Genomic DNA, 53361 nt, shown 5'->3' on the forward strand with positions numbered 1-53361 from the left:
GCGGTCGTCGTCGGTGACGCCGGTAAAGGTGTCGCGGTGGTTGACCGTCAGCGAGAACGACGACCGGTCGCCGTACGCGAGGTGTTCTGACTCGCCGGCGGGGTGGTCGATCACGTCCGAGAGGAAGGGCAATTCGGCGGCGTCGGCGACGGGAGCCGACAGGGCGGCACAGATCAGCCCGCCGGCGTCGTTTCGCATGTGGGCGACGGCGTCGGCATCGACCGATCGGGCGGGGTAGATGATGTCGGTCTCGCCCTCGCGGTCGTCGAAGTCGTGAACGCAGACCGGCTGGCCCTCGCGGAACGCCGCGACGGCGTCGTCGACGGCGCTCGTGGCCTGTGCGTCGCCGGTCTCGATGTGGGTATCGCCGGTCATGTTATCGGTCCTCGACGGTGACGGTGACGGCGTCGCCGTCTTCGAGTTCCAGTTCGTCCCGGAGCTTCTCGGGGGCGATCAGCTCGACTTGGTCCTCGTCGTGGTGGGTGCGCTCGGGCGTGATGACGTGGGTCTCCTCGTAGCGACGCCCGTCCGCGGTCGTGAGCGTCGCGGGGTAGCAGATCGCCGGACCGTAGGTGCGGTCGTCGTCCTCCCAGCCGTCGATCGGCACCGGTTCGAGCGCTTCCAGCGCCGAGCGCCGGCGGACGCTCGCGTCGGTCAGGTCGACGTTGAGCGTCCCCTCGAACGGCTCGTAGCCCAGCCGGTCCTCGAACTGGCGCATGTAGCCCGGCAGCGAGATGTAGTGGCGGCCCTCGCCCATCCCGCTGGTGACGCTGCCAGCCAACTCGACCGACGAGGCGCCCTCGAAGATGCGTCGATAGTCCTCGTACTCGCCGCGCAGGGCCTGCTCGCCGTCGTCGGTGATCTCGATCCACTGTCCGTCCGAGACGGTCTCGCGCTCGACGTAGCCGGCGTCGTCGAGACGCTGGAGACGCCGCGACGCCGTTTGCGTGGAGGCGCCGAGTTGCTCGGAGACGCCCGAACAGGAGACTTTCATCTCGCCGCCGGTGCCGCCGTCGAGAGCCAACAGTTTCAACACGGCCAGTTCGTCGTGTCCGACGGCCAGCGACGCTGCGTTCGACATGCTAGTGCGTTGGGAGCCGCGCCGGATAAGTATAACGAATATGGGATGCGTAACAGATCTGTGAACGAAGCGTCCGTTTCCTGCCGTTGACGTGTTTTGGTGCGAGCAGAATAAACGTCTTCGGGAACGCGCTCGGTGCTGCCGCCTACCGATCAGATGCAGTCCCGTCCTGAGCGGCGGTCCGAAACTCGCCAGCATAGTCCTCGACGTACGACCGAATGCTCCGGGGTGGACGCTTTAGCACGCGCTCTACGTCGTCGGTTACGCGGTCGGCCAGACCGAGCCTCGCAGTCGTGTAGATGCCGACCATCAAGAGCACGTAGCCGAGCGGGTGACCCCGAGAGCGCATCCGGTGGACGAACGCCGGAATCGATGGGTCGGCGTACTGGATCGATCGTCCCAGCACGTCCGAGAAGATCGTCGCAACCTCGTCGTAGCGCAACGCTGCCGGCCCGGTCAGGTCGTAAGCGACATGCAGGTGGCCCGATTCGACGAGCACGCGCGCCGCGACCGCAGCAACGTCCCGCGCGTCGACGAAGCTCGTCGCGCCCGCTCCCGCCGGGACGAACAGCTCGTCGTGCTCGATCACGTCCGGCCGGTGGACCTCGTGGAGGTTCTGGGCAAAAAACGACGCTCGGAGGAACGTGTAGCCGACCCCTGCGGCCTCGATCCGGCGTTCGATCCGGTAGTGTGGCAACAGGCGGTTCCGATCAGCACCCAGCGTCGAGAGATAGGCGATCCGCTCGACGCCGACCCGAGCGGTCGCATCGACGAAGGCGCAGACATCAGCGGTATCGACCACCGGTGGCCGGACGAGAAAGACGGCGTCGATGTCTGCCAGTGCCGCGCCCCACGTCTCTGGACGGTCGAAATCGAACTCGACGACCGCGTCGGCCGCCTCGAAGCGCTCGCGGTCGGTATCGGGGTCCCGCGTCGCAGCGCGGACCTCGCACTCGGCGTCGCGCAGCTCGGCAACGACGTGGCGTCCGACAGTGCCCGTCGCGGCGGTGACCAGCACGGTCCGGGTAGTGTGGTCGCTCACGCCGAGATCACCTTCGGCATCTCGCCGACGTGTACGTCGTTTCTGACACAATCACCGCTGTAGGCGTCGCCCTGAACGACTGTGAGCGTAGGGTCCACGACGGGGAGCTTCTCGGGCGAACGCGCGAACGTGACGGCATCGCTACCGCAGTCGAGCGCCTGTCTGAGCAGTGAGACGCTAGTTCGCCCGGTCGCATCGAACACTGCGATCTGCATACAGGTCATAGGCGGTGAGTTGCCTAATACTTGGCACTTCGAAGCTTCGAAGTAAGAGGTCTGAGGCGGCTACGGTCGGTCGATCGACCCGCACGTTTTTGCGATCTCGCCCGAACTCGATGCCGCGCCGAACACGCTCTCTGCCCGCCTGCGAGACTTCACCGAGGCGGGCCTGCTAGAGCGAGCAGCCTACGACGAGGTGCACCCGTGCGTAGAGCACGAGCCGGCGCCGAACGCCGAGCGCTGTTTCCGGTGTTCGGACATTCTCCTCCGCTGGGCGCACGAGCGCAAACGCTGAGGCGAACGGGCCAGTCCGATCAGTCGCCGACGACCGGATCCCGCGCCCAGAACTCGCTACCTTTGTTCAGTTTCGGAACCCAGGTGTCGGCGTCGCGCGCGAGCAGGGCGACGCGGGACTGGGGAACGTCCTTGATCGTGTCGTGGTCTGGCATGTGCGCCCCGATCTCCTCGGTGAAGGCGAGCACGTCCTCGTGGTCGGGCATCGACGAGCGGTCGAGCCGCCCGCGGGAGTGGCCGACGTGCATGTACGCTTTGAGCTCGACGAAATCGGGGTCGGCGCGGTCGTAGAATGCGGCGTACCAGTCGGGGTCGCGCATGTTCTCGCCCTCGACGAGCGTCGTCCTGAGGACGGTTCGAGTATCGTCTTTGTCCGCGAGCACGTCCATCGTGTCGATCAGACGCTCCCAGGCGTCGTCCTCGACGGCCTTGACCACGTCGTCGAACATCGCGCGGTTGTGCGCGTCGACGCTGACGTACAACTGGGTCGGGTCACAGCGGGCCAGCATCTCGGGGTTCGTGCCGTTGCTCACGAGGAACGTGGTGATGTCTCGCTCGTGGAACTCGTCGATCAGCTCGGGGAGATAGGGGTACAGCGAGGGCTCGCCGTCGAGCGAGATGGCGACGTGACGCGGCTCCATCGCCTCCTCGAACACCTCGCGGGGCACCTCGTCGTTGCCGCCAAAGCCCGAGAGCAGTTTCTTCTGGAGCCGCAGGCTGGCGTCGACGACGGCTTCGGGATCATCCCATTCTACGTCGTCGAGCTCGTAGGCGTGGCCGGCGTGATCCCGCCAGCAGAAGACACAGCGCTCGTTGCACTTGACCACGGGCGTCATCTGGATGCAGCGGTGGGACTCGATGCCGTAAAAGGCGTACTTGTAGCACTTACCCTCGCCGCGCAGGGCGTTTGCGGTCCAGCCACAGGTCTGGGCAGCAGTGTGATTCTCACTGTGGTACTCCGGGTCCGAGACCTGTTTCGGACCGTTCGAGTCGCTCATTGTAGGAGGCATAGCTGCCGAGGCTAAAACGTTCTTTCCTCTGTTGTGCCCTGTCCCGAGTTGCATACCGGAGACTGCCGAAAGCCGGACGCATACGGGCCACTGGTCAGGACGACGCAGCGTCCGTACCAGCGAGTCCCAACAGGTACCCCCCGAAGGCGAGGATCCACAGCACGAGCGGATAGACGACCCAGCGCTCGATTCCGCCGCTCCCGAGAAACGCCAGCGGATGCGGGCCACCGACGACGAGCCCATAGAAGAAGACGCTCACGAGGACCAGAAGGGAGAGCCCACCAAAGAGGCCACAAAGAACGGAGAAGGGCCTAGAGACGACTCGTGAAGACAGGACGACGGTGATTCCGCCAGTAAAGAAGGTGAGAAGCGCAAACAGCCCGTGCCAGGGGGTCACGTTGCCCGGGAACACGCCGACGCCGAAAATGCTGGCGCCGAAAATAGCGAGTGCGACGGGGAAGCCACGCCGATCCACGGCGCGAAAGAGAAAATACGCTGCAACCAGCACGAGTGCGCCGGTAACCAGCATCGTGCTGTTGAAGATCGTCGCGGAGGGCTCGTGGATGATCGGATTCGGCGGTCGCGTCGATCCGAGGTCGCTGATGTCCTGTCTCGTCGAATAGTTCGGATGGAGCACTTCCGCCGTGATGATCCCCATAAATGCGATAAATCCGGACACCACCAAGCTGGATCCCGCGACCGACAAGCTCGAAGACTCGAATTGTGACGGAGTTCCACTCGGATTGGACTCGCTCATGGCCACGTAGACGTACTCCGTTTGAAGATATGACTTCGAGGGCGTGAGGCGACGACGGCCCTAGTGACTAACCCTCTCGATACAGCTACAGCAGCCATTTGGCGCAACCGCTGGGGACCTGACGGCGCCGACGAATCTGCAACGGTCTGTCTACCAACACCTGAAGGGATTATCCCGCTCGACCACCGAGGACCGATATGCAGTGGTGCGCCAGCCACCGAGTGCATCGGGGAGCGAGGGTCAGAGTGGCCGTCACCGACGCCAAACGAGGCAAGTGGTATGACCAGTGATCCCCTTCCGGTCGAACACCTCTCGCCGCTCGCCACGCTCGTCGACGAGGTGCTCGCCGGCCTCGGCTACGAGATGCCAGCAGCCACCGATGCAATCGACGACGCCGTCCCCGGCTACGGCGGCCTGTTCGACCCTGCTACCTCTCCGGACGAGTTGCGTCGCTCGCTCGAACGGCTGCTGGAGTCGGGACTGACTCGCCCACCGATCCCTGAGCCGATTGGTGATTCCTTCATCCTCTACGTTGACGGAAGCTCGCGCGGCAACCCTGGCCCCGCAGGTGCAGGCGCGGTCATCATGGACGCCGACGAGAACCAACTCGCTCGTCTCGGCCGCCCCGTCGGCTCGCGGACGGGCAACAACACCGCCGAGTACGTCGCCCTCCATCTCGGGCTCTCCGAACTGCTGACGCGCTACGAGCCACGGCGGCTGGAAGTCCGAATCGATTCGATGACGGTTATCCGAGACGTTTGGGATGGTGAGGGCCCGACGGAGTCCGGCGTCGAGACGTACAGTGAGGCCGTCACGGCGGCGCTGTCGAGGATCCCTGAGCAACACTACACGCATCTTGCTGATAGCGATCCGAACCCTGCCGACGCACTGGCGACAGTGGGTGCCGATATCGCGGCATTCGGACCGGGATGAGTTGTCGTACTCAAAGCGCTCGGGAGCTCCGGGGCTATCCTGGAAGTAGTTCGACTGCAATCTGCGTACCGTCGATGTGTACCATACAGTCTGCGTACTCGAACATCGCGGTGATCCCGATCCCGTCTCGAACGATGACGTCCAGTGCTTCCGAGTCGACGACATCGAAGAGTGCTGGCAACTCCAAGACTGGTCGGTCGGCCACTCGAGCAACTAGCTCGAGGATCTGAACGTCGACCGCCGTGTCGAGATCGATCTCTACGGTCTCAGCGTCAGGAGGAATGTCCATGTTGGGTATACGCGTGCGGTCTGAATCACCTGCGCGTTGATTCTCCCGTTTAGGGAACCACCCATAGAAAAGAGAACTTCTCTGGCATGAGTTAGCGAATCATCTTCTCAGCACCGGCGGTGCAGTTTTAACTGGATATGGACGTTTCGTGGATCCCGGCGTCTTCAGGAGCGGGCGGATGTCACTCTACTGGAAGCCGATCGTTGTATTCGGTCAGCAGTTCGATAGTCGGTACGATCGTCTCGAATCGCGGCCCGCGACTGACCGTGTCGTCCAGTCGGTCCCATTCGAGATAGCCGGCCGCAGCCAGCCGTGGCAAGTGGTTGTGATGGAGTTCGATCCTGATCCTCTCTGACCGGGGACTACCGGCTACGAAGTCGTCAGGACTGAGCACTGCGTCGGGACTAGTCGCGCAGAGTGCGAGGAGCACGCGTCTTCGGATCGGATGGCTGAGGTGGCCAAACAGAGCGTCCCGTGGCGCTCTGGGGCTGTCAGCTGAACGGTCTATCTTTTGTTTGCTTTGCCGTGTACCCATGATCCCGAGTTGTAGTAGTACTCCCATAGCACTTGACGCTAGACTTCTAGCTCCTCGAAGAACCAACGGACGAGCTTGTCCTCGGCGAGTCGGAGGTGGCGAAGCCACGTTGAGGTGGCAATGTCCATCGACGAGGCGATCCGCTCGGCCTGACTCGAACGCGGCCACTCGAAGTACCCCGCGAGATAGGCGGCGCGCAACGCCTCGATCTGCCGGTCAGTCAAGCTGTCCACAAGCGTCTCGCGGTACTGCCTCGTCGTTACGATAGGCCGATCTAGGCGGCGTTTCGCAACAACTGTCGCGTCGGGGTACTCCGCCGTGAACTGGTTGATGAGTCGCTGCAGGTCCAGATCGGCTCCAAGTTCGGCGACGATGGTCGTCACGCCTCGTTCGCTTCGAATCGACCGACAGCTTGCACCCGCTTCGACGAGCGTCTGCGCTGGCGACCGCTTCGCGGCGAACTCGAGGAGCGTCGACGAGTCGGACTCGAAGACGACGCGATAGTGGTACACCTCCGAACGGTCGGCCATCACGTCCAGAACGTCCTCAGACGATGCACCGACCACCGTGACGTACTGGAGTAGTCGTCCGTTCGACGCCGTAACCAGCCCCTCGAACTCGCACTTACAGTCGAGGTGCTCGGAGAGTCGGTCGAAGACGGCGTCGTCGACCTCGATTTCGAGTTGGATCACCGTATCAGCGGTGAGCGTCTTCTGGTACTGTCTCGTGCGCTTGCGCTGCTGTTCCAATTCTTCCGTCGCTTCGCGCCGTTCGGTGATGTCACGAATCACCGAGAGGTGTCGTCCCGGCAGGATGTTCGGCGTCGCGGCGAACTCGACGATCCGCTGTTCGCCGTCGGCGCGGAACAGCGGGAACAGACCGCGGTCGGCCTCGGAGATCTGAAATTCTTGCCAGGCCTCCTCGAAATCGTACCCGTCCGCGGCGAACTCCGCGATCGTCCGGCCGAGCAGTTCCTCCCGCGGGAGACCGAACAGTTCGCACGCTGCCGGGTTGACCTCGACGTATCGAGCCTCGTCGTCGGCGATCAGGATCGCGTCGAACGCCTCTTCGAACACTGCCCGGTACTGCTGTTCGCTCGCGACGAGGTCTTGGTACTCGCGGCTTCGTTCCGTCGGCTCCGCGGAGACATCTGCGCGCGAGTGATCTGTCGGCGGTGGAAGCCACCACACCCGTTCCCGGTCGCCCACGAGTTTCGTTTCGAGGACGCCAGACTCGGCCAGTTCCTGAAGCGTCTCGTCCGCCGTCGATCGCTCCCAGCCGAGTTCGTCCGCGATTTCGCGTGCCGTGTGGGGCTCTCCGGGCTCCGCGCCTTCGAAGACAGCGACGAGTTCCTCGCCCGCCCGCGAGGGGTCCCCCTTGTCCATACTACAAAGAGGGCCCCGAACTCGAAGTTGTTAGCGGTGCTTCGGGTTGTACTCGGGCGATCAGCCCGCAGTAGACGAGCGCCACGGCGATTGCGGGTCTGAGTAAAAAATATCTCCAGTTGGCCTTGTTGAAATCCTCGCCTTCTGACACAATCAGGATGGCTGTGAGCAATACAGCCAACTACTGAGCGGCTGGTTTACTCCAAATCAGCTGTTGAGAACCCGCCTCGATATGGCGAGTACCTTCGGTAAGTACTGCGGCGGAAATCAACACTGCTCAGACGATATCAGGGACGAAGGGGTACTTCCAGGTGGTTCCACGCTTCGCCTTGATAGTTGCCCATACGCAGAGTACGAGATCAAGGATGAACAGCGAGATGATACCGATGATTGTAATCAGGGCGCTGAAAAACGTATCAAAGAATGCGACGAGCACCAACGCCCCGAAAGCTACGACGAAAATAACCTGCCAATTAAACGCGTTCTTCGCATTCTGCTTCGTGAATTCGTCGTCCGAGAAAAGATACACCAATCCAGTTCCGACAAATCCGAAGAACAGACCGATTAGATGAACTAACGTTCCTACCGTCGTTGTGTTCTCGAAATTTGATTCAGGGCCTGACGTCGCCATGTTAGTCAGACAAAATTCAATTATAATGAACTCTTTGTTTCCTAAGCAGTCGGCTCTGCTGAAATCCTTAATTGATAATATGTTCTCGGGGTCGTGCTGAATACAGATCGCGAATCGGTCAGCCGAAGCAGACGGAACACGGGTTGTAGTTCGGTCAGAACTCCCATTTCAGATAGCATCTCACCGAGGCGGGTGACACCCAGTTCTTCCAAAACTTGTATCAGGTGACGTCGAGACTACGGAGTATGTCTGATACCGGTAGTGGAATTTCAAAACACTACGTGAAGTCGATTCAGTCGGCTGTCGTCTCAATTCCGTTTGCAGTAATGGCTGCACCCTTACTAGGAAATGATAGCGCAGATTGGTATTTTCTCGGCGTTTCTATCCTCTTCGTCTTGTATTCGTTCTTCTCGCTAATCTAGGCTTGAGAGGGACGACATCCGATGAAACTCGCATCATAGACCGTAGGTTGATTCGGTAGAGCAAGAGTGGAACAAACGCTGCCACCGTGCTGCATACAACCTCTGTATCGGTCACGACTCTTCTGACGAGAATCAGAGGGGTTCGACCCATTTCGTGTCCCGTTCATCGATATCCGCTGTTCAGAGTGACTTGTCGATGTTGTGAGTGAGACAGCCGACAACGAGTTCACGGAACTGCTTCCACCAGTGTCGTGAGCGGACGAATGCGCCATATCTCCGTTTGAGACTGGAGTTCACTGTCTCGTTCTGACTCCGTTGGCCATACAGGTCGGCGTCCAGCCGAGCATTCCACGCCTTGTGGAGCGGCGAAAATTCTCGGTGCTTGATGAGAGGACGAACACCAGCGTCGCGGGCTACTGCGCGGACCTTCCGGTCGTATCCCTTATCACCGAGGAGAATTGTCACATTCCCGGCATTCCGCTTGATAAGCGACGGTGCGATCCGCGAGTCATGTTTTCTGGTCGTCGTCACGTGGAGATCGAGGATAGCATTCGCTCTCGTGTCCACGAGCAGTGTTACTTTCAACTGCTGAATCGTCAGCTTCGTCCGCTTCGTGTAGTGTTTCGAGGCGTGACTGCGGTCGAAGCCGGACGCGTCGATCCCGACGACACCGGTAGTCGGGAGAGGCGTGATCGAGAGGTTGATCAGGACACGCCAGACTGCCATATCGAGCCGGTTGAACGCTTTACACAACGTTGAGGGTGACGGGAGTTCGTCCAGATCGATGGCTTTCCGAATACGGGGCATCTCGATGAGTTCGTCGAGGAATGTCCTGTAGGTCGTATTCTTCCGCACCTTAAGACAGAGCAAGACGATGTGCTGGTGGAGTGTGTACCGGCGTTTGGAGAACCTCGATGAGTAGCGGGCGACAACTCGGCGTGCCAAGTGCATCGCTTGCTCAACGAACCGGAGCAACCGTGATTTTGGGAGGGCTTCCATCCGGTCAGATTACCGGACGTACCTGTAACTTCTTGAGGATTTCAACAGAGCCCTCCAGTTTATTCTTCCTCGGGTTTGACGAGGATTTTGACGTGGTCGCTTTCGGGATCGATGAGTCGGTCGAACCCATTGGCGACGATCTCGTCGAGATCGATTCGGCCAGTGATGAACGGGTCCGGATCGAGGCGGCCATCGGCGAGCATGTCGATCACCATTCCGTACTCTTCGTCGGACCGCGGGCCACCGAGATAGGCGAGCGTCCCGGTTACGGTCCGTTCGCCGAGGACGAGGTCGTTCGGGTGCGTACTGACCTCTTCTTCCCAGATGCTCACGATCGTCGTACGGCCGCTCGGAGCCGTGCTCTCGACGGCCGCATTGAACGAGGGTTCGACGCCGGCGACCTCGAAGGAGATGTCGGCGCCACCGCCCGTGTGCGAGTGGATGTACTCGACGGGGTCGGTCGCCGACGGGTCGATCAGTTCCGTGGCGCCACAGTCCGCGGCGCGTTCGCGCCTAGCGTCGCGCGGTTCGGAGACGAAAATCGCTCCCGCACCGGCCACGCGCGCACACTGGATCACCGCGAGGCCGATCGGCCCACTCCCGAACACGGCGACGGCATCGCCGGCTTGGAGTCCGGACCGGCGCACCGCGTGCAGTCCAACGCTGAGTGGCTCGACCAGCGCGCCGTGTTCGACGGGGACGTCGTCCCCGAGCGGGACAGCGTGCTCTGCGTCGACGACCGCACTCTCGGCGAAGCCGCCGTTCCCGCCGGAGAGTCCGATGAACCCGATCGAATCACAGATGTGGTAGTTTCCCTCTCGGCACTGCCGACACTCCCCGCAGTAGAGGATGGGGTTGACCGCAACTGCGTCACCGACAGCGAGGTCGGTCACTGCGTCGCCGACTTCCGAGATGGTGCCGCTGTACTCGTGGCCCATCCTGATCGGTGCGACTTCCTCGGATACTGGGTGCGGGTCGCCCTCCGGAACGAAAATCGGCCCGGCGGTGTATTCGTGGAGGTCTGATCCACAGATGCCGCAGGCAGTGATGTCGATTCGAACGTCATCTGGTCCGACTGCCCCTTCTGTGACCTCTTCGACGCGGATGTCTTTTCGGCCGTGATATGTGGCTGCTTGCATCACGGTCTATAATCGTCTTTAGGAATAGATAGCCGTTGTTACACTCCAGGCGACAGTTCGAGAACTACACCGAGTCACTACGACAAAACATGTTCTTACAGCGGACACGACATCCCTGAGCCATCTAAAGATGCCGACCGCAGTATCATATCGACACCTCCCCGGAACAAGTAGGCCCCGAGTCAGCTAGGACGATCGCTCCGCTCGCCAGCGATCAATGACGCCGTCGACCGATTCCTCGGAACTGACGCCGCCCACTCGCGCCGCAAGCCCGGTTGTCTCGAACAGCTGGACGACTTCGGCGTCCGCACCCGCAAACCGGAGGTCAGTCCCGCGGGCGTCGAGATTCTGCTGGAGTGTTTCGAGCATCTGTGCGGCGCCGAAGTCGACCGACGGCGACGAGGTGAGATCGAAGACGACCAGTTCGACCTCGGCGTCACGACTCCCAAGCCGATCGAGGAGGTCGGTCCGAACCGTCTCCGCGTTCGCGTAGAACAGTTCGGCCTCGACGCGGTAGACGAACACGTCCGGGCTGGTCGTCGCCGCGGGATACAGGTCGAGAGCGACGAAGTGGTCCGTTCCGTCGATCCGGCCGAGTTCGTGCGTCGTCGGACTGCTGACCCGGGCGATCACGACGAGCAACGAGAGTCCCACGCCGACGAAGACGCCCCAGAGCATCCCGACCGTGAGGACGCCGAGCAGGGCAGCCATCGCAACTGCGAACTCGCTCTTGCTCACGTGGTAGAGCTCGCGGAGCGCGGGCACGTCGATCAGGCCCGTGACGGCGACGATGACGACTGCTGCGAGAATCGTCTCCGGGAGCGACGTAAACACGCCGGTGAGAAAGAGCAAAACGGCGACGAGCACGAGCGCGACGACGGCGTTCGTGAGCTGGGTCTTGCCGCCGACGGCGTCGTTGAGCGCCGACCGGGACATACTGCCGCCGACGACGAACCCGCCACCGACGCCGGCGGCGAGGTTGGCGACGCCGTCGGCCAGCAGCTCCTGATTCGCGTCGGGGTCGTCGCCGTGGCGTCGAGCGAACGTCTCGACGACGCCGATCCCTTCGACGTACGAGAGCAGGAACAGCGCGGCGGCGACGGGGACCAGCGATCCGAGCGTCGAGACGTTGGGAATCGCCGGGACAGTCAGCGCGGGGAGCCCGCTCGGAATCGAGCCGACGACGGCGACGCCGCGGGCCTGCAGATTCGTCACGGACACGAGCACGATCGAGAGCACCACGACGACGAGCGCGTTGGGGAACCGCGGCAGGTACCGTTCTCCGAGGACGAGCAACGCGATGCCGGCGACGCCGACGGCCAGCGTTTCGGGGTTCGCCTCACCGAGACGAGTTCCGACGTACCACAGTCGCTCGTAGAACGGCCCCGCCCCGCCCTCGATACCGAACAACTTCCCGAGTTGCGTCGACATGATGTACAGCGCCGCGCCGGCGGAAAACCCCGTGAGCACGGAGTCCGAGATGAAGTGGACGAGAAATCCAAGCCGAAACGCCCACGCGATGACTGCGATGACGCCAACGAGCAGTGTCGTCACGATGACGAGCGACGCGTACGAGGCGGTGGCGCCACTGGCGACCGCGCCGACGCTGCTTGCGAGCAAAATCGCCAGCGCCGAGGTCGGTCCGACGATGAGTTGTCGAGAAGTGCCGAACAACAGGTACGCGACGACTGCCATCAGTCCGGCGTACAGACCGGTCTCCGGCGGCAGGTTCGCCAGCGACGCGTACGCCAGCCCCTCCGGAATAACCGACGCAGCAACGGTGATCCCCGCGATAACGTCCAGCCGAAGCCACGACGCGTCGTAGCGTGGAAGCCACTCCAGCACCGGGAGCACCGAGGACAGTCGTCGGCTGATGCGCTCTTTGAGGGGATCTGTTGGCACCGGAGACCACCTGCGGAGGGGACCACGACGCCTGCTGGCGTCGGCGTATGCGATCGTACGTCGGCATCGCACATAGTACCGGAGCGCCACGGGACTCCAAAGCGCCGACGCGGGAGATGACTCGAAACCGTGCTAGACGCTGAGCCCCTGAAAAGTATATGAGCGGCAGGCCCTAATTCTCGATACTGATATTCTGGATGAGCGACGATCAGCACGGACCTGACAGGCGGTCCGACAGTCGAACGGAAGCGGACGAACGTGGACGAACGACACCGAAACGGCGAACACGTACCCGCGAGCAGCGGGCGGGTGATCGCTGAGGATGCCCGAACGAATCGTCGTCGCCGGCGACGCTCACCTCGGCGCCGACCACGCAGACGTGGCCGCGTTCACCGACTTCCTCGAATAGCAGTACAGAAACCGAGACAAAACTGACGCCGTGGTCTTGCTCGGCGACGTGTGGGACATGATTCGCCGCGACCCGTTCGGATCCGCTTGGGAGACGAGCGAGACGATAACCCGCCTTCGGCGTCTCGCCGACGAACTGCCGGTCTACTTCGTCTTCGGGAACCACGATACGCACCTCCGAAACCTCGATACGTCGCTGTACGACGTGGCGTTTCGAGACGAGGTCGTCCTCGATAGCGGCGACGCCAGCATTCGGTTCCGCCACGGCAAGGCGTTCGACCGACTCCAGTTCGACGCCCTCTCGAACAGTCTCTCCGGCCCGGGCGACCGCGGCGATATCGATCCCACTCGGGGCGCGAAGGATCCGATCGTCGCCAAAGGGCGATCGATCCTGCAAGCCCAGAAGCGCCGGCTCGAATCGGTGTACGAAACCATCGGGGGCGGCGACGAGCCGGACCACGTCACAGCGTCCGATGGCGGTGCCGAACCCGCCGATCCGACGTACCCCCGACGCGAGCGGCGAGCCCACACCTATCTGGAGCGAATTCCCGAGGACAAACTGATCTACGGGCACACCCACAGCCCGTACGTCCACCCTGACAACGTCGCGGCAAACCCCGGCTCGTGGAAGTCCACGGCGCCAGTTCACAACACGTATCTCGTGATCGAGGACGGCGACATCGAACTGTACCAGCACGACGCCGACGGGGCCGACGCTCCGATCGCCGCCGAGGCGTTCGACGACGGGCTGCTGGACGGCGAAGACGACACAGAGCAATCCTCTGTGGGTTGATTTCCGATCTAGCCTCTCGATTCTGGCTCGCTGTCGGGCGTGGTGATTTACCACCGCCGGCGACGTACGATACAACATGGTCGAGCAGGCGGTGTTCGACAACCGATTCACCGAACGGCTGGTCGTGGAGGCTGTCCGCCGGCTGTTCGACGCAGACGGGACCGTGTACCTCGCCACTGGGTATCTCACGTGGTCGGGCTATCTCGCCATCCGGGACAAAATTCTGGAATTTCTCGCACGGTCGCCCGACAACCGCGTCGTCATCGTCGTTTCGACGGGGGCGGATCAGTTCTCCCGTCTGGTAGCGACCGCACTCTGGAACCTCGATTTCGACGACCGAATCCGGCTGCTCACGTACCGCGACGGCTTCGTCCACCCGAAGCTGTACCTGCGCGACGGGCCCGACCCCGCACTCGTCATGGGCTCTGCCAATCTCACGTGGGACGGCCTCGGGAAGAACCTCGAACTGGCGTGGTATTACGAACCGGACGATCCGGCTGATCCGGTTTTCCAGTCGCATCTCGAATGGATGCTCCGCTTTGTCACCGCGTGCGATCGGGTCACGCCGGCCGATCTCAAGCGGTACGTCCGCCTGCGCAAAACGATCGACACGTGGACGTCCAAAGGCCGAATCAACCTCTCGACGATGCTGCGGAGAGCAGTTCCGTTCGGCCGTCGGAGTTCGTCGTTCGAGGCGCCGCTGTCGTTCGATGACGAGCAGTGAGGAGAAGTTACACGTCCGGACCGAGGCCGTCGGACGCCCGACGATGACGGCGTCTGGCGTCCGGCCGCAGACGGTGTCGTCCGCGCCCGCAGAGCCAGCACCGCAACGAGTCCTCGCGGGCGCTTCCGGACCGTGGCTCAGCGATCTTAGTCGTCTTGCTCGCCGTCAGCGCTCTCGGTACCGTCCGCGGGCGCTTGGAACCGGTTCTCGCTGTCGAGGATCGCCCGAATCTGCGCTTCGTACTCTTCGTCGGCCAGTGCCTCGACATCGTCGGCGAGGGGCTGTTCGTCGGCGGTCGGCGTCGCGTTCTCGGGGCCGTTTCCGGGTGCGTTGTTGTTGGTGTAGACGGTCCCGTTGATCTCGATCCGGTTGCCCTTGCCGCCGATGATCTGGACTGTTTCGTCGTTGCCCTTGGCGCTGTTGCCGGCGCCCTTGTTGAAGCAGGACTCGAACAGCCGGAAGCCGGTCTCGTCGTTGTTTTTGGCGGTGTTTTTCGAGACGACGTTTGCGTGAGCGTAGTCGAAGTCGAACCCTTCGTCGTCGTTTTTCTTGGCGAGGTTCCCCTTGATCAGGTTCTCGTCCGAGTCGATGAAGTCGAAGCCGTCCTCGCCGTTTTTCTTCGCAGTGTTGTTTTTCAAGGTGTTCGCGTGCGAGTTGTCCAGCTCGAACCCGTCGTCTCGGTTGTACTTGGCGACGTTCTCTTTGAGGTGGTTCTCGTCCGACTCTTCGATGTCGAACCCGTCGCCGTCTTCTTCGTCCCAACCGTTCTTGACGGCGATGTTCCCGACGAGCGTGTTCTCGTCCGCGCTATCCAAGTCGAACCCGTCGTCGCCGTTTTTCTTCGCTCGGTTGTCCTTGAGCGTGTTTTCGTTCGAGTCGTTCAGATCGAACCCGTCGTCGTCGTTCTTTTTCGCTCGGTTTTCGGTGAACTCGTTCCCCGGTGCATCCTCGAGAACGAAGCCGTTGTTACCGTTTTCTTTGGCGAGGTTGTCCTCGAACGCGTTCGCCTCGGAGCCACTGACGGCGAAGCCGTCCTCGAAGCTCCTGTACACGCGATTCCGAACGAAGGTGTTTTTGTCCGATCCCGTGGCGTGACGATCGAGGAAGACGCCGAGGCCGTTGTACACGCCGACGTTCTTTTTGAACGTGTTGTGGGCCGCGTCGAGCAGGTAGTAGCCGTAGACGTTCTTCGCCGCGATGTTTTTCTTGAGGGTGTTTTTGTGGGCTTTGAACACGTAGTAGCCGACGAGGTTGAACTTCGCCTTCGTGTTCTTGACGACGTTACCCGTGCTCCGATAGAGCGCGATGCCGGTCCAAAAGCCGACCACGGAGAGGTTCTTGACCGTGACGTTCGACGGGCCGTGACCTTTCTCTTTCTTCTTTTTCTTGGCCTTACCCTTCTTGGGCGGGCGCACCACGACGCCCGAGGTCCCCAGCGTGTAGGGGTCGCAGTCGGGGCGCTGGACGTTCTGGACGGGCAGCTGCGAGCCGAGGATGCTCCGGTTGTAGATCGTGTTCCCCTTCCCGTCGAGGGTCACGTCGTTCGCTTTGATCTCGATACAGGCCCGTCCGTGCTTGAGCTTGTGCGCGAGATCGTCTTTGAGGACGTAGTAGCCGGGTTCGGTGATCGTCGTCCCGCACTTGTCGATCACTTTTTTCTTTTTGTGCTTGTCTTTCTCACTGTTCTCGTCGTCGCCGGCGCTCACCGCACCGACGCCGGCGGCGAGCCCGCCGAGTGCGGCGCCCGCGCCGCCGAGATACGACCGTCGGGCGATGCTGTGATCGCCGCTGGTGCCATCATCGGACATTGCAACCTGAGCGTGACCGAAAACCCTCTTTGGAATGAGCTACCTGCACATTCTGTAGCTATTCTATAGGATGGCGTCCGGTTGGTTACCGACGGTGTACCGTGGCTTCGATTCGATTGGTTTCACTTCGTATTGTTGTGTTACCGGGTCGAATCGCCATCGGGGACCGTGTCGTTCGGAACAGGTGAGCCAGCAGCCCCAGCGCGGTGTCGACGCCGTCGTGTGATCGTTTGGACTGTCGACGGGGTAACGCGGGCCTAGAAATCGAGAGTTAGCCGCGTCCGTCCGAGCGCGCTAGTAACGTCGGGCTACAGAAACCGACGGACGCTCCAGTACATCCCCGACAGCAGATTTCGAAGCCACGCAACCGGAGACAGTCCGGCGTCGGGATCGCTCGCCGACTCGAAATCGGCGTCGAGCGTCGCCCGCTGAACGTGCCGGATCGCTCCCGTATGGACTCGCCGCCCGTCCGCGTCGGCGACCCGCAGCAGCGTCACGTCGTCCGGCACGCCGACGACTCGATAGATCCCAGCGTCGGCGTCGTCCTCGGTCGGTCGGTAGTGATCGCCGATGTCGACCATCTCTGGTGAGATTTCTGTCCGACCGGCAAAAACGTCGGGGCAGGTTCGGCTTACTGTTCTTGAAACTCCCGCCGTCCCGATAGTATCTCGGGATCGAGCATGAAATCCCGAAACGACACGTCCGACCGCGGCCGATCGAATATCTCGACGTTGGGAATCTCGACCGCCCACAGTCCTTGGACGCGCGTCGAATCGTACGGCGCATCTCCGAGGTCGTCGAGGCGGCCGGTTGCGACGACGCTATGCCAGCGACCGTCGACCCGGTCGTGGACGACGAAGGCGACCGGCTGGTCCAGAAACTCGGCCTTGGTGCCTTCGTCGGGTGCCGAGAGCCGGAAGTAAAACCGGCGTTCGTCGTCGTAGTAGCCGTACGACACCGGCACGGTAAACGGCGGATCGTCGTCTCCCGTCGCAAAGGAGATGACGCCGGTCCCCCCGTCGCCGAGGAACTCGTCGATGTCGTCGTCGGGAAGCTTCGTCCAGCGGAGCGCCTCCATGAGTGAGAGTACGAGAACCCAGTAGAAAAACGCCGGCCCCGATCCGGGCTCGTGCGTGGCGCTCGGGAAAAAGGTAAACCGAACGGCCGCGTAGCCCCGTCCGATGCTGCTGGTGCTGTGTGTCGACCTCGACGACGACTTGGGTCGGAAGACCCCGGTCGGATCGCCCGTGATCGGCGAGGAGCCGGTGCGGGAAGCCGCCGTCGCGCTGGCGACCGCCGATCCCGAAGACAGCGACGTGAACGTGCTGTTCAAGGGGCTGCATATCGCCGACCAGATCGACGACGAAACCGTCGAAGTCGCCGCAGTCACCGGCACCGACGGCAGCGACGTTGCGGCCAACCGCGAGGTCGGCGAGGAGGTCGACACCGTCTTGGCGAGCCTCTCGACCAGCGAGGAGGTCAGGGCGCTGGTCGTCACCGACGGCGCCCAAGACGAGAGCGTGATCCCGGTGATCCGATCGCGCGTGACTGTCGACGGCGTCCGGCGCGTCGTCGTCCGGCAGGCCCAGGATCTCGAGTCGATGTACTACACGATCAAGCAGGTGCTCAACGACCCCGAGACCCGCGGGACGTTGCTGGTGCCGATCGGCATCCTGTTGATGATGTACCCGCTGTCGGTGCTGGCGAGCTACTTCGAGCTGCCGGGGCTCGTTCTCGGGACGACCTCGGCGCTGCTGGGGCTGTATCTGCTCTCCCGCGGCTTGGGACTGAGCGAGTCGATCGACCGCTGGGCCGAGCAGGCCCGCCGCGGACTCTACGCCGGGCGCGCGACGTTGATCACGTACCTCGTCGCAAGCGTCCTGCTGGTGATCGGCGGCGTCAGCGGCGTCGAACAGTTAGAATCCGTCGAGTCCGCGCGGCCGGCCACGCTGGGCGCCGTCGAGGTTGCCGCGGCGCTGGTCTACGGCGCCATCCAGTGGTTCGCAGCCGCCGGGCTGACGACCAGCCTCGGCCAGATCACCGACGAGTACCTCGCGGATCGCCTGCGCTGGCGCTATCTCAACGCCCCCTTCTACGTGCTCTCGATCGCGGTCGTGCTGCACGCCGTCGGCGCGTACGTGCTCGGCGTCGCCGATATGTCCTATCTCGCGGCCGCGCTGACCGGCGGGACGCTGCTTGGCATCGCCAGCACGCTCACCTTCGCCATCGCCGAGTCGCGGTTCCCGCGGGACGCCGAAGTGGCGTCTTGATTTAGTCGGATCGAAAACATTTTCTCTGGATCCCAGTACCGTCCGACGATGACGATCTACGACCGCGACGAGCCCGACGACGTCGAGGTGATCGACCGCTGGACCGACGGCGTCGGCTGGGTCGCACACCCCGACGAGGATGGTCGCCGAGCGAGCCACGCGCTCCGCGGCGAGGACGGCGTCTGGCTGCTGGACCCGATCGACGCGCCGGGCGTCGACGACCTGATCGACGATCTGGGCGCGGTCGCGGGCGTGGCGACGCTCTCGGACTACCACGCACGCGACGCCGACGCCTTTGCCGCCCGGTACGGCGTCCCCGTCCACGTCCCCAGCGTGCTCGATCGCGCTCCCAACCGTATCGACACCGAGATCGAACGCTTCGAGGGTTCTCTCGGAAACTCGGGGTTCGAGGCGCTCGGCCACGCGCCGTTTCCGGGCTGGAGCGAGGCGTTTCTCCACCGACCGGCGGACGGCACGCTGTACGCGCCCGACGCGATGGCCGCCGAGAAGGGAACGCGCGTCGGCGACGAGCGAATCGCCCTCTATTTGCTACTGCGACTCGCTCCGCCCCGCGACCTGCTCGACGGCGTCGACCCCCAGCGCGTGCTGTTCGGCCACGGTGCTGGCGTCTTCGAGAATGCTGGGACTGCACTCGATCACGCGCTGGCGAACGCTCGTCGCAACTTCCCGCGGGCGTTCGTCACCGGTGGCTGGACCGAGCTCAAACTGGCTATGGCGGCGTTTCGGTAGCTCACGAACTGCGCTCGCGGCTCGCTACGCTCACCGCTCGCGTACTGCGTTCACGGTTCGCTACGCTCACCGTTCACGAACGACCACGAACTCGGCGAGATCCCGCAGGTACTCGCCGGCCTCGGTGTCTGCGGCGTCGGTCCGTTCGAGCGCCGCGAGCGCCCGGTCGGCTTCCTCGCGGGCCTTGGCGTTGGCTTCCTCGGTGGTGAGCTGGGTCACCTGCACGACCGAGGGCCGACCCATTTCGGCGTCTTGGCCGGTCGGTTTGCCCAGTTCGTCGGCGTCAGCGGTGGCGTCTAGCACGTCGTCGCGGATCTGGAAGGCGACGCCGACGCGCTCTGCGTACTCGCCGAAGGCCTCGACCGCGAAGGGGTCGGCATCGGCGGCGATGGCGCCGAGTTCGGCGGCCGCGCGGAACAATGCGCCCGTCTTCCGGCGCGCCAGCTGCATGTACTCGTCCTCGTTCGAGGGGATCGCAACCAGTTCGGTCGCCTCGCCTTCGCCGAGTTCGATCATCGCTTCGGTCGCGGCCTGCATGGCCCGTGGCTCCGAGGAAAACAGCTCGAACGCCTCGCCGAGCAGGCCGTCGCTGGCGATGATCGCCGGGCCGTAGCCGAAGGCGGTCCACGCGCTGTCGACGCCGCGGCGCACCTCCGATTGGTCGATCACGTCGTCGACGACCAGCGACGCGTTGTGTACCAGTTCGATGCCGACGCCGAAATCGACCGCGTCCTCGGCGTCGCCGCCCGCCGCCTCGCAGGCCAGCATCGTCACGATCGGCCGGACGCGCTTGCCCCCCGACAGCGCGACGTGACCGACCTCGTCGGCAAGCTCCGACGGCTCGACGCCCTCGATCACGGCTTCGAGCCGATCCTCGACGAGCGTCCGCCGGTGCTCCAGAAACTCCATTGGCGGCGGCTTAGGACCAGTCCGGCAAGTAGGTGACGGATCAACGCGGCGTCGCGGTGGGCGATTCCCCCGTGTGTCGGCTGTCGTGGGACTGGATCGATAGCCGCAAGCAACCTCCGGAAAGAATCGAGAAACATTTTGCGTCAATGAAAATGAATATCTACCGCCAATGGACGACTACATTACTGCGATTGCTGGCGTACAACTGACGCTCGTTGGTGAGGTGCTGCTTGGAACAAATTCATACTGGGGACTGTTCGGCGTGACCCTGATTTTCCTCGGCACGGTGATCGTCGGGACGGTCGCCTACGACGATCTTACATCGAGGTAGCGACCCGACGCGTACGGACGCCGAGTCTTCTCTCCGGTGACAGGTCTCACAGAGCCATCTCACTTGTGGAGGCTCGCCGTACAGCAGCTCCAGTCACCGACTATCCGTTTCAGCACCGGATACATAGTTTTGCTACGGTCTCAATAGCTTCGACCGCTTCGGTGCCCGAGATCCCTCGTAAATCGATGCCTACGACCGTGGTAGGGAGACACAAACTCAAGGAAAGGGTTGAAGGTGATGAACCACGTGTTCGTGTATATGTCCGAGGTACAGAGCGTCACCCTCTCTTACGAGGATGGCGCACGGGCTGTCGAGCTTGCCCGTGAGGCCGTCGAATCGTACGTTCAGAACGGGTCCCGAGAACAACCAGGTAGCATGCGGGAGGCGTTCTACGAGCGCACAGGCGCCTATGTACGCCTCCAGTCCACACGAGGCCGCGGCAGCCTGCGCGGCTGTGCGGGCAACCATCAGGGCGGCGACCAACTCGGCCACGTCATCGTCGACGCCGCGATCCGGGCGGCAAGCGATGATTCCTGTGGTTCGGAGGTACGACCGGCCGAGCTGTCGAACATCACGGTCTCGGTCTGTGCGGTGACGAACCTCCTTCTGACGGACGATCCGATCGAAGACATCGAACTTGGCCGCCACGGCGTCGTCGTCGATGCCGGCAACGAGACGGGCTGGCTCTACCCGACGGTGCCCGTCGAGAACAACTGGTCCGCCGAGGAGTATCTGGGCCGAACCTGCCGCAAGGCGGGACTGCCGCCGCAGGCGTGGCAGCGCGAGGATGTCATGGTCACGCTGTTCGAGGGCCAGACGTTCCGCGAGCGCGAGCCGGAAGGCAGCGTCGAGCAGTTGAAGCTCGACTAGGACTCGACGTTACTCGAACTCGACGGCCTCTACGTCCGCTCGGAGCCGCGCCGCCGCGGCGTCGAGACCAAATTCTCGGACGATCTCTCCATCGCGTACCAGCGGCTCGAACAGTTTTTCCGCACCCTCTGGAGCCTCACGGTCGGCCAACCCGACGTGGTGTCCGCCGTCGGGCGTCCGATACACGTCTTTGACGCCCGAGAGCTTCCCGCGCTTGGAGATTGACTCGCCCTCGATCGAGACGATATCGAGCGCGAAGTCCAGCGGATCGGCGTTTGTCACGTAGCTCCCGACGCCGAAGCCGTCGACGACATCGCGCAACTCGATCATGGCGTCGGGCGTGATGCCGCCGCTGACGAAGATGTCGACGTCCTCGCGTCCGATGGCGTCTAGCTCCCAGCGCACCTCGCGGACGATGTGGCGAAAGTCGCCGCGGCGCGAGCCCGTCGTGTCGATGCGGACGCTGTCGAGGTCGTCGCCCAGCTCCGCGGCGGCCCGGAGCGTCTCGTCGACCTCGTCGGTGAACGTGTCACAGAGCGCGACGCGGGGCACGTCGGCGTCGACGGCGTCGTCGAATGCTCGCCACGCGGCTTCCTGCTCGCCTTTTCCGAAGACCAGCATGAGCGCGTGGGGCATCGTCCCGCCGGCCTCTCGGCCCAGCACCTCGCCTGCAGCGACGTGAGAGATCCCGTCCATGCCCGCGAGGAGACCGGCGCGTTCGACCAGCGGCGTGATCGCGGGGTGGACGTGCCGAGCGCCGAACGAGAGTACCTGTGAGTCGGGGGCAGCGCGTCGCGCCGACAGCGCCCGCGTTGCGAACGCGCTCGCCTGCGAGAGAAAGCCAAGCAGCGAGGTTTCGAGGCGCGCGAACTCCAGATACGGTCCCTCGATACGCATTACCGGGCCGCCGTCGAACAGCCGGCCTTCGGGGATCGCGTCGACATCCACGGCGCGGCCCTCGAGCAGGTGCGCGACGTCTTTGACCCCCGCGAGAACGTCGAACTCGCCGGTCGGGAACTGATCGACCGTCACCTCGGCGACGACGCGGGGGTTCTCGCCGGCGTACTCGAGCGTGCGCTCGGTCCGCTGGAAGTACGCGTCGGTCGCGGTCCCCTCCCTGATCGCCTCGTCGGACACCGTATCGAATGGGCCGCTCATACCCCAGCGTTGCGCGAGGCCGGGGAAAAACTATCCGTTCGCCGCCGCGGCGTCCCGATCGTGCTGTGACGCCGGTACCGAAGTGGATATCCAACCGCTTAGCGATCCGAACTTCGGCGTCGCGCAGCGATCAGGGCAACACCGACGAGCGCCGCCGTTGCCGCCGCGGCGTCGAAGCCGGGGATCGGATCCTGTTCGTCGGCCGCGGTCACGTCGGAATCGCCTTCTGGCGCCGCGTCGGGATCGAGTTGGCGCAGCTGATCGACCGTCGGCGCGTGGACGATCCGGACGACGCTCCCGTCGAGCTGGACGGAGTAGGCGTCCTCGAACCGGCCGTCGAGTTCGTACGTGTCGGCCAGTCCGTCGACCGCCTCGGCGTCGTAGTATCGCAACAGGTCGCCGTAGTCGCTGGCGAACTCCTCGGCCTCACTCGGCGATTCCCAAGCGATCTGCCAGACGTAGCCCGTCTCGTTGTCGGCGTTCCGGTAGGGCGTGAGCCGATCGCCGTTCCAGCCGGCCGACGGCGGCGCCGAGTAGTCGTAGGGATCGAGCGATCCGGCGCCGCCCTCGAAGAACTCCCCGCGGCCGATAAACGGCGCCTCGCCCTGCGACTGGAACGTCGGCGCGGCGAACATGGTAAACAGCGCGGGCTCGCCGGCGACGCCGTAGTCAGACCGGCCGGCGATGTCGATGCGCTCCCACGCGTCGGTGCTTTCGTTGGGCGCGGTCAGGTTCGCAGTTCGCTCGTCGGGGTATCGCTCGGGGTACAGCACCTCCTGGCTCGTGTCGGGCACGCGCTCGTAGGCCCGATCGACCGCGCTCCAGTTCCCAGTGGTCTGTTGGAGGTGAGCCACGAACGCGGGACCGTCGCTGTAGGGCTGGTAGGAAAGCAGGTACAGCGGGAGGTTCGCCAGATCGCCGCCGGAGGGGCCTTCGCTTTCTTCAGTACGGCAGGTCCCCGACCAGACGCCCCCGCAGGCCTGCCGGTAGATCGACTCGACGTAGCTCGCGTCGCCTTCGATCAGACCGTTTTCGGCGTTGGCGCCGTCGATGGTGGTGGCGTTGAACCGCGTGAGATCGAACTGCTGGTCTTGGAGAGCGTGGACGAGTTCGTGGGCGAGGACGGGCTCGGAGAACTGGACGGCGTCGGGGTCGTCCGAGACGACGACGAGGTTGTCGGTCGTGGGCTCGTAGTAGCCGCCGACGCCGGCGCCGAGGTTCTCCCGCTGGACCTCGACGGCGTCCTCGTCGGCGCCGACGAGCATCAGGGCCTCGTAGGTCACGTTCTCGAACTGGCGCAGATTCTCAGTGACGTTACCAAAGACCGACGCGTTCCGGAACTCGGCGCGGGTCCTGATCTCGACGCCGACATCCGTCTCGAACTCCAGACAGCGGATGGCCTCGACGCGCGCTTGCGTGCGCGATACCAGCGCGTCGAGTTCCGTCTCGTTGAGGCCGTCGGAGTCATCGACCGCGACCGACTCGTTGTACCAGTAGCCTTCCGACCAGCCAAGTACGTCCTCGGCCGGGTCAGTGTGGTTTCCGGGCGGTTGGACGGCACAGTTCCCGATCGGACTGGACTGCTGGAGGGCGGGCGACGCCGGGGCGGCGACGGTCCCATCGGGCATCGGTGTCGCACCGGGGGTGACCTCGCTCGACACCGGCGTCGCTGCGGGTGCGGCAGTAACCGGAGCAACGACGCCCGAGAGGACGAACAGGAACGCCGCGCCGACGGCAACAAGCGGGCGCATGGGTGGGATGACGTGACAGTCACACAAAAAGAGTCGCATTCACCGCGGCGTCGAGACGCCGTGCCCGCCCAGCGAGCTGTTCGAAGTCTGACGGCCGTCTGACTGAGCTTTTTGCCCCGATGGTGTGTACGTTCCTGTCATGGCACGGCAGTACTGCGTCGTCTGCGACGACGACATCGGGGACCGGGTCGACGCGATCGCCCGGGAGTACGAGCTGACCGAACAGGAGGTCATCCGGCAGCTGCTCCGACAGGCGCTCGCGGACTCGGACGATTAGGCGTTCGAGGGGTTTTTGCGGGACAGCGAACTGCCACAGATCGGACAGCGGTCGCGGTTCTCGTCGAACTCGCGGCCACAGCCCTGACACTGGAATCGCCAGTCGCGCTGCTCGTCGATCCCATCGCGGGCGATCACCTCGACGGTGACGTTGAGCTTGTCGGCGACGTTTTGCATGGCGTAGTCGTCGGTGACGAGCGTGCCGTCTAGCTCGAACGTCGCGGCGACGAGCCTGATGTCAGTCGTCGAGAGCTCGTCGAAATCCCCGCTCTCGCGAGCGGCGCGCTCGACCGTCTCGACGGTTTCCTCGCCGGGGATGTGGATGTGCATCCCGGACCCTTCCATGGCGTCGTACCGGTAGGCGCTCTCGTCTTCGAGCTCCTCGCGGACCATGGGGATGGTTGCGATGTCCTCGTCGGTGTGATACTCGTTGATAAAAGCGGAGGAGTCGAGAACGTACATTTAGCGGCTGACGACGATGTAGTCTTTGACCGCCTGCACGGCCTCAACGGGAACTCGGTAGCGCCCCGCTTTGTCGGTGTCGAGGTTCACGTTTCGCTGGACGCTTTCCTCGTCCGGTTCGATCAGGACCTCGTCGAGTTCGCCGCTCTTGAGATCCATCGTGATGTTGTACAGCATTCCGAGTTCGGTGCCGTCGCTTCCCATGACGGCCTTCCCCGAGAGGTTCTCGGCGAGTATGTCGGACATACTCACCCGTTTTTGCCTACTGTACTATAAACTCCACGGGCGCATGCGTCGTGGCCCCCCGCCGTAGTTTCCCGCGGCTGGATGCCGAAACTCCCCCGCGAAACTTTTGCCGTGCCGTGCGCTACCGTCGGGTATGAAACTCGATCCCGAGCGCACTGCGGTCGTCGTCGTCGACATGCAAAACGGGTTCGCCCACCCCGACGGCAGCCTCTACGCCCCCGGTAGCGAGACCGCGATCGAGCCGATCGCGGAACTGGTCGACCGAGCGCGGGAAGCCGGCGCACGCGTCGTCTACACGCGCGACGTACACCCACCCGAGCAGTTCGAGGGGAACCACTACTACGACGAGTTCGAGCGCTGGGGCGAGCACGTCGTCGAGGGGACGTGGGAAACCGAGTTCGTCGACGGCCTCGACGTGCGCGAGGAGGATCTGATCGTCGAGAAACACACCTACGACGCCTTCCACCAAACCCAACTCGACGGCTGGCTCAGCGCGCGCGGCATCGACGACCTCGTACTCTGTGGCACGCTGGCGAACGTCTGCGTGCTCCACACCGGCGGGAGCGCCGGCCTGCGGGACTATCGCCCCCTGCTGGTCGAGGACGCCATCGGCGCCATCGAGGACGAGCACAAGGAGTACGCCTTGGAGCACGCCGACTGGCTGTTCGGAGAGGTCGTCGACCGCGAGGACATCGAGTTCGCCTGACGACAGTCACCGTTGCTCTCTTTCGACGCGAACTCGCTCCCCGTCCTCGAATGACGCTTCTGGACAGATCAACTTCGCGCAGGACTCGTTCGAGCAGACGCCACGATGGGATCGGTTGCGACGCCGCAACCGGTGTCGGCTGCGACGCCGTAGCACCGACCGGGACGCCGCTGTGGGGTCAGTCCGACCGAGCGTACTCCGCCAAGAACGGCGCGAACAGCGAGATGATAGAGAGTACGAGGATCGCCGCCGCGATCGGGCTGGTGTAGATGATGTCCCACGACCCGCCGGACAGTTCGAGCGACCGCCGGAGATTCGACTCGGCGATCGGCCCTAGGATCAGCCCGAGCACCATCGGCGCCAGCGGGTACCCGTCGATCCGAAGCAAGTAGCCCAGACCGCCGGCGGCGACCATCGCCCAGACATCAAAGATCCCCCCACGGAGCGCGAACGAACCGACGACGCAGAGGACGAAGATCACCGGCCAGAGGTACTTCGCCGGGAAGTTGATCAGCCGCACCCACAGGTGCGCCCCGAGCAACCCGGCGATCAGGATGACCACGTACACGACAAAGAACCCGATGAAGATCGAGTACACGAGCGCGGTGTTGGTCTCGAACAACCCGGGGCCGGGACGGATGCCGTGAACCATCAGGGCGCCGATGAGGATTGCCGTCACTGAGTCGCCGGGGATACCGAGAGTCAACGTCGGGACGAGCGCGCCGGCGGTGCTGGCGTTGTTTCCTGACTCGGCTGCCGCTACCCCGCGGACGTTGCCCTCGCCAAACGGCGGGTCAGCGTCGCCGGACCAGCGTTTGGCCTCGTTGTAGGTGACGAACGCGGCGATGTCGCCGCCTGCGCCGGGAATCGCGCCGATGAGCGACCCCGCGAGACTCGACCCGAGCGTGACGCCGCGGATCTCTCGCAAGTCGCTGAGCCCGGGCGTGATACCGGAGATCCGCTGCGTGACGTCGACGACGCCGATCCCCTCGCGATAGCGGTTCAGCCCCTCCGCGAGTCCGAACAGGCCGATCATCACCGCGATGAACTGGACGCCAGCGGCCAGTTCGGTGACGCCGAACGTGAACCGCGGGAAGCCGGTGTTCGGATCCAGTCCGATCGTGGCAATCAGCATGCCGAGAAGCCCCGAGATCATCCCCTTGAGGATCGAGTCGCCGCTGACGCTGGCGATGATCGTCAGCCCGAAGAAGGCCAGTGCGAAGTACTCGGGCGACCCGAACGCCAGCGCGACCTGTGCGATCTGTGGCGAGAGGAACGTGATCAGCACGACGCTGATCGCGCCGCCGACGAACGAAGCGACGGTGGCGATCCCGATGGCGCTGCCCGCCTCGCCGCGTTGAGAGAGCGGGAAGCCGTCGAAAATCGTCGCCGCGGCGCTGGGCGTCCCCGGCGTTCGGATCAGAATCGCCGGGATCGAGCCGGCGTACAGCGCGCCGCCGTAGATGCCAAGCAGCAGCATCATCCCCTCGGTCGGGCTCATCCCGAACGTGAACGAAACCAGCACCGCGACAGTCATCGTCGCGGTCATTCCCGGGATTGACCCCATTACGATGCCGATGAACACCCCGACGACGATGAGCGTGAGGGCGAACGGCTGGAAGACGAGCGCCGCGCCGTCGAGCAGGCCACCGAGGACGCTCACGGCGACCACCCCACGACGCTAGGGAGGAACGGGCGTACCGGAACGAACACGCCCTCCGGGAGCGGGACGCGCAAGAACACGATGAACGTGTAGTACAGCGCGAGCGTCACGCCGACTGCGACGACCACCGCGCGGGGTAGCGACCCGACGCCAGAGTACCACATCGCCGCCAGCAGGAAGGCGATCGTTGCCGGGACGAAGCCGATCCAAGGTAGCGCCAGCACGTAGGCGACGACGAGGCCGAACACGGCGAACACCTGCACCGCCACTTCGTGGGTGATCTCGTAGGAGCGAACGCGCGAGACGTACAGTCGCTTGCCGAGCTGTGCGAGAGCGAACGCAGCGATCAGGACGGAGATCACCCGCGGGAAGAATGCCGGGCCGGTGATGCCGGGGCCGCGGGGAAAGTCGCCGCTGACGACGAACACGCCCGCAGAGAGCGCGAGCAGCAGTACTGAACTGATCTTGTCAGTGTGTCCGATTTCGACTGGCATCGTCACCTCTCGTTCGGTCCGCCGATCGGTCGGCGGCGATCATCGCTGTTCGACCGCAGCTGGTCGCCTCGCGTCTGCGGCGACGGCGGCCGCGGTGGACGGTGCTCGACGGACGGGATCACCCGCCGAGACCCAGTTCGCTGATCAGCTGTCCGAACCGCTCGTACTCGCTGTCCATGAACTGCTCGAACTCTTGGGTATCCCGGTAGACCATCCCGAACCCGTTGTCCTGCATGAACTGCTGGAACTCGTTGGATTCGTAGACCGAGCGGTAGGAGTCGTGGAGTTGCCCGACGATCGCCTCGTCGACCCCAGTCGGGACGCCGATAGCCCGCCAAGCGCCCATCGAGAAGTCGTATCCCGACTCCTGAAGCGTCGGAACGTCCGGGAACAGCGGGTGGCGCTCCTCACCGAAGAACGCCAGCATCTCCAGCGGACCGTCTTGGACCTGCGGGGCCACTTCCGCCGCGCTGGAGGTGGTGGCCTCGACCTCGCCAGAGAGCACCGCTTCGGTCGCCGGCGCCGCGCCGTCGTAGCCGATGTGATCGAGTTCGATCCCGGCCTCGCGGGCGAACCCGGCGGCTGATAGGTGCCAGATCGCTCCCTGCCCCGAGTTCGACACCCTGATCTCGCCGGGGTTGTTTTCGGCGTAGGTGACGAACTCCTCGAGCGTGCCGTAGGGCGCGTCTTGGTGGACCGTCAGCGACGCCGGATCGAAGTTGTACTGCATCACGCCGGCGACATCGTCGGGACTGATGTCGGCGACTCCGAGATGGTCGATCGTGCAGATTTCGACCGTCAGGACCCCCACGGTGTGCCCGTCTGGCTCGGCGTTCGAAATGGCGTTGAACCCGACGCTCCCCGAGCCACCGGTCTGGTTGGTGACGAACGCCGAGGCGTCGAGTTCGTCCTGCACCATGTCGGCCAGCGCTCGCGCGGTGCGGTCGGTGCCGCCGCCTTCTGCCCACGGGCAGATCATTTCGATGTCCTGAGACGGGAACGACTCGGGATCGCCACCACCACCGCCGCCGTCGTCGGGCGTGAGCTGATCGGTGCAGCCGGCTAGTCCGACGAGAGCCCCCCCGCCGGCCGCCTGCAGAACTGTCCGTCTGTCGAACCGCTTGCGGTCAGTCATCTGTCTCCCCCATGACTAGCATCGTGGATTATAGCTATTAATTGTTATAGTGTTCCGAGCCGGGATGAACGCCGTCTGCACGAATCCGATGCCGAATTAACGCCGCACCACGTCGACGCGCACTCGCTCTCCGATCTCGAACGATCGGTCGGGACAGATCAGCTTCGCGCCGAACTCGTCGCGGGCGGCAAACAGCGCGATGCCGGTGATCGGCTCGCCGTTTGCCAGCACGGTTACGTCGTCCCAGTCGACGTGGCGATCCGCCGCGGCACCGACGAGCGAAGCTCGGCGAGCCCCGTCTCGCAGGCTCGACAGGACGCCGACGCGGTCGCCAGCCAGCGCCACGGCCCGTTCGCTCTCGGACGCCGCGGTCGATCCGGCGCCGGCAACGCTCAGCGCTGCTTCGGCGTCCGCCGACAGCAGCCCACCGCCCTCGTAGTGCGGGAAGCCGCCGTCGAGGGCGCCGAGCGGTCCGCCGTCGATACTTCTTGCCGCCATCCCGACGAATCGCTCTCCGGGCGCCGGGTGTGCTGGCTCGTCGAGGACGACGAACGTCTCGCCCCGGTCGACGACGCGGCCGGTGCCGTCCCACGCCAGCGGTTCGACGCCGACGGCCGGTTCGACGCGCAGGGAGCCGGCGGCGCGGTAGGGGTTCGCGTCAGGCGGCCGGAAGCCCAAGTGGATGTGGTTTGGCACCCACGGCGCGAAGAAGCCGGCCCGGACTAGTTCGCCGAGCGGATCCCCCACCGCGACGATATCGCCCGGTTCGACGGCGGGATCGACGTGGAGGAGTCTCGCGAGGCGGTCGCCGCAGTCGATCACGATCAGGTGGTCGTGCTCGGCGGCATAGGGCTTCGGCGGCGCCCGCACGGTTCGCGTGTCAACTACCTCGCCGGCGACGGGGCTCGGCGCCGTCGTTCGGTCGGCCTCGGGATACAGGTCGATTGCACAGCCCCGGTCGTGGGCGTCGAACGGCGAGTTGTACAGCGAGAACCGCCGGTAGCGCGCGAGCACCGACTCGGGAAGCGTGACGGCCATCGGACACGCTTAGGGGCCGGGGGTGCTTAGTCTCGGCCATGCGCGTGCTCCGCGGGCGCGCCGCGACGCCCGAGGCCGACCGCGATGCCACCGCCGAGTTGCTGGAACGGGCTGGCGAGACGGGCGAGCCGGCCCTGCGCGTCTGGCGACCGCACCGACAGATCGCGTTCGGGCGTCGTGACGCCACCGCCGAGGGGTACGACCTCGCGCGCTCGATCGCACGCGAGCACGGCTTCGAGCCGATCGAGCGAAGCGTCGGCGGCCGGGCGGTCGCCTACACCGGCACGACGCTGGCAGTCGCACACGCTCGCCCGATCGAGGACGTTCGGCAGGGTCTCGAAGAGCGCTACGGCGACGCCCTCGACCGGCTCGGCACCGCGCTGGGGCGCCTCGGCGTCGACGCCGAACCGGGCGAGCCGCCGAACTCTTTCTGTCCGGGCACCCACTCGCTGCAGGTCGCGGGGCGTAAGGTGGCTGGCGTCGCCCAGCGCGTCAAACAGAACGCCGCGCTCGTCGCCGCCGTCGTCGTGGTCGACGGTCGGAAGGAGATCGCAGACGTACTCGACCCGATCTACGACGCGCTGGACGTGCCGTTCGATCCCGACACCGTGGGGAGCGTGGCGGGCGCCGGCGGGCCGGCCGATCCCGAGCGGGTCGCCCGGACGATCGAGGACGCTATCGCCGGGGACCGCGCGACGACGGTCGAATATCTCTCGGAGTCGCACTTCCGAGACGTTTAGGGGCTCGCCCCGACGAGAGCGAGTATGCTCATCGCCAACGCCACGCTGCCGGACGGCCGCGAGCGCGACGTCCGGATCGCCGACGGGCAGATCGACGCCGTCGAGCCCTCGCTCTCGGGCGAACCGGACATCGACGCCGCGGGCAAGCGCCTGTTCCCCGGCGCGCTCGACGTGCACGTCCACTTCCGACAGCCGGGCTACTCGCACAAGGAGACGTGGGAGACGGGGTCGAAAAGCGCCGCCGCGGGCGGCGTGACGACGGTCGTCGACCAACCAAACACCGATCCGGCGACGGTCGACGGCGCCGGCTTCGACGAGAAGGCCGACCTCGCGGCGGCGTCGTACGTCGATTACGGCATCAACGGCGGCGTTACGGCCGACTGGGATCCCGAGGAGTTGTTCGATCGGCCGCTGTTCGCGCTCGGCGAGGTGTTTCTCGCGGACTCGACCGGCGACATGGGGATCGACGCCGACCTGTTCGCCGACGCCGTTGCGCGATGCGCAACCAGCAATCGGAACGCGAAGCGTTCCGATGACGCCGCCGCGCGGGCGGCCGAGCACGACGTGACCATCACCGTCCACGCCGAGGACGCCGACCTGTTCGACTCGTCGGTGGAGGGTGTCGACGCCGGCGGCGCGGGCCGGGACGCCGACGCCGATCTCTGGAGCGCGTTCCGGGCCGCCGAAGCCGAGGAGGCCGCGGTCGAGCGCGCCGTCGAGGTCGGCACCGGACAGGGGACGGCCGTTCACATCGCCCACACCAGCACCCCCGAGGGGATCGACGCGGCCAGCGCCGGCGGCGCAACCTGCGAGGTGACGCCCCATCACCTCTTTCTCTCTCGTGAGGACGCCGACGAACTCGGAACGTACGGCCGGATGAATCCGCCGCTGCGATCCGAAGAGCGCCGCGAGGCGGTCTTCGAGCGCGTCCGGGACGGAACGGTCGATATGATCGCCACCGACCACGCGCCCCACACCCGCGAGGAGAAGGATGTCGGGCTCTGGGACGCGCCCAGCGGCGTCCCCGGCGTCGAGACGATGCTCCCACTCTTGCTTGAGGAGGCCCGGCAGGGGACGCTTTCCTACGAGCGCGTCCGGGACCTCATCGCCGCCAATCCCGCCGACGTGTTCGACCTGCCGAACAAGGGTCGGATCGAGGAAGGCCGGGACGCCGATCTCGTGCTGTTCGATCCCGAGGACGCCCGCGAGATCCGCGGCGAGGACCTCCACTCGAAGTGCGAGTGGACGCCGTTCGAGGGCCGACAGGGCGTGTTCCCCGAGTTGACGCTCGTGCGCGGCGAGGTCGTCTACCGCGACGGCGAGTTCGGCGATGCCGTCGGCCGGAACGTCCGGGAGCGATAGCTCGCGCGGACGCCGCGGCGTCGGTCGGTAATCGCTCTATAACTAACCCGGCCCGGGCGGACGCTCACGGTGATGGTCGCCCACCTGCCGGAGACGCTCTGGCGCAGCGCGACGCACTACGTTCGGAAGCGCCGCGACACGCCGACCGGCCCCTCGTCATCGGAGCTGTTCGAGTCGATTCTCTCGGAGTACGACGAAGAAACCGTGTTCGTCCACGCCGGGCTGAGCGACGTTCGCGCGGCCTTCGGCGGCGATCCCTACGAGTTCCTGCTCGACCGCCTCGACGCCGAATTCGAATCGATCCTGACGCCGGGCTTCACCCAGTCGTTCCGCGAGACGGGCTACTTTCACCGCGCCGAGACCGAGCCGGCCGTGGGTGCGTTTTCGAGCCTGCTGTTCGAGGACGCCGACTACCGCACCCGCGATCCGCTCCACTCCATTCTCGTTCGAGGCGAGTACCGCTTCGAGGATCGGACCCACCGCGACACGTTCGCGCCGGCGGGCTGTTTCGGCAAGCTCAATGACGACGGCGTGCGCATCCTCAACGTCGGGACGCCGTGGCTCGTCTCGACCCAGCTCCACTACGTCGAGCGCGTGCTGGACGTGCCCTACACTCGGACGATGGAGGTCGAAGGCACCGTCGAGTACGCCGACGGCGACCGCGAGGAGATCGTCCAGCGAAACTACAGCAAGAACAAGTACGTCTACTACTGGAATCGGCTGGGCATCCAACGCGACCTGATGACCGAGGGCGTCCTCGACGTGTACGACCTCAACGGCCTGTCGGTGCTCTCGGTCCGGGCCGACGACCTGCTTGACACGCTGGAACCGAAGATCGAGGCCGATCCGTACTATCTGGTGCGCTGATCCGGCGCCGAGCCGATCGGCTCAGTCGTCGGCGGTCAGGTCGTGCCCGCACTCGGGACACTCGGCGTGGTCGTGGCGCAACTCGGCGCTCGACTCCCGAACGTCTCGCATCACCGCCGAGATCCGGTCTTCGGCGTCGAGTTCCTCCTCGACCGTGAGATCGACGCCCTCGACCTCCAGCAGGAACTTTGCGACCTCGGTGGCTTCATACATCACGTCGTCGAGCTCCTCGGCGGTGAAGAAATCACACATCGCGCCGTAGAGGAAGGTCGCGCCGGCCTTTCGGACCTTCTCCTCGAACGACGCTCGGGCCTGATTGACCGCTTGGGGCGTGTACGTGTCGGTCATGAAGGGCACGAGATCGGGCAGGTTCTCGCCGATCTTGGTCATCTCGACGCCGGTCTCGGTCCGGAAGTCGGCACACAATCGGGCGATCGCCCACTCGCGGGCCGTCACGTACGTTCGATCCCGGAGGAACTCGTTGACCCGCTCGTACTGCGCGCCGTCCATCTTCTTGAAACGGGCGTACTTCTGCACGTCCGGCGGCACGTCGGGGCTGTCGTCCGCGCTGGACGCCGCCTCGGGGTCGGGCACGGAGGGCTGGGCCGCAGTGGCGTCGTCGTCTGACGACGCAGCGGCGTCCGTCTGGGTGTCGACCTCGGTCGAATTCTCGTCGTCTGTCGACGCCTCGGGGTCCGCGGCGTCGTCTCGCTCGTCGGCGCGGTCGGCAGAAAGATCGTCCTCGGCGCCGGGCGTCGGCGACTCGTCAGTCATGTCGAGACGTTGCTGTGGCCGCCTCAAAAGCGTTGTCGTGGGGGCATCAGAGTCGTTCGCGGCGTCGCCTCGCTCCGAGCAATCAGCACAACTGTTTTGATGGGGGCACGAAAATCTCCACCCGATGAAGGTACTGCTCGGGATCGGAGGGAGCGACGAGTCCCAGCGCGCCCTCGACGAGACGGTGGCGCGCGCCGCCGAGACCGACGACGAACTGACGATCGCCATCTTCGAGAAGCCCGGCGCGGAGCGCGACCCCGACGAGACCGAGACCACCGCACGCGAGCGACTGGACGAGGCGGGCGTCGACGCGACGATCCGGCACGTCGATGGCGATCCGGGGAGCCGACTGGTACAGATCGCCGAGGCCGAGGAGTTCGACCAGCTCGTCATCGGCGGCGGCGAAGTGAGTCCGATGGGGAAGATCCAGCTCGGATCGGTCACCGAATTCGTGCTGTTGAACGCGCAGGTCACGGTCAAGCTGGTACGATGAGTGACGACCGCATCTACCCCGACGAGCCGGCGGGCGACTTCCCCGAGCCGCCGCTGTCCTTCGAGGACCGCGAAGGTCGATCCATCGACATCGAGCCCTACGAGCCCGGCGACGAGGAGGCGCTCGTCGAGATGTACGTCGAGTTCGACCCGGCCGACCGCGCGCAGGGGATCCCGCCCTCGACCGAGGAGCGGGTCCGCGACTGGCTGGAGCTGATCGTCGACGAGGGCCACAACGTCGTCGCGTGGCACGGCGACGCCATCGCCGGGCACGCGACGCTCGTGCCCGACGGCGGCGAGGCGTACGAACTCGCCATCTTCGTCACCCAAGAGTACCAGCGCGCGGGGATCGGCGGCCGGCTGATCCGCGCGCTGCTTGGCTACGGTGCGAGTCAGGATGTCGATCGCGTCTGGCTCACCGTCGAGCGGTGGAACCGGGCCGCCGTCGCGCTGTACGAGGATGTCGGGTTCGAGCGTAGCGGCACCGAGAGCTTCGAGCTAGAAATGTCGCTCCAGCTACACTGACAGCACGGGCTGGCTGGCGTACAACAGCGTGTATTCTGCGGCTTTTTCGAGCACGTCCGGCTCGTCGTCGGCGTTTGGCTCTCTCGGGATCACCAGAAAGTCGGCGCTGACCTCGTCGGCCACGTCGAGAATGACGCTGCCGGGGTGCTGGGTCTTCCGGCGCGTCGAGAAGCCAAACGCGATCGTCGTGTCGGCCGGCACGTCGGCGTCGGCGGCCATGTCGGCGACCGACTCCAGATACGCCCGGTTGTCCTCGGCCACGTCGTCCTCGTCGATCTCGCCGCTTTCGAGGCCGCGAACCACGTCCTCGCCCACGACGTACACGGCCGACAGCGCGGCGTCGTACCGGTCGGCGACGGCGACGGCGTACTCGACGGCTTGCATCGACTCGTCGCTGCCGTCGACGGGGACGAGCACGCGCTCGACCGAGAGCGCGTCGGCGTCGCCAGCCGTCTGTTCCGTATTCATGGGTAGACGTGTGGCGTCGCGGTCTAAAAACTCTCCCCTCCCGCCCGGCGCTCGCCGGGCGTTCGACGCTCGCGGTGCGGCACCGGCGTCCGGCGGCGCCGCGCCCGGGACGAGGTCCGAGGTTTAATGCCGGCCGCGGCGAAACCTCCTGCTATGATCGACACCGTCGTCGTCGCCACGGACGGGTCGGCGAGCGTCCGGCGCGCGGTCGACGTCGCGCTCGACCTCGCGGACCGGTTCGACGCCGAGGTACACGCCCTGTACGTGATCGACGAGAGCGAGGTCGAGGCCTCGCCCGAAGAACTACGACAGGACCTCCACGGCGCGCTCGAAGAGAGCGGGCAGGAAGCGCTGGACGGCGTCCGCGAGCGGACCGACCGTGAGGTTGTCACCGAAGTACGCGAAGGGCGACCGGCCGACGAGATCTCGGCCTACGCCCGCGAGATCGACGCCGATGTCGTCGCCACCGGCACGCGCGGACGCCACGGCGAACACCGCTTCCTGCTCGGTAGCGTCGCCGAGCGCGTCGTTCGATCGTGTCCGGTGCCGGTGCTGTCGGTGCGCCAGTTGGCCTGATCCGATCGACGCGACGGCGTCCCGACGCCGCGGCGCGGGCAACCGGCGGCTTCTTGCGTTCGCGGGCCCCACCGGCCCACATGGACGACGATCTTATCGACGACGAGGAGCTGGCCCCGCCGCGTAAGTCCGTGCTGCCCGGCGAGGGATTTTTCGTTCCCGATTCCTTCGAGGAGGATCTCGAAGAGCAAGAGGCAGCCGAGGAACTGGAGGGTGCGAGCGTCGCGGTCGTCGCCGACCCCGACGCCGACGGACTGGCCTGCGTCGCCCTGCTCCGGGAAGTGTACGGCGAGGCCGCGCTCGTGCCCGCTGGCCCCCACGATCTTGAGGAGGGCATGGAGTACGTCGCCGAGTACGGCGCCGACGACATCCGGGCGTTCGTCTGTGACCTCTGTCCTGACAAGTTCGAGTACGTCGAGGACGAACTCGCCGCCTTGACCGAGCGCGCCGGCGAGGTGCGCTGGTTCGACCACCACCAGTGGGACGACGACGTCGCCGCCGCTGTGCGGGACGCCGGCGTCGAACTGGTCGTCGGCGACTCCGACGAAGTCTGCACCGCCGACGTTGCGCTGCGCGAACTGGACTACGAGTTCCCCGAGCACTTCGAGGCCCTCGCCGCCGTCACCCGCGACCACGACCTCTGGATCCGCGAGGACGCCCGCAGCGACGACCTCGCCGACTACTCCTATTGGTCCGACCCCGAGGAGTACGTCGAGACGGTGCTCGAACACGGCGCCGACCTTCCCGAGGACGTGCTCGACTTCCTCGAAGAACAACGCGTCGAGAAGGAGGATCTGATCGAGCGGGCGGTCGCCCGCGCCGAGTACGAGGAGATCGGCCCGTGGACCGTCGGCGTCACCTACGGCCGCTGCTCGCAAAACGAGGTCGCAGAAGCGATGCGCGAGGCCGGCGCCGACGCCTCGGTGATCGTCAAACCGGCGGGATCGGCGTCGATCCGGGGCACCGACGAGTTCGAGCGCTGCCACGAAGTCGCCGGGCAGGTCAACGGCGGCGGCCACCCGAAGGCGGCGGGCTGCAAGCCCGACATCTACGACGACATGCTCGACTACGCCAACCACTGGACCTCTCGGGGCGCCACGACCAAGCAGGTGATCCTCGACGCCTTCGAGACCGTCGTTCCGGACGACTACGACGACGAAGACGCCGAAGACGCCGACGAAAAGGAGAACTAAACGCCGCTCAACGCTCGCCGGCGATCCACTTGTGGGAGTAGGCGGTGCCGCACTCGCATTGGGCGTACGCGTGGATCACGTCGCCCTCGCCGTAGAGCCCGCCGACCTCCTCGTTTTGTTCTTCCGCGAACGCGAACACGAACCGCGTAGCGTGGTCTTCGCCCTCCGGACAAGCCCCGCCAGTCAGGTCCTCGCTAATCTCGCCGTCGGTACCCATCGCCTGTTTGGCGAATCCCATCGCGTCCATCCCCGTTGCGGCCTGAAACGCGCTGCGGCCCTTCTCGCCCTCGACGACGATCAGCGTCCCGTCGTCGACCCGCTCGCCGTAGGAATCGAGCGTCGAGGGGTCGTCGACGGCGGCGTCCGCGAGGTAGATAGCCACGTCCTCGGGTCGCTGTCCGGCCAGAAACTCCGCGCGTGCGTCGGTCATACCACCCGTTTCGTCCCGATGGGGAAAAACGGTGCGACAGCGACTCGGCGTCGTGACGACGCCGAACGCTCACGAGGCGAGCAACACGGAGGTCGCTCGCTGTGTTGTTCGCGCAAAATGTAGCGTCCGGACGGAGTCCCGGATTCGGAACGAATCCGGGGCTCATCTGATCGTTCCGATCAGATGGTGTCTCACGCGAGCGAAGCGAGCGGGGGCACGTCCGGTCGTGACTGAACGACTGAAAGGAGTGAAGGAACGTCCGGACGGAGATTTGAACTCGCTCGTTCCCGTTCGCTCGCCCCGCTCGCTCACCTCCCACTCGCTGCTCAAATCTCCTCGCGGCCGCATAAGCGCTCACCGTGTTGTTCGCGCAAAATGTAGCGTCCGGACGGAGTCCCCGCGAGCGAAGCGAGCGGGAGCACGTCCGGTCGTGACTGAACGACTGAAAGGAGTGAAGGAACGTCCGGACGGAGATTTGAACTCCGGTCCCTGGCTCCGCAAGCCAAGAGGATAGTCCACTACCCTACCCGGACTCATCTCTACGTATCCGGCGTTTACTTAAAGGGGTTACGATACGGGGGCGGAGTGACAGTGCGTGACGGTGCCGTCGCCGGGATCGATCACTCAAACGGGCGTTTGAGCTACCAGCATTTCTTTTATATTGTCTACAGTACTGTCGAGTATGAAACGACGGGCACTACTCCGGCAACTCGGCGGCGTCGGCGTCGCCACGGCGTTGGCCGGCTGTGTCGCGGACCGACCAGCGGCCGAGGATGGGACGGCCGAGCCCGGCACACAGCCTGCAGTCACCGACGGTGGCAACGACACCGAGTCCCACGGCAACGGTAACGAGTCCGACGGCGACGCCGCGGACGCCGGAGCGTCGACCGATCCCCCGTCGCTCGCTGGAACCCAAATCGAGACGACCGGAACGGACAGCGAGGCGACTCACGAGGCCGTCGTTACGTTCGACGAGGGATCGGTGACAGTCGATGGGACGATCACGGCACCGACACCGTGTCACGACGCCGCGGTGCAACGCGCCGCCTACGACGAGTCCGGCGACAAGCTCCGGTTCGTTGTCGAGACGGTCCAGACCGATACGGATATGCTTTGTACGCAGGTGATATCCGGTGTTGCGTACACGTTGACGGCCGAGTTCGACGGTGGGCTACCGGGCAACGTCGTGGTCGTCCACGAGGGCGCGAGCGAGACGACGACCGTGGCAAACGTGACCGCCGGGGACGCCGACAGCGAGTGAGCTACAACTTTTTATTCGATCCCGCGGCGACGCCGTAGCGTGCCCCGAAGACGCCCCGCTCTGGCGACGATCGTGACGCCGAACGCACACCACAGAATCGCAAGCGGGCGGCGCTGTGTCCGGCAAGGACAACGCTTAACCGGAGCCCACACCACCACAGACTACTAGAATGGGAGCTATCGAGGACGTATACGAAGACCTCGACGCGGATGTCGACCTGGAGAAGTTCCGGGAGGCCGTCGAGGCCAAGGTCGACCAGATGGGTGGACTGGCCGACGAGGAGACGGCGGCGATGCTCGTCGCCCACGAGGTCAACGACGAGGAGGTCAACGGTATCTCCGACATCGAGCCGGGGATGGAGGAGGTGAAGTTCATCGCCAAGGTGGTCGATGTCGGTGACCTGCGCACCTTCGAGCGCGACGACGACGAACAGCCCGAGGGGCAGGTCATCAACGTCGAAGTGGCCGACGAGACCGGAAGCCTCCGGGCCGCGTTCTGGGACGAGCGCGCGGCGGCCGTCGAGGAGGAGTTGAGCGAAGGCGACGTGCTCAGGATCAAGGGCCGCCCCAAGGAGGGGTTCAACGGCATCGAGATCAGCGTCGACGAGGCCGAACCCGACGAGGACGCCGAGGTCGAGGTGGCGATCACCGACACCTACCGGGTTGAGGATCTCTCGCTCGGCCTCTCGGATGTCGATCTGGCGGGGCTGGTGCTCGACACCGAACCCGTCCGGACGTTCGACCGCGACGACGGTAGCGAGGGCAAGGTCGCCAACCTCGTGCTCGGCGATCCCACGGGCAAGATTCGGATCACGATGTGGGACGAGCGCGCCGACCGCGCCGAGGAGATCGAGCCCGGCACGTCCGTCGAGGTCGTCGACGGCTACGTCCGGGAGCGAGACGGCTCGCTGGAACTGCACGTCGGCGACCGCGGCGCCGTCGAGGAGATCGACGAGGAGATCGAGTACGAGCCCGACCGGACGCCGATCGAGACCCTCGAGATCGGCCAGACGGTCGATCTGGCCGGCGTCGTTCGCTCGGCCGACCCCAAGCGGACGTTCGACCGCGACGACGGCAGCGAGGGACAGGTCCGCAACATTCGCGTGCAGGACGACAGCGGCGACATTCGCGTCGCGCTCTGGGGCGACAAGGCCGACAAGGAGATCGCACCCGGCGACGAGGTCGCGCTCGCCGACGTCGAGATTCAGGACGGCTGGCAGGACGATCTCGAAGCCTCCGCCGGCTGGCAGTCGACGGTGACGGTGCTCGACGACGCTGACCTCGGTGGCGGTGCCGGAGGCGGTGCCGAGACAGCCGACAGCGGCGCCGACCAGACGCTCGGCTCGTTCGAGGACGCCGACGGCGGGAGTGCCGATTCGGATAGTTCGAGTGCCAGCGGTGACGGCGCCGCCGCGGTCGCTGCCAGCGGCGGCGCGGCGCTCGCGGAGGGCGAGCAGACCGAGTTCACCGGGACCGTCGTGCAGGCCGGCGAACCGGTGGTGCTGGACGACGGCGAGGAGACGATCAGCGTCGAGACCGACGCCGACGTTCACCTCGGGCAGGAAGTGACGGCCCGTGGCGTGCTTCAGGACGGCCGACTCGACGCCGACGACGTGTTCTGAACCGCGCGACACGCATCCCCGGAAAAACGACGCGTTCTCAGACCGTTTCCCCGCCGGAAACGCGCACGGAAAATGTTAAGGGTCCCACTTCCCCGAATTTGGGTATGAGCGTCGAGTTACCGTTTGCTCCCGTGGACACGATCATTCGTCGGAACGCCGGTGAGCTGCGAGTCAGCGCCGAGGCCGCCGAGGAGCTGGCCCACCGGATCCAGCTTCGCGGGGCAGACCTCGCCGTAGACGCCGCCGAACACGCGACCGAGGACGGGCGAAAGACGCTGATGGCCGAGGACTTCGGCGTCGAGACCGTCGTCGACAAGGACGACATCGAACTGCCGATCGCGCCGGTCGACCGCATCGCGCGCATCGACATCGACGACTCCTACCGCGTTGCGATGGACGCCCGAATCGCGCTGGCAGACATTCTGGAGGACTACGCCGACAACGTCGCCGCCGCGGCCGCGACGCTCGCCAGACACGCCGACCGCCGAACAGTCAAGGACGAGGACATCCAAACGTACTTCGAGCTGTTCGAATGAGATGAGATTCGGCTACAGCGAGACCTGCCTCGACCACGACACCGGCGACCGCCATCCAGAGACGCCGGACCGCCTGCGCGCCATCAAGGAGGGACTAAAGCGAAAGCACGGCGTCGAGTACGTCGAGGCCGACTCGGCCGACGTGGAGACGGTGGCGGCGATCCACGACCGTGAGTACGTCGAGGAGGTCAGGGAGTTTTGCGCCGATGGGGGCGGGAACTGGGATCCCGACACCGTCGCCGTCGAGGGGACGTGGGACGCAGTACTCCAGAGCGCCGGCCTGTCGGCGTGGGCCGCCGAGCGCGCGATGGACGGCGATTCGGGTCGCGAGACGCCGTTCGCGCTCGGCCGGCCACCGGGGCATCACGCGGTCGTCGACGACGCCATGGGCTTTTGCTTCGTCAACAACGTCGCCGTCGCCGCCCAGCACGCCCTCGACGACACGGCGGCCGAATCAGTCGCTATCGTCGACTGGGACGTCCACCACGGCAACGGCACGCAGGACATCTTCTACGAGCGCGACGACGTGCTGTTTTGCTCGACTCACGAGGAGGGGATCTACCCCGGGACGGGCGGCTCCGGCGAAACCGGCACGGGCGACGGCGAGGGGACGACGCTGAATCTCCCGATGCCGGCAGGCGCGGGCGACGCCGACTTCGCCGCGGCGTTCGAGCGCGTCGTCGAACCGGCCGTCGAATCGTTCGATCCCGATCTGTTGCTGGTCAGCGCCGGCTTCGACGCCCACCGCCACGACCCGATCTCCCGGCTCCGCGTCTCGACGGACGGCTACGGCGTCCTCACCGGTCGCCTGCGCGACCTTGCCGACGAGACCGACACCGCGCTCGGATTCGTTCTCGAAGGTGGGTACGGTCTCGACGTACTCGCCGAAGGAGTCGCAATGGTCCATGAAGTGTTCGACGGCCTCGATCCAGTCCAACCCGACGACGATGTCGACGACGATGTCGAGGAACTACTCACAGGACTTCGATCACGCCACCCGCTGTTGGTCGGGAACTGACAACTCTTCGTTCCGTCAGGGCTCGGGCTCGAAGTACTGCGCCAACTCGACGCCGAACTCTCCTGCCAGCGACGCCACTTCCTCGCCGATCAGGGCCTCGTGGTCCGCTTCGAGCGCGCTGGCGACGTGCGTGCCGAGGCGAACGTCGAGGAGTTGGTCGCTGCGTAGGAACGCCGCTGCGGTCTCGAACTCCCGAGGGCGCTCGACGACGTAGCGCTCGCCCTCGACGAAGGGGCCGTAGGCGCTCTCGTCGTCCGCATACTTCTCGAAGAAGCCGGCTGCGTGCTCGCGGACGTGGACGGGCGGCCCCTCGTGGCGCTCGATCGCCGGGCGCTCGTCGACAGCAAGCTCGGCCAACAGGACGGCGGTTTCGTCGGCCATCGCGGTCGACCGAACCACGTCGAATCCTCGGCGGTCGAGCGCCTCAGTGATCCCGTCGAGCGACCGGCTGAGTTGGGGGTAGAGCTGGTCTTCGACCACGTCGGGTGCCGCAAATCGGATGGCAACGGGCGTCGTTCCGCGCTCGGCGATCGCCGCCTCGACAGCGGCGTCCGACAGCGGTGCTGGCTGATCGGCGAAGAACAACTCTTCGCGAGGGTCGGCGAGCAGGTCGCGGGCGTAGTGCTGGAGCCGGGCGACGTTGTCGGCCGACAGCACGGCCGCGACGTTGCGTTCGGGATCCGTGGGATCGATGACGACTAACGGGTCGTCGAACGTCTCGTCACCGTGGTCCTCGGGGTCGAGTTCGACCGGTGGATGCCACTCGGCTGCCGCCTCGACGAACTCGCGGAAGCCGCCGTAAGCTAACACGAGCAGTTCGGTGAGATACCCGCTAAAGCCTCGCGTCCGTAGATCGCTGCCGTAGACGCCGATTCCGGTCAGAAACTGCTTTGCGAGGCGAACGTCGGCCGCGAGGTCGGCGTCCAACCGACCAGCGACGTACTCGGCGTGAAACGGCGTCCGATCGACCGCCGACCGGATCGCGGCGGCGTCCTCGACGTCGTAACACGGGACGAGATCTATGTCGAACCCATCGACGACGCCCTTGACGTACGGGTGCTCGGCGTACTCCTCGTGACCCTCCGGGAGGGCGCTGTGCCCGACATCGAGGCCGTACTCTTCTAGCTCCTCGCGGTCGAGTTCAGTCGGGAAGCGAACGAACACGTCGATGTCGCGGTCGCCGCTGATCCACGTGTTTCGGGCCGTGCTGCCGACCTGCAACACGTCGGCGTCGACCGGTAGCTCGTCGACCGCGCCTTCTGCTCGCCGGCGTAGCTCTTGGGCGACCCCCTCCATCCGCTCGCGCTCGGCTGTCGACGGGTCGACTGTCTCTCGCACCCCCTCGACAACGGCCGCGAACTCCTCGTCAGTCATTGAACCGTGGTTGCTCCCCGTCGCGTGAAAGGATATCGGTGCCCGACGACGCGGCGAAAACGAAAGTCCTATTAAAAACACCCGACTACACCGAAGTGCAACGGGCCGCCGTAGCTCAGTTGGTAGAGCACCTGGTTGTTACCCAGGTTGTCCCAGGTTCGAGCCCTGGCGGTGGCGTGACTTTCTCCGAAATCTACAGCTCGCAAGACGCTGTCTTCCGATGCCGTGAACTTCCTTGCAACTCTACTTCGCGTAGCTGAGAGACTGTTCTACGCGACGGTACAGCCGCAGCCGTGGGAATGCGACAAACCTTAGTTCGGCATCATCCAACGACGGGGTACGGGCCCGTATCTCAGTCTGGTTAGAGAGAGCGGCTCATAACCGCTTCGTCCTTGGTTCAAATCCGAGCGGGCCCATCCGACAAACGGTTGATACTAACCTCAACCGGAAATGTCCGTCTCGGTGCGTTCTACCTTCCGGAAACAGCCGAATAGCGACGCCTGAAAACGGCGCTCAAAAACGACCCGAACCAACGACGAGTCGCGTCACGCCGCCGTCCAGCGTTTATTATAGTCGGAGGTGGTCCGCGTGAGCCGGTTCTGTCCGCGGTGCGGTGGGCGGATGGTCACCACAACCTCTCGCGGCGGGATCACCCGGCGCGTCTGTGAGAACAGCCCCGACTGTGGGCGTGGTGACGCATGAGCCTCGGCGTCGAGCAGGCCGCGGCGTCGATCGAGCGCCAGCTCGGTGAACCGCCGCGACTCCGGTTCCCCACCGACTGGACGCTGTCGGCGTCGTGGGAACGTGCTCAGCGAGAGCACGACACTGGCGGCCCTGTGTCGCCCGCTGAGCGCGTCGTATTGCTCAGCGAGGGAAAGCCCCACCGCGTGCTGTTCGCCATCTACGACGGCGCCCTACGGGCCGAGTGCGACTGTGACGGCTTCCGCTACCGTGGCTGGTGCGCTCACGTCGCCTCGTGCTGGTGGCGGTGGGTCCGGTCGGATCTCTCGGTCGTCGATCTCGACACCGGAGATACGCACGTCTCACCACCGTGGTGGCTCTCCGTTGGGGGTGAGCGATGACTCCCCGGCGTCGAGAGCGGCAGTCGTGCTCGGTCCCACGCACGGGCACGGGCGAGCGCGTGAGTCTCCCAGCGACCCGGGGAGGGGTGTCCTACATACTGTCGACCTGCGCGAAAATCGCTTGCCGTCTGGGGATTTCGTCGCGTATGACACGCCCCGATTCCGTCATGCGTGGGAGGTGGGCGGCATGAGCCGGATGGAAAGCCCGACTGACGCGACGAGTCGCGTCACCATCCGGGTTCCCGAGAGCCTTCTCGACGAGTACGACGAGGCGCTCGACGACCGCGAGACGGACCGGAGCAAGGACATTCGGCGCTACATGCGAAGCGTCATCAACGCTCCCGATCCCGACGAGAGCCGTCAGCCACCGACCGACGACGAAACGCTGGCGAAGGGCTACGCGGCGCTTCGGAAGGCGGGTGCTGGCCGATCTGTTCCGGTCCGGGAAGCAAAGAGCATCGTTGCCCGTGAGACGAACATCCCTGCTGAGAGCGTCAGCCGGCGCGTGCTAAAGCCGCTTGAACGGCGCGGCTACCTCGCGTGGGGCGGTGATCCGATCAACGATCCGTGGGTGACCGTCCGATGACGTACTGCCAGAGCTGCGGGGCGCACGTTTCCGACCGGTTCGCTCGCGTCTGTGGCGACAACGACGGGAACGTCTGGAACTGCCCCGAGTGTACGTCCGGGTGTCAGGACCGGCATCTTCGGCAGACGGCACCGCCGCAATAGGCCACTTTCAGAGGCCTATCCCCGAGATTTTTGTAGAGCGATTTTACACACCGCCGCTGGTTATGGCACTGAACCTACCGGAGAACATGATCCCTGCCGGCGTGCGCCGGGAAGACGGCATCGACCTGACCGACAGCATCCTCGCGCCGATCTTCGTGATGGCGACGATCGCGCTGACGGGGCTGTTCAACCTCACGACTGGGACGTTTCCCTACCAGTGGTCGTTCAACGACGCGCTCTACGCGGCGCACGGCACCGAGATCACGTGGGCGTTCGTCGTGACGATGGCGGTGATCTTCATCGCGTGGATCACGAACGGCCAGACCACGCGGGATGACCTGACCGATATGGAGTTCGTGATCGTGCTCCTGATGGTCATCCTGAACATCCTGAGCGCGCTCGTGCCGGCCGTCGCTGTCGCCGTCGGCGCGGCGTGGTACGTCGGCGTCTTCATGGTGATGCTGAACGGCGCCGGCTTCTGGATTATCGCCTACAAGTAACGCGGCTTCTCGGAGACACAACTCATGACGACTCATCTTTCCGACGACGTTGCACAGCTCGACAAGACGACCGTCGCCTTCCTCGCGCTCTCGGGAGCGGCGACCGCGCTGGCCGGAATCACCGGGTTGGCGCTGGCCGGTACGGGGGCGATCTGAATGGCGGCCGACGACAGCGATAGCGGGGCCCACAGCCCACGGCTGGACTGCGATGTCTGCCGGCGTGACGTGCTGCGCGGGATCGGTGCGGCCGGTGCGACGGCGGCGCTCGCTGGGACAGCCTCGGCGCGCAACCGGACGGGTAACTACAGCGTTCCAGAGAGTGAGTATCTGGCCGCCACCCAGCAGTTCGGCTACGGCATGGGGACGCTCGCGTACTTCTCGGGCAAAGCCATCAACGGCATTGCCTCGCTGGCGCCGTGGGGCGACGAAAGCTCGTTCAAGGAGAAGTACGAGTATCAGCAACGGCTTGAGATCTACCGGCGAGCCTACGACTTCGAGCAGATGGAAAAGCGTGCGCTCACCGGCGTCGAGAATCAGGCCAACCTCTACAGCCGCGTAGCGATGGAAGACGGCCTGCTCGAACTGTTCAACCAAGCCGAGCAAGGAGCAAGCCGCACCGACGCGACCGCGGCGGCCAAACAGGTCGTCAGCGAGGAATGGGACAAGATCCTCCAGCAGATGCTCACGCATCTGGAACAGAACGTGCTGGCAGTCCGTGACTGGTACAGTCACCTGAATGGCCTGCCGACGGATATCTCGACGGATGACGGCAGTGTCGGCTACAGCATGATCCCCGAGTGTCCGTTTTCGGGGGATATCGAGCAAAGTGAGGTCTGGCGCGAAGAGACCTACACCTACGATACCTACGAACAGACCGGCCGAGAGATCGCGGGGTTCGGTATCTCTGACTATGAAAACGTCATGCCGAACGGCTTCTTCGGGGCGCTCCTGCCGGGTGATCTGACTTCGCCGTCGACGAACGGGTCCAGCGGGAGCCGGAGCTGGGAGTCCAATCAAGATGCGCCGTTCTGGTCAGATGAAGTCTGGCCCCGCATTCAGGACGGGTTTCAGTACCCCGACGACCAAGGCACCTACAACCAACCGCCTGAAGCGGACGTGCATGTCAGTGGGACAGGCACAGGTCCCCAGCCGGTCTACATGGGGTTGCGATTCTACCCACCGAACCCCTCGCACTTCGACGTAAACGAGGACATGGTCGAGGACGTGAGCGACAAGCCCAACGCACACGTCCTCGTGATGACGCGCTACCTGAACGTGCTCGACACGATCGACTCCGAGCGCCAGAACTCGCTCGACGCCGTCGATGCGTGGGCGAACAGCAACTACATCGAGATGCGGGACAACCCCGACCAGTGGGACCGCGCGGACATGGTCGGGCCGGCCGCCCTGCAGGACTCGGCGGCCAACGCCTCGAATCCCGCCGAGGCGGCGCTCCAGCTCCGTGGGATGGGGATTCCCGTCAACAACGAGACGGACGTGCTCTTGGAGTTCCCCGAACAGACAGATCTGGACGGCAACCCGATCCAAGCGCCCGGCTATCTCGGGGCGACGAACCCGCCTGCCGACGGATTCCCCGTTGGCGAGGTGATCGATCCCGAGCAACAGGAGGGCGGGATCTTCTTCGCGCACTGGGCCAATGACGTGTCTACGCAGGATTCTCCTGACAGCGACGGAACCACCGGCAACACCACGGATGGAAATACAACGGACGGCAACACCACGGACGGGAATACAACGGACGGCAACACCACGGACGGGAATACGACGAACACGAGTGACGGTGGGCTCGACGGCGAGCAGGCTGACGACACTGGCACCTACTCCGAGCTGGTCCAGCCGTTCAAGATCGTCACGACCGCGGACGGTTCGGACACGCTGACGATGAATGCGCGGGACGTGTCGACGCCGGACTACGACTGGCAACAGGTCGTCGAGAATCTCGAAGACCTGAACGCAGCACAGGAGGACGCCCGCAACCAGACGATCACCGTGATCAACGAAGGCGGCGGGGGCGGGCCGTTGCTTCCTGACTTCGACTTCGGGGGCGGCGGAAGCCCGCTCGCAGGACTGGCGATTATCGGCGGCGTGATCGTTGCGGCCGGCGCCGCCGTGTCGAACCTGCTACCGGGGAACTGACCATGCGCCGGACATTTTTCGCGCTGTCGCTGGTTGTAGCGGCAGTTCTGGCGATGGGCATGGGCGCCGGCGGCGCGCTCGCACAGGAGAACGCGACGAACGGGACTGCCGTCGAGGCAGGCGCGAACTACGAGGAGACGGTCGGGCCGAACGTCCGACTCGTCGACTGGGAGTACACCAACGGTCAGTTCTCGCTTGAGTTCGAGGCCGACGAGCCGACGCGCGTCTCTATTACTGAAGCGGGGACGTGGGGCGAAGGGACGGGTCAGTTCAACTACGTCGAGCAAGTGGTGAGTGAAGGCCGATCGACGGTTGTGGTGCCGGTCAGCGATCGGGACGGCGCCGCGGTCGGGATCACGACGCCGGCGAGCATGGACCAAGGGACGGGCGCGTACGTCTCGATCGGGCGTGAAGAACAGTCTCAGAATCCGCTGAAGACGTTCGGGGGCGAGTCCGGGCTGTTCACTGGCGTGCTCATGACGATCGTGCTGGCGGCGCTCTCGGCGTGGTACGTGGTCCGCTCGGAGAACACCGGGGTGGTCGAAGCGTGAGCGACACGAGTGGCACCTTCGGCGGCTGGTCGGACCGCATCACCTACCTGCTGGCCGAGGGTCAGCTCCTTGCGGCGGGGCTGGCCGTCTCGGTCGGCATCCTGCTCGTCTGGTTCAAGCCCAGTCTGCCGGGTATCCCGCCGATCGCCGGCGGCATCTTCGCCGCGCTGCTCCTACTCGGTCCGCCACTACTCGGGCTGTTCGTCACCGGCGCGCGGGCGCTCCGGAATCGGAACATGGTGACGGTCTACCACATCAACGGCCAAACCGACGAACGCGAGAAATACTACGTCGCGCCGGAAGTCTGGTCGGAGAAGACCGTCGACGGCCCAAGCCCATACCTCTGCAACGACGGCGACGCCTTCGAGGTACGCGAGTTCGACTGGCACGAGGATGTCCGCACACTCGCGGTGCGCGGGTGCTACATGAGCCAGATGGCCGACTCGAAACTCGTCACGTGCAAGACGATGCTCGAAGATGTCCACGGCGACCTCGTCGAGTCGTATCTGGAACTGAACCGACTTCGAGGGCGTATCTCGAAACTCGGGCTGCAGATCCAAGCCGACGTGATCAACGAGGAAGCCGAAGCCGACGAGCGGGGTCAGATGAACCCGCGAACCGCCGTCAGCGACCGCTTCGAGGCCGCCAAGAAGGACGCCGAGCAGGCCGAACACGACGAGATACAGGACATCGAACAGTACAGCGGCGAGTACGCACAGGAGCACGACATTCGACCGCCCGCGACCACCGATGGAGGCACCGATGAGTGACGAACAGGACAACTACACGGTTGGCGGCTTCCGCGAGTTCCAGAGCGACAACCTCGCGCGAGATCCCGACGAGGTACTTCCGCACTCGGGGTTCGTCCGGGACGAACAGCTCGACCGGCAGATGACCGTCCGGGCGCTCCACCACGACCCCGACCGCTGGGAGACGAAAGCGCCGGCGGACTACCTCGGCGTCCAGAAGAACCGCGACATCCTGCGAGCCGAAGGCGGACACACGGCCCGACAGGCGCTCGAAAACGGCGATTCGCTCACGCTCAAGCATTATATCGGTGATCCCTCGCAGGAGGCCGACCTCGCGGGGCTCAAAGCGAAGATGCGCTTGGAGCAGATCGTCGACGGTCCGGCGCCGGTGATCGTCGTCTTGGGCGAGATGGGCGCCGGCAAGTCCGACTTCGCTGGGCTGTTGGGCCAGCTCCGTGCGCACGTCGTCGACCAAGATCTACTCGTCGGGAGCAACATCCGGACGCTCTCGCGGAACGACGAGTGGGTGCGCGAGGATGGTTCAGTCGATGACGGGTACATCCCAAACTACCCACTGCTGACCGAGTGGGTCCAGCAGGACGGGAATCCGGTCGAGAATCCTCAGCAGCCGAAGCTGTTCATCGGTGACGAGTTCTCGTCGCACGGCAGCGGCACCGGTGAGGACGGCCACAAGGTCCGGAAGTTGATGGGTCCGCTGGTGTTCAAGATCCGCAAGTACGGCGGCGCTCTCATCTATATCGGCCACGACGAGAGTTCGATCCACCCGATGCTCTGGCGCGTCGGGACGATTATCAAGAAGACCTCTAAGAAGGAGGCGATCGTTGCCGACCGGATTTCCAACGGGAAGCTCGTCGATGTCGAGCCGCGCCCGCTCCGGGGCATCCCGCAGACCGACTGGAGCATGGCGACGAAGGAAGCCAGCGAGTGGTCTTGGGAAGCGCCCTCGGGCAACGAATCGGCCGATACTGGGATCGACGATACGGACGTGAAGCGCGTCGCCATGTGGACGATGCAGGCCTGCCGTGAGCAAGGAATGTCGCCACGTGAAACTGCCCAGTTCGTGCCCTACAGCCACACTACCGTCAACAACTGGTTGAACGAGTACGACGACGGCGGCGAGAAGCGTGAGTGGGTTTCCAGCGTGGAGGCCGCAATCGCATGAGGGCGCAAGGGTGTAAAGCTGTAAACCGCAAGCGACCCCCCTTTAGTAGCCCATACGCCGCCCGACTCCCTGACGGTCGTCGTGCGACCGCGATGGGCGCGCGAGCAAGTGGCCAGCGGAGGATTATATATAACAGCGCGCGATGCGCGTGGTCCGCGTGAATCGGTCGAAGCGAGCGAACCACTTCGGGACGATCTGCGAGAAGCGGATGGCGAGGAAGCGCCGGTTCGAACTCGACCGAGCGAGCTGGCACGATGCGCGCTTCCAGAACGGCACGCCCGTCGAGATTAAGAGCACGATGGTTGAGCATGCTGACGGCCAGCCGGGCAACTTCAAGATCTACCGGAAGTACCACGACCGGCTTCGGCGGGCCGACGGGTGGTACTGTTTCGTCGTCTATCGGCCGCATGGGCGCTCGGGCTGTACCGTGCTCGACGACAAGATGGTCCGTGCGTGCGATCTCCCGTTAGTTCGGTGGCATGGTGGCGGCGCTCACCGTGATACGCAACAGGCAAAAGTGACAATAGAGGAGATATATTAGTATCCTGCCCACCTAAGGATCCTCCGAATAGGTGATGCAGCTTTGGATTTGATCATCTCTATTTTCGCCTCATCTTCTTCCGAGTTGTCATCCACCCGGAATTCTTTGTCTTCACCAGTTACCTTCAAAAGCGGCTTTGGCTTCCAAGTTCCTTTTCTCTCTTTCACTCGGTGATACCACTTATCCCCAAGCTGAGGTGTGGTTTCATTTACTGTATGCTTCTCCTCCAACAAACGTTCATATTCTTCCTCCAGATCGTCTAAGTCTTCAGATGGGTCTGGAAGTCGAACAGTAATGAAATAGTGAAAATCCAAGAAAACCCTTTGCAAAGTCTGTCCTGAGTTGTAGCAAACATTAGACTGTTTTTGGGGGTTGTCAACTGCGTTAACGAATGAGAGCGCAGCAACTATAATCGATAGACCAAATGCAACATCATTCCACCATGATGGGTTATCACGCAAAATCACAGAACCAATAATGAATAACAGGATACCACCGGAAATTGTTGATCCATATGTCAGAAGTCTCCCTCGCTTTTTGAGCTGACTAGAAGCCGCATAGAATTTTAGATAGGTTGTTTTTAACGAATCATATTCCTCGAAAGCAGTTCTATACAGCCGATCTCGTCTATCGAAATTATCAAAGTCGTCCTTATTCATAATCGGCCGCTTAGCTATTAACCGGGCTATCCCACCACATCAATCTAATGATGGTATTTTGTATTGCTTCTTTCAACGTTTATAAAACAAAGTTAGATATAATATAGTCTAGTGACGTTTCACTTTGGTCCTATGCCATATTCACAAAGAGATTGGTATCCGCATCTGGATGATCTATAGATTCAAGAAATTCTTCTACATTACTTCTTATAGCTTCCTTTGTCTCTTTCATATCGATGTGAATTCTATCCGTTTCTGAGGGAGTTCTAATTTCATAGTGATATTCCTCACTAGGAGTTCTGTAAACCTTAGCAACGTCTTTTCCTTTATTTGTCTGAACGTCTGCTAATAATTCAACCATGCTTTGCAATATGGGTGTTAGATCATTAAGCATTGTGGAACAATTTCAGCAAAAACGCGACGCAATGTCGGCAATACGTCTTCTATATCCAATCTGCATTTCTGCCATAGAGAGAGTACTTAAGATATACCGTCCTGTATGACCGTAGAACCCCAGATAATCTACCCTAATAAGGAGAGACACAATTTCTCAATTTTATTTCTACGTTGGTCAGAAGTCGGGAAAGTCCCCGCTTCGCTGCCGAACGTATGCCGGTTGATATGAGAAGTCCTCGTCAACGTACTCATCCCCCTCAAGACGCTCTAAGTCAGATTGTGGAAACGATTCGTCTAAGCGCTCACCATTCGTAACGAGGAACGTGGTAGTATCATACTTGTCGTGGTAGTCACTGTATGTGTCATCTACTGTGATATGATCTCTAATCGATTGCGGAACGTCTGATTCATCATCCGGTCGTATAACGATCTGGTCGATGTATCCCTTGTGCGTGATCATCCCGTCTAAACGGTAGTAGATCGGGATACTGCCGTGAGCCTCAATGCCAGCTTTGACCGACGTCCACGGTTTCCCCGCTCTGTGAGTTACCATATCAAGATCTGCGAGTTCTTGTAACCGAGATTCATGATTACTGGCGAGCACGGCCGGATCTGAGCGCTTTCGCATCAGTCTCGCTTTTTTTGACCAAGTGTTACTGGTACTGGAACTTCTTCGAGGCGTTTCATCACGCTGCTTGGCTTCTTCGAGATGCTGGAACATCTCATTAACCGATTTACTCGATTCCTTTGTTTCTTGATTTGATCTGTCGTTCATTCTTGTTAATCCACACCAATCAGAGTCGCCTATTAATAGCTCGGGGCGGGGTGAAGCTATTACCGGATCTCATTCGTCGGACATTGCCACTTCTGTATCAATCGCTAACCGCTGGTTTACAGTCTTACAAGTCTGTAGAACGCACCCCGCCGAATCCCCTCGAAACCGGCCAATCCCAAGCTTCTTTGTAGACCGTTTTACACACCGCTGGCGTCTCAGTACAATGACTTGGAAACGCGAGCCGCTTGAGAAGGACGAACTGAGCGAACTACTCGACGCCGCCGAGACGTTCGACCTCGATCACGACTTCACGATCCGGGCGCTGGTACATACCGGTCTTCGAGCTGGCGAGTTCGCTCAGATGGAAAGCGAC

At 64.0% G+C, this 53361-nt stretch carries 62 protein-coding genes, 3 tRNA genes and 1 pseudogene (2 of these 66 running past the window's edge); 33 read left to right on the top strand and 33 right to left on the bottom strand.

Translation table 11 applies throughout. The features are described from left to right. The 6 genes from ribB to CRO01_RS06975 form a co-directional block, all read right to left on the bottom strand. Positions 1-375, bottom strand: the 5' portion of a protein-coding gene (ribB, locus tag CRO01_RS06945; protein ID WP_097008424.1) for a 3,4-dihydroxy-2-butanone-4-phosphate synthase. 330 nt of this gene lie to the left of the window's left edge; only the first 375 of its 705 coding nucleotides appear in the window; its start codon is at positions 373-375; its stop codon lies beyond the left edge, outside the window. A 1-nt stretch (position 376) separates the two neighbouring features. Then, positions 377-1081, bottom strand: a complete 705-nt coding sequence (locus CRO01_RS06950) for a DUF120 domain-containing protein (protein WP_097008425.1) — start codon at positions 1079-1081, stop codon at positions 377-379. Between the two features lie 145 nt (positions 1082-1226). After that, positions 1227-2123, bottom strand: a complete 897-nt coding sequence (locus CRO01_RS06955; RefSeq protein ID WP_097008426.1) for an NmrA family NAD(P)-binding protein — start codon at positions 2121-2123, stop codon at positions 1227-1229. Beyond that, complete coding sequence (locus tag CRO01_RS06960; protein WP_097008427.1) at positions 2120-2338, bottom strand: hypothetical protein; 219 nt, start codon at positions 2336-2338, stop codon at positions 2120-2122. Before CRO01_RS06960 ends, CRO01_RS06955 begins: the two co-directional genes overlap by 4 nt. 317 nt (positions 2339-2655) lie before the next feature. Next, positions 2656-3633, bottom strand: coding sequence for a 4-demethylwyosine synthase TYW1 (twy1, locus tag CRO01_RS06970; protein WP_097008428.1), 978 nt, complete (start codon positions 3631-3633; stop codon positions 2656-2658). A 106-nt stretch (positions 3634-3739) separates the two neighbouring features. Then, positions 3740-4402: a DUF998 domain-containing protein gene (locus tag CRO01_RS06975; protein WP_179747422.1), complete on the bottom strand. Its 663-nt coding sequence runs from the start codon at positions 4400-4402 to the stop codon at positions 3740-3742. A 279-nt stretch (positions 4403-4681) separates the two neighbouring features. On the opposite strand from CRO01_RS06975, the gene CRO01_RS06980 reads away from it, so the two are divergent. Continuing rightward, positions 4682-5335, top strand: coding sequence for a ribonuclease HI family protein (locus CRO01_RS06980; RefSeq protein ID WP_097008429.1), 654 nt, complete (start codon positions 4682-4684; stop codon positions 5333-5335). A gap of 34 nt (positions 5336-5369) precedes the next feature. On the opposite strand, the gene CRO01_RS06985 is transcribed toward CRO01_RS06980, so the two are convergent. From CRO01_RS06985 to CRO01_RS07015, 7 genes are all read right to left on the bottom strand, one after another. Next, positions 5370-5624, bottom strand: coding sequence for a HalOD1 output domain-containing protein (locus CRO01_RS06985; RefSeq protein ID WP_097008430.1), 255 nt, complete (start codon positions 5622-5624; stop codon positions 5370-5372). Positions 5625-5805: 181 nt separating this feature from the next. Continuing rightward, the gene (locus tag CRO01_RS17150) at positions 5806-6186 is read right to left on the bottom strand and encodes a DUF7344 domain-containing protein (RefSeq protein WP_449289586.1); all 381 of its coding nucleotides are present in this window, start codon (positions 6184-6186) and stop codon (positions 5806-5808) included. A gap of 11 nt (positions 6187-6197) precedes the next feature. Beyond that, on the bottom strand, positions 6198-7544 hold the full coding sequence (locus CRO01_RS06995) for a bacterio-opsin activator domain-containing protein (RefSeq protein ID WP_097008432.1): 1347 nt from the start codon (positions 7542-7544) through the stop codon (positions 6198-6200). 277 nt (positions 7545-7821) lie between these two features. Then, the gene (locus CRO01_RS07000) at positions 7822-8175 is read right to left on the bottom strand and encodes a DUF4870 domain-containing protein (protein ID WP_097008433.1); all 354 of its coding nucleotides are present in this window, start codon (positions 8173-8175) and stop codon (positions 7822-7824) included. Between the two features lie 602 nt (positions 8176-8777). After that, positions 8778-9596 (bottom strand): IS5 family transposase, encoded by an 819-nt coding sequence (locus CRO01_RS07005; RefSeq protein ID WP_097008434.1) that lies wholly within the window; start codon positions 9594-9596, stop codon positions 8778-8780. A gap of 59 nt (positions 9597-9655) precedes the next feature. Further along, positions 9656-10735 (bottom strand): 2,3-butanediol dehydrogenase, encoded by a 1080-nt coding sequence (locus tag CRO01_RS07010; RefSeq protein ID WP_097008435.1) that lies wholly within the window; start codon positions 10733-10735, stop codon positions 9656-9658. A gap of 186 nt (positions 10736-10921) precedes the next feature. Continuing rightward, positions 10922-12637, bottom strand: a complete 1716-nt coding sequence (locus CRO01_RS07015; protein ID WP_218839159.1) for a SulP family inorganic anion transporter — start codon at positions 12635-12637, stop codon at positions 10922-10924. A 433-nt stretch (positions 12638-13070) separates the two neighbouring features. Here CRO01_RS07015 and CRO01_RS07020 point away from each other — a divergent pair. Together CRO01_RS07020 and CRO01_RS07025 are read left to right on the top strand one after the other, a co-directional pair. Further along, a pseudogene (locus CRO01_RS07020) lies at positions 13071-13838 on the top strand (metallophosphoesterase); the annotation flags it as partial. Positions 13839-13914: 76 nt separating this feature from the next. Further along, a complete protein-coding gene (locus CRO01_RS07025) occupies positions 13915-14562 on the top strand; it encodes a phospholipase D family protein (RefSeq protein WP_097008437.1) in 648 nt (215 codons plus the stop codon). 146 nt (positions 14563-14708) lie between these two features. Here CRO01_RS07025 and CRO01_RS07030 read toward each other — a convergent pair whose 3' ends face one another. The 3 genes from CRO01_RS07030 to CRO01_RS07040 form a co-directional block, all read right to left on the bottom strand. Next, positions 14709-16370, bottom strand: coding sequence for a NosD domain-containing protein (locus tag CRO01_RS07030; RefSeq protein ID WP_097008438.1), 1662 nt, complete (start codon positions 16368-16370; stop codon positions 14709-14711). A gap of 308 nt (positions 16371-16678) precedes the next feature. Then, the gene (locus tag CRO01_RS07035) at positions 16679-16951 is read right to left on the bottom strand and encodes a hypothetical protein (RefSeq protein WP_097008439.1); all 273 of its coding nucleotides are present in this window, start codon (positions 16949-16951) and stop codon (positions 16679-16681) included. Between the two features lie 50 nt (positions 16952-17001). Further along, the gene (locus tag CRO01_RS07040) at positions 17002-17448 is read right to left on the bottom strand and encodes a pyridoxamine 5'-phosphate oxidase family protein (protein WP_097008440.1); all 447 of its coding nucleotides are present in this window, start codon (positions 17446-17448) and stop codon (positions 17002-17004) included. 103 nt (positions 17449-17551) lie between these two features. Between CRO01_RS07040 and CRO01_RS07045 the strand changes: the two genes are divergently transcribed. Together CRO01_RS07045 and CRO01_RS07050 are read left to right on the top strand one after the other, a co-directional pair. Continuing rightward, positions 17552-18640: a DUF373 family protein gene (locus CRO01_RS07045; protein WP_097008441.1), complete on the top strand. Its 1089-nt coding sequence runs from the start codon at positions 17552-17554 to the stop codon at positions 18638-18640. Positions 18641-18688: 48 nt separating this feature from the next. After that, the gene (locus CRO01_RS07050; protein ID WP_097008442.1) at positions 18689-19390 is read left to right on the top strand and encodes a hypothetical protein; all 702 of its coding nucleotides are present in this window, start codon (positions 18689-18691) and stop codon (positions 19388-19390) included. A 66-nt stretch (positions 19391-19456) separates the two neighbouring features. On the opposite strand, the gene CRO01_RS07055 is transcribed toward CRO01_RS07050, so the two are convergent. Next, complete coding sequence (locus CRO01_RS07055; protein ID WP_097008443.1) at positions 19457-20299, bottom strand: polyprenyl synthetase family protein; 843 nt, start codon at positions 20297-20299, stop codon at positions 19457-19459. Positions 20300-20468: 169 nt separating this feature from the next. Here CRO01_RS07055 and CRO01_RS16580 point away from each other — a divergent pair, with 169 nt between their 5' ends. Together CRO01_RS16580 and CRO01_RS07060 are read left to right on the top strand one after the other, a co-directional pair. Next, positions 20469-20630: a hypothetical protein gene (locus tag CRO01_RS16580; protein ID WP_179747423.1), complete on the top strand. Its 162-nt coding sequence runs from the start codon at positions 20469-20471 to the stop codon at positions 20628-20630. 258 nt (positions 20631-20888) lie between these two features. Further along, entirely contained in the window at positions 20889-21500 is a 612-nt protein-coding gene (locus tag CRO01_RS07060; RefSeq protein WP_097009147.1) for a TIGR00296 family protein, read from the top strand. A 9-nt stretch (positions 21501-21509) separates the two neighbouring features. Here CRO01_RS07060 and CRO01_RS07065 read toward each other — a convergent pair whose 3' ends face one another. Then, positions 21510-22658, bottom strand: coding sequence for a nicotinate phosphoribosyltransferase (locus CRO01_RS07065; protein WP_097008444.1), 1149 nt, complete (start codon positions 22656-22658; stop codon positions 21510-21512). Positions 22659-22756: 98 nt separating this feature from the next. Continuing rightward, the gene (locus tag CRO01_RS07070; RefSeq protein WP_097008445.1) at positions 22757-24409 is read right to left on the bottom strand and encodes an Hvo_1808 family surface protein; all 1653 of its coding nucleotides are present in this window, start codon (positions 24407-24409) and stop codon (positions 22757-22759) included. Positions 24410-24548: 139 nt separating this feature from the next. Here CRO01_RS07070 and CRO01_RS07075 point away from each other — a divergent pair, with 139 nt between their 5' ends. Next, positions 24549-24686: a CopG family transcriptional regulator gene (locus CRO01_RS07075; RefSeq protein WP_097008446.1), complete on the top strand. Its 138-nt coding sequence runs from the start codon at positions 24549-24551 to the stop codon at positions 24684-24686. On the opposite strand, the gene CRO01_RS07080 is transcribed toward CRO01_RS07075, so the two are convergent. Both CRO01_RS07080 and CRO01_RS07085 read right to left on the bottom strand, forming a co-directional pair. Continuing rightward, on the bottom strand, positions 24683-25147 hold the full coding sequence (locus CRO01_RS07080; protein WP_097008447.1) for an NOB1 family endonuclease: 465 nt from the start codon (positions 25145-25147) through the stop codon (positions 24683-24685). The genes CRO01_RS07075 and CRO01_RS07080 overlap by 4 nt on opposite strands. Further along, positions 25148-25393: a PRC-barrel domain-containing protein gene (locus tag CRO01_RS07085; protein ID WP_097008448.1), complete on the bottom strand. Its 246-nt coding sequence runs from the start codon at positions 25391-25393 to the stop codon at positions 25148-25150. A 133-nt stretch (positions 25394-25526) separates the two neighbouring features. Here CRO01_RS07085 and CRO01_RS07090 point away from each other — a divergent pair, with 133 nt between their 5' ends. Further along, the gene (locus CRO01_RS07090; protein WP_097008449.1) at positions 25527-26099 is read left to right on the top strand and encodes a cysteine hydrolase family protein; all 573 of its coding nucleotides are present in this window, start codon (positions 25527-25529) and stop codon (positions 26097-26099) included. 178 nt (positions 26100-26277) lie between these two features. On the opposite strand, the gene CRO01_RS07095 is transcribed toward CRO01_RS07090, so the two are convergent. The 4 genes from CRO01_RS07095 to CRO01_RS07110 all read right to left on the bottom strand — a co-directional run bounded on the left by CRO01_RS07095 (position 26278) and on the right by CRO01_RS07110 (position 30429). Beyond that, on the bottom strand, positions 26278-27762 hold the full coding sequence (locus CRO01_RS07095; protein WP_097009148.1) for a tripartite tricarboxylate transporter permease: 1485 nt from the start codon (positions 27760-27762) through the stop codon (positions 26278-26280). Further along, the gene (locus tag CRO01_RS07100; protein WP_097008450.1) at positions 27759-28256 is read right to left on the bottom strand and encodes a tripartite tricarboxylate transporter TctB family protein; all 498 of its coding nucleotides are present in this window, start codon (positions 28254-28256) and stop codon (positions 27759-27761) included. Before CRO01_RS07100 ends, CRO01_RS07095 begins: the two co-directional genes overlap by 4 nt. 118 nt (positions 28257-28374) lie before the next feature. Next, the gene (locus tag CRO01_RS07105; protein ID WP_097008451.1) at positions 28375-29391 is read right to left on the bottom strand and encodes a tripartite tricarboxylate transporter substrate binding protein; all 1017 of its coding nucleotides are present in this window, start codon (positions 29389-29391) and stop codon (positions 28375-28377) included. A 96-nt stretch (positions 29392-29487) separates the two neighbouring features. Continuing rightward, positions 29488-30429, bottom strand: coding sequence for a hypothetical protein (locus tag CRO01_RS07110; RefSeq protein WP_097008452.1), 942 nt, complete (start codon positions 30427-30429; stop codon positions 29488-29490). A gap of 38 nt (positions 30430-30467) precedes the next feature. Between CRO01_RS07110 and CRO01_RS07115 the strand changes: the two genes are divergently transcribed. From CRO01_RS07115 to CRO01_RS07125, 3 genes are all read left to right on the top strand, one after another. Beyond that, positions 30468-31169, top strand: coding sequence for a lipoate--protein ligase family protein (locus tag CRO01_RS07115; protein WP_097008453.1), 702 nt, complete (start codon positions 30468-30470; stop codon positions 31167-31169). Between the two features lie 24 nt (positions 31170-31193). Then, positions 31194-32531 (top strand): dihydroorotase, encoded by a 1338-nt coding sequence (locus CRO01_RS07120; protein ID WP_097008454.1) that lies wholly within the window; start codon positions 31194-31196, stop codon positions 32529-32531. 72 nt (positions 32532-32603) lie between these two features. Beyond that, on the top strand, positions 32604-33398 hold the full coding sequence (locus tag CRO01_RS07125) for an AAC(3) family N-acetyltransferase (RefSeq protein ID WP_097008455.1): 795 nt from the start codon (positions 32604-32606) through the stop codon (positions 33396-33398). Positions 33399-33419: 21 nt separating this feature from the next. Here CRO01_RS07125 and CRO01_RS07130 read toward each other — a convergent pair whose 3' ends face one another. Then, a complete protein-coding gene (locus CRO01_RS07130; protein WP_097008456.1) occupies positions 33420-34172 on the bottom strand; it encodes a DUF5806 family protein in 753 nt (250 codons plus the stop codon). Between the two features lie 124 nt (positions 34173-34296). Here CRO01_RS07130 and CRO01_RS07135 point away from each other — a divergent pair, with 124 nt between their 5' ends. Both CRO01_RS07135 and CRO01_RS07140 read left to right on the top strand, forming a co-directional pair. Next, a complete protein-coding gene (locus CRO01_RS07135) occupies positions 34297-34665 on the top strand; it encodes a universal stress protein (protein WP_097008457.1) in 369 nt (122 codons plus the stop codon). Then, positions 34662-35189, top strand: a complete 528-nt coding sequence (locus CRO01_RS07140) for a GNAT family N-acetyltransferase (RefSeq protein WP_097008458.1) — start codon at positions 34662-34664, stop codon at positions 35187-35189. The genes CRO01_RS07135 and CRO01_RS07140 overlap by 4 nt, the downstream gene beginning before the upstream one ends. Here CRO01_RS07140 and CRO01_RS07145 read toward each other — a convergent pair. Next, positions 35181-35657 (bottom strand): universal stress protein, encoded by a 477-nt coding sequence (locus CRO01_RS07145; protein ID WP_097008459.1) that lies wholly within the window; start codon positions 35655-35657, stop codon positions 35181-35183. The genes CRO01_RS07140 and CRO01_RS07145 overlap by 9 nt on opposite strands. Before the next feature lie 153 nt (positions 35658-35810). Between CRO01_RS07145 and CRO01_RS07150 the strand changes: the two genes are divergently transcribed. Together CRO01_RS07150 and CRO01_RS07155 are read left to right on the top strand one after the other, a co-directional pair. Beyond that, positions 35811-36233 (top strand): universal stress protein, encoded by a 423-nt coding sequence (locus CRO01_RS07150; RefSeq protein ID WP_097008460.1) that lies wholly within the window; start codon positions 35811-35813, stop codon positions 36231-36233. Positions 36234-36313: 80 nt separating this feature from the next. Next, on the top strand, positions 36314-37426 hold the full coding sequence (locus tag CRO01_RS07155; protein WP_097008461.1) for a DHH family phosphoesterase: 1113 nt from the start codon (positions 36314-36316) through the stop codon (positions 37424-37426). Between the two features lie 7 nt (positions 37427-37433). Here CRO01_RS07155 and CRO01_RS07160 read toward each other — a convergent pair whose 3' ends face one another. Both CRO01_RS07160 and CRO01_RS07165 read right to left on the bottom strand, forming a co-directional pair. Next, positions 37434-37856: a DUF5807 family protein gene (locus tag CRO01_RS07160; protein ID WP_097008462.1), complete on the bottom strand. Its 423-nt coding sequence runs from the start codon at positions 37854-37856 to the stop codon at positions 37434-37436. A gap of 460 nt (positions 37857-38316) precedes the next feature. Then, a tRNA-Arg gene (locus CRO01_RS07165) sits at positions 38317-38389 on the bottom strand. Positions 38390-38538: 149 nt separating this feature from the next. On the opposite strand from CRO01_RS07165, the gene CRO01_RS07170 reads away from it, so the two are divergent. The 4 genes from CRO01_RS07170 to CRO01_RS07185 all read left to right on the top strand — a co-directional run bounded on the left by CRO01_RS07170 (position 38539) and on the right by CRO01_RS07185 (position 42292). Next, positions 38539-39117 carry a hypothetical protein gene (locus CRO01_RS07170; protein ID WP_097008463.1) on the top strand — a complete coding sequence of 193 codons (579 nt, stop codon included), beginning with the start codon at positions 38539-38541 and terminating at the stop codon, positions 39115-39117. A 169-nt stretch (positions 39118-39286) separates the two neighbouring features. Then, positions 39287-40738 carry a single-stranded DNA binding protein gene (locus CRO01_RS07175; protein WP_097008464.1) on the top strand — a complete coding sequence of 484 codons (1452 nt, stop codon included), beginning with the start codon at positions 39287-39289 and terminating at the stop codon, positions 40736-40738. Positions 40739-40842: 104 nt separating this feature from the next. Next, complete coding sequence (locus CRO01_RS07180) at positions 40843-41274, top strand: histone (RefSeq protein ID WP_097008465.1); 432 nt, start codon at positions 40843-40845, stop codon at positions 41272-41274. A gap of 1 nt (position 41275) precedes the next feature. Then, positions 41276-42292: a histone deacetylase family protein gene (locus tag CRO01_RS07185; RefSeq protein WP_097008466.1), complete on the top strand. Its 1017-nt coding sequence runs from the start codon at positions 41276-41278 to the stop codon at positions 42290-42292. 15 nt (positions 42293-42307) lie between these two features. Here CRO01_RS07185 and cca read toward each other — a convergent pair whose 3' ends face one another. Beyond that, a complete protein-coding gene (cca, locus tag CRO01_RS07190) occupies positions 42308-43666 on the bottom strand; it encodes a CCA tRNA nucleotidyltransferase (RefSeq protein WP_097008467.1) in 1359 nt (452 codons plus the stop codon). 104 nt (positions 43667-43770) lie between these two features. Here cca and CRO01_RS07195 point away from each other — a divergent pair. The 12 genes from CRO01_RS07195 (at position 43771) to CRO01_RS07240 (ending at position 51158) form a co-directional block, all read left to right on the top strand. Beyond that, positions 43771-43843 (top strand) — tRNA-Asn (locus tag CRO01_RS07195). A gap of 164 nt (positions 43844-44007) precedes the next feature. Further along, positions 44008-44082: transfer RNA gene (locus CRO01_RS07200), tRNA-Ile, on the top strand. Between the two features lie 282 nt (positions 44083-44364). Further along, positions 44365-44748 (top strand): hypothetical protein, encoded by a 384-nt coding sequence (locus tag CRO01_RS07205; protein ID WP_097008468.1) that lies wholly within the window; start codon positions 44365-44367, stop codon positions 44746-44748. Positions 44749-44935: 187 nt separating this feature from the next. Beyond that, positions 44936-45334 (top strand): hypothetical protein, encoded by a 399-nt coding sequence (locus CRO01_RS07210; RefSeq protein WP_097008469.1) that lies wholly within the window; start codon positions 44936-44938, stop codon positions 45332-45334. Next, on the top strand, positions 45331-45477 hold the full coding sequence (locus CRO01_RS17155) for a DUF7563 family protein (RefSeq protein WP_449289587.1): 147 nt from the start codon (positions 45331-45333) through the stop codon (positions 45475-45477). The genes CRO01_RS07210 and CRO01_RS17155 overlap by 4 nt, the downstream gene beginning before the upstream one ends. A gap of 62 nt (positions 45478-45539) precedes the next feature. Then, positions 45540-45977 carry a hypothetical protein gene (locus tag CRO01_RS07215; RefSeq protein ID WP_097008470.1) on the top strand — a complete coding sequence of 146 codons (438 nt, stop codon included), beginning with the start codon at positions 45540-45542 and terminating at the stop codon, positions 45975-45977. Between the two features lie 24 nt (positions 45978-46001). Further along, on the top strand, positions 46002-46133 hold the full coding sequence (locus tag CRO01_RS17005; RefSeq protein ID WP_259370010.1) for a hypothetical protein: 132 nt from the start codon (positions 46002-46004) through the stop codon (positions 46131-46133). Continuing rightward, entirely contained in the window at positions 46134-48134 is a 2001-nt protein-coding gene (locus CRO01_RS07220) for a hypothetical protein (RefSeq protein ID WP_097008471.1), read from the top strand. A gap of 2 nt (positions 48135-48136) precedes the next feature. Next, positions 48137-48685 carry a hypothetical protein gene (locus CRO01_RS07225; protein WP_097008472.1) on the top strand — a complete coding sequence of 183 codons (549 nt, stop codon included), beginning with the start codon at positions 48137-48139 and terminating at the stop codon, positions 48683-48685. Continuing rightward, the gene (locus CRO01_RS07230) at positions 48682-49455 is read left to right on the top strand and encodes a hypothetical protein (protein ID WP_097008473.1); all 774 of its coding nucleotides are present in this window, start codon (positions 48682-48684) and stop codon (positions 49453-49455) included. Before CRO01_RS07225 ends, CRO01_RS07230 begins: the two co-directional genes overlap by 4 nt. Continuing rightward, positions 49448-50617 (top strand): hypothetical protein, encoded by a 1170-nt coding sequence (locus CRO01_RS07235; RefSeq protein ID WP_097008474.1) that lies wholly within the window; start codon positions 49448-49450, stop codon positions 50615-50617. Before CRO01_RS07230 ends, CRO01_RS07235 begins: the two co-directional genes overlap by 8 nt. 157 nt (positions 50618-50774) lie before the next feature. Next, positions 50775-51158 (top strand): hypothetical protein, encoded by a 384-nt coding sequence (locus CRO01_RS07240; RefSeq protein WP_097009149.1) that lies wholly within the window; start codon positions 50775-50777, stop codon positions 51156-51158. Here the strand turns inward: CRO01_RS07240 and CRO01_RS16335 are convergent. The 3 genes from CRO01_RS16335 to CRO01_RS16345 form a co-directional block, all read right to left on the bottom strand. Further along, positions 51155-51817, bottom strand: a complete 663-nt coding sequence (locus CRO01_RS16335) for a sugar porter family MFS transporter (protein ID WP_143824923.1) — start codon at positions 51815-51817, stop codon at positions 51155-51157. The two genes, CRO01_RS07240 and CRO01_RS16335, sit on opposite strands and share 4 nt — an antisense overlap. 130 nt (positions 51818-51947) lie before the next feature. After that, positions 51948-52178, bottom strand: coding sequence for a hypothetical protein (locus tag CRO01_RS16340; RefSeq protein WP_143824924.1), 231 nt, complete (start codon positions 52176-52178; stop codon positions 51948-51950). Between the two features lie 210 nt (positions 52179-52388). Beyond that, positions 52389-52988 carry a hypothetical protein gene (locus tag CRO01_RS16345; protein ID WP_143824925.1) on the bottom strand — a complete coding sequence of 200 codons (600 nt, stop codon included), beginning with the start codon at positions 52986-52988 and terminating at the stop codon, positions 52389-52391. A gap of 223 nt (positions 52989-53211) precedes the next feature. Between CRO01_RS16345 and CRO01_RS07250 the strand changes: the two genes are divergently transcribed. Next, positions 53212-53361: the 5' end (the start) of a tyrosine-type recombinase/integrase gene (locus tag CRO01_RS07250; protein WP_097008476.1), read on the top strand. 390 nt of this gene lie beyond the right edge of the window; 150 of the gene's 540 nt are visible here — the first part of the coding sequence; the start codon lies at positions 53212-53214; the stop codon falls past the right edge of the window.

The organism is Natronoarchaeum philippinense (assembly GCF_900215575.1).
Lineage (GTDB): Archaea > Halobacteriota > Halobacteria > Halobacteriales > Natronoarchaeaceae > Natronoarchaeum > Natronoarchaeum philippinense.

What these genes read in the sequence shown, in the direction of transcription:
- CRO01_RS07045 (WP_097008441.1), top strand. Translation starts at nt 17,552, where the DNA reads ATGCTGCTGGTGCTGTGTGTCGACCTCGACGACGACTTGGGTCGGAAG.
- CRO01_RS07090 (WP_097008449.1), top strand. Translation starts at nt 25,527, where the DNA reads ATGAAACTCGATCCCGAGCGCACTGCGGTCGTCGTCGTCGACATGCAA.
- CRO01_RS07235 (WP_097008474.1), top strand. Translation starts at nt 49,448, where the DNA reads ATGAGTGACGAACAGGACAACTACACGGTTGGCGGCTTCCGCGAGTTC.
- CRO01_RS16340 (WP_143824924.1), bottom strand. Translation starts at nt 52,178, where the DNA reads ATGGTTGAATTATTAGCAGACGTTCAGACAAATAAAGGAAAAGACGTT.
- CRO01_RS07220 (WP_097008471.1), top strand. Translation starts at nt 46,134, where the DNA reads ATGGCGGCCGACGACAGCGATAGCGGGGCCCACAGCCCACGGCTGGAC.
- CRO01_RS06975 (WP_179747422.1), bottom strand. Translation starts at nt 4,402, where the DNA reads ATGAGCGAGTCCAATCCGAGTGGAACTCCGTCACAATTCGAGTCTTCG.
- CRO01_RS06950 (WP_097008425.1), bottom strand. Translation starts at nt 1,081, where the DNA reads ATGTCGAACGCAGCGTCGCTGGCCGTCGGACACGACGAACTGGCCGTG.
- CRO01_RS17150 (WP_449289586.1), bottom strand. Translation starts at nt 6,186, where the DNA reads ATGGGAGTACTACTACAACTCGGGATCATGGGTACACGGCAAAGCAAA.
- twy1 (WP_097008428.1), bottom strand. Translation starts at nt 3,633, where the DNA reads ATGAGCGACTCGAACGGTCCGAAACAGGTCTCGGACCCGGAGTACCAC.
- CRO01_RS07160 (WP_097008462.1), bottom strand. Translation starts at nt 37,856, where the DNA reads ATGACCGACGCACGCGCGGAGTTTCTGGCCGGACAGCGACCCGAGGAC.
- CRO01_RS07225 (WP_097008472.1), top strand. Translation starts at nt 48,137, where the DNA reads ATGCGCCGGACATTTTTCGCGCTGTCGCTGGTTGTAGCGGCAGTTCTG.
- CRO01_RS17005 (WP_259370010.1), top strand. Translation starts at nt 46,002, where the DNA reads ATGACGACTCATCTTTCCGACGACGTTGCACAGCTCGACAAGACGACC.
- CRO01_RS07025 (WP_097008437.1), top strand. Translation starts at nt 13,915, where the DNA reads ATGGTCGAGCAGGCGGTGTTCGACAACCGATTCACCGAACGGCTGGTC.
- CRO01_RS07010 (WP_097008435.1), bottom strand. Translation starts at nt 10,735, where the DNA reads ATGCAAGCAGCCACATATCACGGCCGAAAAGACATCCGCGTCGAAGAG.
- CRO01_RS07210 (WP_097008469.1), top strand. Translation starts at nt 44,936, where the DNA reads ATGAGCCGGATGGAAAGCCCGACTGACGCGACGAGTCGCGTCACCATC.
- CRO01_RS07005 (WP_097008434.1), bottom strand. Translation starts at nt 9,596, where the DNA reads ATGGAAGCCCTCCCAAAATCACGGTTGCTCCGGTTCGTTGAGCAAGCG.
- CRO01_RS07000 (WP_097008433.1), bottom strand. Translation starts at nt 8,175, where the DNA reads ATGGCGACGTCAGGCCCTGAATCAAATTTCGAGAACACAACGACGGTA.
- CRO01_RS07105 (WP_097008451.1), bottom strand. Translation starts at nt 29,391, where the DNA reads ATGACTGACCGCAAGCGGTTCGACAGACGGACAGTTCTGCAGGCGGCC.
- CRO01_RS07120 (WP_097008454.1), top strand. Translation starts at nt 31,194, where the DNA reads ATGCTCATCGCCAACGCCACGCTGCCGGACGGCCGCGAGCGCGACGTC.
- CRO01_RS07075 (WP_097008446.1), top strand. Translation starts at nt 24,549, where the DNA reads ATGGCACGGCAGTACTGCGTCGTCTGCGACGACGACATCGGGGACCGG.
- CRO01_RS16345 (WP_143824925.1), bottom strand. Translation starts at nt 52,988, where the DNA reads ATGAACGACAGATCAAATCAAGAAACAAAGGAATCGAGTAAATCGGTT.
- CRO01_RS07030 (WP_097008438.1), bottom strand. Translation starts at nt 16,370, where the DNA reads ATGTCCGATGATGGCACCAGCGGCGATCACAGCATCGCCCGACGGTCG.
- CRO01_RS07170 (WP_097008463.1), top strand. Translation starts at nt 38,539, where the DNA reads ATGAAACGACGGGCACTACTCCGGCAACTCGGCGGCGTCGGCGTCGCC.
- CRO01_RS07150 (WP_097008460.1), top strand. Translation starts at nt 35,811, where the DNA reads ATGATCGACACCGTCGTCGTCGCCACGGACGGGTCGGCGAGCGTCCGG.
- CRO01_RS07040 (WP_097008440.1), bottom strand. Translation starts at nt 17,448, where the DNA reads ATGGAGGCGCTCCGCTGGACGAAGCTTCCCGACGACGACATCGACGAG.
- cca (WP_097008467.1), bottom strand. Translation starts at nt 43,666, where the DNA reads ATGACTGACGAGGAGTTCGCGGCCGTTGTCGAGGGGGTGCGAGAGACA.
- CRO01_RS07145 (WP_097008459.1), bottom strand. Translation starts at nt 35,657, where the DNA reads ATGAATACGGAACAGACGGCTGGCGACGCCGACGCGCTCTCGGTCGAG.
- CRO01_RS17155 (WP_449289587.1), top strand. Translation starts at nt 45,331, where the DNA reads ATGACGTACTGCCAGAGCTGCGGGGCGCACGTTTCCGACCGGTTCGCT.
- CRO01_RS07110 (WP_097008452.1), bottom strand. Translation starts at nt 30,429, where the DNA reads ATGGCCGTCACGCTTCCCGAGTCGGTGCTCGCGCGCTACCGGCGGTTC.
- CRO01_RS07100 (WP_097008450.1), bottom strand. Translation starts at nt 28,256, where the DNA reads ATGCCAGTCGAAATCGGACACACTGACAAGATCAGTTCAGTACTGCTG.
- CRO01_RS07065 (WP_097008444.1), bottom strand. Translation starts at nt 22,658, where the DNA reads ATGAGCGGCCCATTCGATACGGTGTCCGACGAGGCGATCAGGGAGGGG.
- CRO01_RS07035 (WP_097008439.1), bottom strand. Translation starts at nt 16,951, where the DNA reads ATGGTCGACATCGGCGATCACTACCGACCGACCGAGGACGACGCCGAC.
- CRO01_RS07180 (WP_097008465.1), top strand. Translation starts at nt 40,843, where the DNA reads ATGAGCGTCGAGTTACCGTTTGCTCCCGTGGACACGATCATTCGTCGG.
- CRO01_RS16580 (WP_179747423.1), top strand. Translation starts at nt 20,469, where the DNA reads ATGGACGACTACATTACTGCGATTGCTGGCGTACAACTGACGCTCGTT.
- CRO01_RS06980 (WP_097008429.1), top strand. Translation starts at nt 4,682, where the DNA reads ATGACCAGTGATCCCCTTCCGGTCGAACACCTCTCGCCGCTCGCCACG.
- CRO01_RS07080 (WP_097008447.1), bottom strand. Translation starts at nt 25,147, where the DNA reads ATGTACGTTCTCGACTCCTCCGCTTTTATCAACGAGTATCACACCGAC.
- CRO01_RS07070 (WP_097008445.1), bottom strand. Translation starts at nt 24,409, where the DNA reads ATGCGCCCGCTTGTTGCCGTCGGCGCGGCGTTCCTGTTCGTCCTCTCG.
- CRO01_RS07175 (WP_097008464.1), top strand. Translation starts at nt 39,287, where the DNA reads ATGGGAGCTATCGAGGACGTATACGAAGACCTCGACGCGGATGTCGAC.
- CRO01_RS07125 (WP_097008455.1), top strand. Translation starts at nt 32,604, where the DNA reads ATGGTCGCCCACCTGCCGGAGACGCTCTGGCGCAGCGCGACGCACTAC.
- CRO01_RS07130 (WP_097008456.1), bottom strand. Translation starts at nt 34,172, where the DNA reads ATGACTGACGAGTCGCCGACGCCCGGCGCCGAGGACGATCTTTCTGCC.
- CRO01_RS16335 (WP_143824923.1), bottom strand. Translation starts at nt 51,817, where the DNA reads ATGAATAAGGACGACTTTGATAATTTCGATAGACGAGATCGGCTGTAT.
- CRO01_RS07140 (WP_097008458.1), top strand. Translation starts at nt 34,662, where the DNA reads ATGAGTGACGACCGCATCTACCCCGACGAGCCGGCGGGCGACTTCCCC.
- CRO01_RS07205 (WP_097008468.1), top strand. Translation starts at nt 44,365, where the DNA reads ATGAGCCTCGGCGTCGAGCAGGCCGCGGCGTCGATCGAGCGCCAGCTC.
- CRO01_RS07050 (WP_097008442.1), top strand. Translation starts at nt 18,689, where the DNA reads ATGACGATCTACGACCGCGACGAGCCCGACGACGTCGAGGTGATCGAC.
- CRO01_RS07060 (WP_097009147.1), top strand. Translation starts at nt 20,889, where the DNA reads ATGTCCGAGGTACAGAGCGTCACCCTCTCTTACGAGGATGGCGCACGG.
- CRO01_RS07085 (WP_097008448.1), bottom strand. Translation starts at nt 25,393, where the DNA reads ATGTCCGACATACTCGCCGAGAACCTCTCGGGGAAGGCCGTCATGGGA.
- CRO01_RS07185 (WP_097008466.1), top strand. Translation starts at nt 41,276, where the DNA reads ATGAGATTCGGCTACAGCGAGACCTGCCTCGACCACGACACCGGCGAC.
- CRO01_RS07215 (WP_097008470.1), top strand. Translation starts at nt 45,540, where the DNA reads ATGGCACTGAACCTACCGGAGAACATGATCCCTGCCGGCGTGCGCCGG.
- CRO01_RS06995 (WP_097008432.1), bottom strand. Translation starts at nt 7,544, where the DNA reads ATGGACAAGGGGGACCCCTCGCGGGCGGGCGAGGAACTCGTCGCTGTC.
- CRO01_RS07115 (WP_097008453.1), top strand. Translation starts at nt 30,468, where the DNA reads ATGCGCGTGCTCCGCGGGCGCGCCGCGACGCCCGAGGCCGACCGCGAT.
- CRO01_RS06960 (WP_097008427.1), bottom strand. Translation starts at nt 2,338, where the DNA reads ATGCAGATCGCAGTGTTCGATGCGACCGGGCGAACTAGCGTCTCACTG.
- CRO01_RS07155 (WP_097008461.1), top strand. Translation starts at nt 36,314, where the DNA reads ATGGACGACGATCTTATCGACGACGAGGAGCTGGCCCCGCCGCGTAAG.
- CRO01_RS07055 (WP_097008443.1), bottom strand. Translation starts at nt 20,299, where the DNA reads ATGGAGTTTCTGGAGCACCGGCGGACGCTCGTCGAGGATCGGCTCGAA.
- CRO01_RS06985 (WP_097008430.1), bottom strand. Translation starts at nt 5,624, where the DNA reads ATGGACATTCCTCCTGACGCTGAGACCGTAGAGATCGATCTCGACACG.
- CRO01_RS07135 (WP_097008457.1), top strand. Translation starts at nt 34,297, where the DNA reads ATGAAGGTACTGCTCGGGATCGGAGGGAGCGACGAGTCCCAGCGCGCC.